The sequence below is a fragment of the Pseudomonas sp. TWR1-1-4 genome (assembly GCF_049897165.1).
Lineage (GTDB): Bacteria > Pseudomonadota > Gammaproteobacteria > Pseudomonadales > Pseudomonadaceae > Aquipseudomonas > Aquipseudomonas canadensis.
Window position 1 is genome coordinate 283,461 of record NZ_JAFCVS010000005.1, and the last position, 55,887, is coordinate 339,347.

The window sequence follows — 55,887 nt, forward strand, 5'->3', positions numbered from 1 at the left end:
AAACTCACGGCGCACAGCGGGTCCTGCGCAAACGCCTGAGCCTCCTCGGCACTCATCACCCCACCCTGATACGCCAAGGTGCGGCGGCTGGCTTCGCTCAGGCACGCGTAATAGTCCGGCTGGCTGAAGGTCAGGTAGCGCTTGGCCTGCACGTGATACTCCACCAACGTGGCCATGCGCTCGCTGAACCCTGCGCGACGCAGATAGTCGGCCCCCAGCCGTTCATGGCTGACCACGCCATAACCCCCCATGTTTTCCTCGCCCTGGCCGCAGAGATGCCCGATGTCGTGGAAAAACGCCGCCAGCACCACTTCATCATCAAAGCCTTCGGCCATGGCGAGTTGCGCGGCCTGGGACATGTGCTCGATCTGCGACACCGGCTCGCCGATGTAATCCGCCGTGCCGTGCTGCTCATACAAGCCGAAGACCTCGGCGATGGTCTGTTCCGGGTTCATCACGCAGCTCCCCACAGGGTACTGATATTGTGCTCGGCCATCGCCGGCCCCACGCTCATGCCCACGCCCGTGTGCATCAACGCGGCGCTCACTCCCGGCGCCACGCGCAGGAATGAAAACGGCCCCGGCCCCCGCGAGCCGTACACACCCTGCCAACGCTCCACCACCTGGATTTTGCAGCCCAAGGTCTGCTCAGCCAGTTCGATCATCCAGTCATCCACCTGCTCGGCGTTGAAGGGCGACGCGTCGCTGCCGTAGTCATGGGAATCACCGATGATCAATTCGCCATGGGGCGTCGGGCTGATCAGAAGGTGAATGCCGTGTTCGTGCAGGTACGGAGCATCGCGCAGGATTTGCGCCTGCACCGGCGCCGCTTCCGGCAGGTCGGCGAAAGCGCCGTAGTGCACGCAGCTCAAGCCGGTGAGCAACGCGTGTTGCAGGTTCAGGTTGACGGCGGGCCGGGCACGTAACATTTGCAGACGGCAGATACTCGGATTGAGTTCGGCCATCGCTTCGGCCAGCAAGGTCTGGTAGTCGTGGCCGGAGCACACAATGATCTGTTCGCCGCGAAAGCTGCCTGCCGTGCTGTGCAACTGGCCCGGTTCGAGATCACGCACCAACGTGGAGAAATAAAACTCCACGTTCAGCTCTTGCGCCAGGTAGTTGATCAGCGCTGGGATCGCTTCACGGGAATACAGTTGCTGATCGTCCTTGCCGTGCAGCGCAGCGCGGTGATGACGAAACTGGCCGCCATACAGGTCCTTCATCGCCGCGCCTTGCAGCAGTTCGACGTTGTAGCCGTGCTCGTGTGCACGCCCCTCACAGAAGGCTTCCAGCAAGTGCTCTTCCGCTTCGGTGCGGGCAAACAGGTACGCGCCGTTGCGCTTGAGTTGCAGCCCGGCGACTTGCGCCCAATGGCCCCAAATGTCACGGCTTTGCCGTGCCAGGTCAAGCATCGGCCCCGGCGGTTGCCCGGTGACCAGGGCCTGGCCGAAGTTGCGCACCGAGGCGCCCAGTGGCGTGGCGCTGCGTTCGAACACCTTGACCTTGAGCCCGCGTTTGGCGGCGGCAAAGGCGTGGGACAGGCCGAGGATGCCGGCGCCGATAATCAGTAGATCACTGTGCTTCGTCATGGATTTCGCAGCCCTCTGTAGCAGCGAGCTTGCTCGCGAAGAGCGTCAACGATGACGCAGCGCTTCTGGTTGCTCGCGTCGCCTATTCGTTCTTCGCGAGCAAGCTCGCTCCTACAGGTAGAGGTAAAATTATTGTTTTTCCGACTTGCCGTCATAGCGCTTGCGCCACTCGGTCAAAATGCTGTCACGGTTCTTCGAAGCCCACGCGAAGTCGTTCTTGATCAGGCGTTGTTCATAGTCGGCTGGCAATTCGGTCTGCGGCTTGGCAATGCCAGGCTGAGCGAGGACGGCGAAGTTGTCCTTGTACAGGTCCATGGCAGCCGGGCTGGCGGAGAAATCCGCGAGCTTTTTCGCGGCGTCGGCGTTGTGGGTGCCTTTCATGACGGCAGTGGCTTCGATGTCCCAGCCCAGGCCTTCTTTCGGCAAGATGATGTCCAGCGGCGCGCCCTGGCGTTTCAACTGCACGGCCGGGTATTCGAAGGAAATACCGATCGGGAACTCACCCGAAGCCGCGAGCTTGCAAGGCTTGGAGCCGGAGTGAACGTACTGGCCGATGTTCTGGTGCAGGTCGTCCATGTACTGCCAGCCTTGCTTCTCGCCGTAGGTCTGCAACCAGGCGCTGACGTCCAGGAAACCGGTGCCGGACGAGGCAGGGTTGGGCATGACGATCTTGCCCTTGTACTCAGGCTTGGTCAGGTCCTGCCAGCTCACCGGCTTGGTCAGGCCCTGCTTTTCGGCTTCGACGGTGTTGAAGCAAATCGTTGCGGCCCACACATCCATGCCGACCCAGGCCGGCGGGTTGGCGGCGTCGCGGTAGTTCTTGCCGATCTTGTCCAGGTCCTTCGGCGCGTAGTTGTCCAGCATGCCCTGCTGATCGAGGATCACCAGGCTGGAAGCGGCCAGGCCCCAGACTGCGTCGGCTTGCGGGCGGTCTTTCTCGGCCAGCAGCTTGGCGGTGATGATGCCGGTAGAGTCGCGCACCCATTTGATTTCGATATCAGGGTTGGCCTGTTCGAAGGCCTTTTTGTAGGTCTTCAACTGCTCGGCTTCGAGGGCCGTGTACACGGTCAACTCGGTCTTGGCGAAGGCATTCAGGCTGAATGCAGTCAGTACGGCAGCGACCAGCGCCAGGGGCTTGAACATGGAGCACCTCCTTCAGGGATATTTATTGGCCGGGTGCGCTCTGGCGCCAGGCTTGGGAGCGGCGCAACGCGCCACGTGAGGCCCACGCCAGCAACAGCGAGACGCCGGCTGAGGTGAACAGGATCAGGGTCGACATGGCCGCCGCGCCGCCCACGTTGCCGGCGTCGTCCATGTTCAACACGGCGACGGCGGCGAGGATGGTGTCGGGGCTGTAGAGAAAAATCGCGGCTGACACCGTGGTCATTGCCGACACAAACAGGTAGCGCACGATGTCCAGCAACGCCGGCAGGCAGATCGGCACCGTCACTTTCAGGTAATGCCGGTACAGCGGTGCCTTGAGGGACAAGGCGGCGGCTTCGAACTCGGCGTCCAGTTGGCGCAGCGCCGTGGTGGCGGTCATCTGCGCGGTGGTCAGATAGTGAGCAATGGTGCACACCACTAGCAGGGTCATGGTGCCGTAGAACACGTGTAGCGGGTTGCCGTTGAGGTTGAAAAAGAACACGTAGCCCAGGCCCAGCACCAAGCCCGGTACGGCCATCGGCACAAAGCTGAGCATGCGCAGGGCGAGGTTGAGGCCTTTCTGGCCCTTGGTCTTTTCCATCAGGTACGCGCCGGTGAAGATCAACACGCTGCCGATCAATGCGGTGCACAGCGCCATGGTCAGGCTGTTGCGATAGGCCAGCCAGCCGCCGCCAGCCGTGTCTTCGAACTGGTAGTGGTTGAGCGACAGCGACAGGTTGTACGGCCAGAACTTCACCAGCGACGAATACACCGCCATGCCGAACACCAGCAGTAACACGGCGCAGATCAGCAGCACGATGGCCAGGTAGCAGCCGTCCCTCATGCGCGATGGCGCCGGTTGGAACACTTGGGCACGGCCGCTCATGGAATCGCCATGACGGCGGCGCAGCCAGGCATCCACAGCAAAGCTGAACAGCGCCGGTAGCAGCAACACCATGCCGATCAGCGCGCCGCGACCGAACTGTTGCTGGCCGACCACCGCCTTGTAGGCTTCCAGCGCCAACACCTGATAATCGCCGCCAACCACCACGGGCACGCCGAAGTCGGTGATGGTCAGGGTGAACACCAGACAGAACGCGGCGAACACGGCCTGGCGCGTGGCCGGCCAGGTAATGCTGCGAAACGCCCGCGCCGGGCTGGCGCCCATGCTGGAGGCTGCATCGAACAGGCGCGCATCCGCCAGGGACAGCGCCGACAACAAAATCATCAAAGCGTGTGGGAAGGTGTAGATCACCTCACCCAGCACAATGCCCCAGAAGCCGTAGATATTGTCCGAGAGCAACCCGCGCAGCATGCCCTGGTTGCCGAACAAGTAGACCAGCGCAATGCCCGGCAACATCGACGGCGCCATCAACGGCAGCAACGACATGCCACGCCAGATCGCCTTGCCGGGGATCAACGTGCGTTGCAGGGCGTAGGCAAACAGGTAGGCCAGCGGTACGACGATAGCCGCCACGCTGAGGGAAACTTTCAGGCTATTGCCCAGCAGCCAGTGGAAGTTGGCGCTGGTGATCAGTTCCTGTGCAGCCACCAGACCACCGCCCTGCCCGGCTTCACTACTGAAACCGCGCCAGAAGATCGCCAGCAGCGGCATCAAGACAGCCAGGCCCAGCAGCAACAGCCACAGCAGTTTGCCGCCGACGATGAAAATTCGGTCACCGGTTTCGGCGCGGGACACCGGTCGTGGCAGCGTCATGACAGCGGCCATCTCAGGCAAACACCTGCAGGCTGCGCGGCGGCAAGGCCACCCAGATGTCCTGGGCGCCCAGGCGCGGCATGGCTTCCGGGGCCAATTCAGCGAGCAGCGGATGACCGGGCAGTTGCTCCAGCTCGAAACTCATGCGGCAACGGTTGCCGAGGAAAGTGATCTCGCGGACCTTGGCCGGAAACAGGTTTTCTTCATGCACCGGCGGGTTGACGCTGATCGCCTCAGGGCGGCAGAACAAGCGGCCGGACTTGGCCACACCGGCATCGTCGGCCAGGCGCATGTTCATCCCACCGACCTGGGCGTGACTGGCACTGTTGCGACTGAACGGCAACCAGTTGCCCTGGCCGACAAACTCCGCCACGAACGGCGTGGCCGGGCGGTCGTAGATCTCCTGGGGCGTGGCGTATTGCTCGACCTTGCCGTTGTTCATCACGGCGATGCGGTCGGCCATCAGCATGGCTTCGTCCTGGTTGTGGGTGACCATCAGCGTGGTGATGCCCAGGCGACGTTGCAGTTGGCGCAACTCGGTGCACAGATGCTCACGGACGCGGGCGTCGAGGGCCGACATTGGCTCGTCCAGCAACAACAGTGAAGGTGCAGGCGCCAGGGCTCGGGCCAGTGCGACGCGTTGTTGCTGTCCGCCGGAGAGTTGGCCGGGGTATTTCTTTTCGCTGCCGACCAGGCCGACCAATTCCAGCATCTGCCCGACACGCTTGCGCACTTCCTCGCGACCGCTGCCAGTGAGGCCGTAGCCGATGTTCGCTTCGACGGTAAGGTTGGGGAAAAGCGCGTAGGACTGGAACAGAATGCCGTAGTCCCGTGCCTGGGGCGGCAGTAGGGAAACATCACGGCAGCCCAGGTACAGTTCGCCGCTGTCCTGGCGCTCCAGGCCAGCGATGCAACGCAGCAAGGTGGTCTTGCCGCAACCGGACGGGCCCAGCAGGCACACCAGCTCGCCGGCGGCGACGTCCAGGGAGACGTTGTCCAGCGCGGTGAAGGCGCCGAAGCGTTTCTGGATACCGCGCACTTTCATCGGCGCGCCGGGTTGGGTCAGGGCTGTGTTCATGCAAGGCACCTCATCGAACTGATGAAGCCCATGCTAGGCAGGCAATGCGTCCCTCATGTGGCAGAAAGGCAAAACCCGGCGATAGTGGTATTGGTGGATTTGGGTAGGACGCGAACACCATTGTGGTGAGCGGGCTTGCCCCGCGCTGGGCAAGCTCGCTCACCACAGAGATCTTACTCGACCGTTAGAGTGGAGACATTTCCTGCGCCAACCCCAGGAACGCCGCCGGCAATCGTGCGCCTTTGCGCTCCTTGAGGCAGTACAGGTACTCCGGAATCTGCGGCGCATTCTCGATAGTCAGCACGCGCAGTTGCGGGTCGTGTGGCACTTCCTGCCGCGCAATGATGCTGATGCCTATGTTGCGCAACACCGCCTCACGGATCGACTCGCGGCTGCCAATCTCCAGCAACGGGCCATAGCTCACGTTGGCGCTTTGCAAGAGTTCCTCAGTCAGGCTCCGCGTGGTTGAGCCCGCCTCGCGCATCAACAATGTGTGCCCGGCCAACGCCGAGAGCGGCACATGATCCAACTTGGCCAGCGGATGGTTGCGATGCACTGCCAGCACCAGCGGGTCGGTGCCCAGCACACGGCGGATCAGGCGCGGGTCCTCCAGCAGTTGCGAGGAGGCGGCGACGTCGACGCGGTAGTCGTCCAAGGCTTCAAGCACTTGTTGGGAGTTGCCGATTTCCACCGACACTTCCACTTGCGGCAGACGCTCGCGGAAGGCTTTGACCAGGTCGAGGATGTAGTAAGGCGCCGTGGCGGCAATCCTCAATGCGCCCTGGACCTGGCCACTGTTGCGCAGGAAAAACTCGATGTCCGCTTCTTGCTGCAACAGCGCCTTGACCATCGGCAGCAAGCGCGCACCCTCGTCGCTGACGGTGAGGCGGCGGCCGCCGCGGTAGAACAGCTCGACGCCGTACTGGCTTTCCAGGTTACGGATCTGGGTGGTGACCGTAGGTTGGCTCAGGCCGAGCTTTTTCGCCGCCTGGGTGATGCTACCCAGGCGGGCGACCATGAAAAAAGCCTTTAACTCGGCACTCAGCACACCACCCTCTCATCTCTATTTGCGCAACAGGCGCAGACCATTGAACACCACCAGCAGGGCCACGCCCATGTCGGCGAACACCGCCATCCACATGGTGGCCAAGCCCAGGAAGGTGACCACCAGGAAGATCGCCTTGATTACCAACGCCAGGGCGATGTTCTGCTTGAGAATACTCGACGTTTGCCGCGACAGACGAATGAATGCCGGAATCTTGCGTAAATCATCGTCCATCAAGGCCACGTCGGCGGTTTCAATGGCGGTATCGGTGCCCGCTGCGGCCATGGCAAAACCGATCTCGGCACGGGCCAACGCCGGGGCGTCGTTGATGCCGTCACCGACCATACCCACGCGGTGGCCTTGGCCGTAGAGCGATTCGATGGCTTGCAGCTTGTCCGTCGGCAACAGGTCACCCTGAGCCTGGTCGATGCCCACCTGGGCGGCAATCGCCTGGGCGGTGTGAGTGTTGTCGCCGGTGAGCATCAGGGTCTTGATGCCCAGCTCGTGCAGTTGTTGGATAGCTTCGCGGCTGCTGTCCTTGACCGTGTCGGCCACAGCGAACAGTGCCAATGGGCCGGACTTATCGAGTAACAGCACCACCGATTTGCCCTGTTTTTCCAGGGCGAAGAGTTTTTCTTCCAGTTCCGGCGAGCACAGGCCCAGGTCTTCCACCAGGCGGTGGTTGCCCAGGTGGTAGGTTTCGCCGTTGATGTCACCACGCACGCCCCGACCGGCCAGGGCCTCGAAGTTATCCACAACATGGGTGGGCAGGTTTTTATCCACAGCCGCGTTGGCAATCGCCAGCGACACCGGGTGATCGGAACGCCCGGCCAGACTGGCGGCCAAAGCCGGCGCGCTGTCTGCGACATTGGGGAACAGCGCCAGGTAATCGGTTTGCACCGGCTTGCCGTGCGTGATGGTGCCGGTCTTGTCGAGGGCCACATAGTCGAGCTTGTAACCACCCTCCAAGTACACGCCGCCCTTGATCAAGATGCCTTTACGCGCCGCCGCCGCCAGGCCGCTGACGATGGTCAACGGGGTGGAAATCACCAGCGCACACGGGCACGCCACCACCAGCAGCACCAGGGCGCGGTAGATCCAGTCGAACCAGGCGCCGGCCATGAACAGCGGCGGAATAATGGCCACGCCGAGGGCGAACAGAAACACCGCCGGGGTGTAGATTTTCGAGAAGCTGTCGACAAAGCGCTGGGTCGGCGCGCGCGCGCCTTGGGCCTGTTCCACCGCGTGAATGATGCGCGCCAAGGTGGAGTTGTTGGCCGCTGCAGTGACTCTGTATTCCAGGGAACCGGCCTGGTTGATGGTGCCGGCGAAGACCTTATCGCCCACGGTCTTTTCGATCGGCAGGCTTTCACCGGTGATCGGCGCTTGGTCGATGGTGGATTGGCCGGCGGTGACTTCCCCGTCCAAGCCGATACGCTCGCCAGGTTTTACCCGCACGATTGCGCCCAACTCAATGCTTTTGACTTCTTTTTCAACCCAGGAACCATCAGCCTGCCGCACCGTGGCTTGCTCCGGCGTCATCTGCATCAAGCCGCTGATGGCATTACGCGCACGGTCCAGGGACTTGGCTTCGATCAACTCGGCCACGGTGAACAGGAACATCACCATGGCGGCTTCCGGCCATTGGCCGATCAGGATCGCACCGGTGACGGCGATGCTCATCAGGGCATTGATGTTCAGGTTGAGGTTTTTCAGGGCAATCCAGCCCTTTTTGTACGTGGTGAGGCCGCCGCTGAGGATCGACACCAACGCTACCAATGCGATCACCCAGGTGGGCGCGACGCCACTGAAGTGCAGCACTTCGGCACCCAACGCACCCACGCCGGACAACGCCAGGGGCCACCAATGTTTCTTGGCCGGTGGCTCTGCGGCCGGGGTGCCCTCTTCGATCGGATCAGCCTGCATCCCCAGGGATTTGATCGCTTCGATGATCGGTGCAGTACTCGGCAAGTCGTGAGTGACGCCGAGGATGCGGTTGATCAGATTGAACTCCAGCTGCTGCACGCCGGCCAGCTTGCCCAGTTTGTTCTGGATCAGCGTCTGCTCGGTGGGGCAGTCCATGGCTTCGATGCGGAAAGTGCTCAGCCGCGAGCCGGCGGTGGGCGCCTCGCTCAGTTGCACCAGCGCCGGAGTTGGAGTGCCGGAACAGCAGGAGCCGCCGTGGCCGTGGTCATGTACAGGCGTGAGTTTTTTCGGGGCATGATCGTGGTCGTGATCATGCTCGTGTTTATGCGGGGTGTGGATGGAATCGCTCATTCTGTCGCGTCCGTAAAGGTGCCTGTTGCCAAGTAAAGACCCTGTAGCCACTATAGGGTCAAGCACCCATTTGGAGATTGCTGCGATGAAGATCGGCGAACTGGCCAAACTGACCGACTGCCCGGTGGAAACCATCCGTTACTACGAGAAGGAAGGCCTGCTGCCACCCCCGGCGCGCACCGACGCCAATTACCGCGTTTACACCCAAGCGCACACCGAGCGACTGGTGTTTATCCGTAATTGCCGCAGCCTGGACATGACCTTGGAAGAAATCCGCAGCCTATTGGGCTTGCGCGACAGCCCCCAGGACCAGTGCGAAAACGTGAATGCGTTGATTGACGAGCACATCCACCATGTGAAGGCGCGGATCGATGGGCTGTTGGCGTTGCAAGAGCAATTGCTGGACTTGCGCCAACGCTGTGGCGGCGGGCCCGAGTGCGGGATTCTGCAGCGGCTGGAAGTCAGCGGGAGTGTGGCAGCCAGCGAGGCTGAGCCCTCGCATGTAGGCAGAAGCCACGGCCACTAAATCAAGTGAACACCGGCTAAATGTGGGAGCGGGCAAGTCGAATCGTCGCACCGCCGCTCCCACATTGATCAGATGGCGACGTCGGCCTTGATGCTTGGGTCGGCGTCGTAACCGACGATTTCGAAGTCTTCAAACTTGTAGTCGTAGATCGACGCAGGCTTGCGCTTGATTACCAGCTCCGGCAGCTTCTTCGGCGTGCGCGCCAGCTGGGTCTGGATCTGCTCCATGTGGTTGCTGTAGGCATGGGTGTCGCCGGTGGTGACGATGATCTCGTGAGGGATCAGGTCGCACTGCTGGGCCAGCATATGGGTGAGCAAGGCCAGCGCGGCGGTGTTGTACGGCAGGCCGAGGAACACGTCGGAGCTGCGAATGTACAACTGCATCGACAGGTGACCGTCGTGCACAAACGCCTGGTACAGCAGGTGGCACGGCGGCAGGGCTTGCTTGCCGTTGCGCGCGTTTTCCTGCGGGCTCTGGGTCTCGTCGGGCAGGTACTCGACGTTCCAGCCGTGGAACAGGATGCGGCGGCTGTTGGGGTTGGTCTTCAGCGTGTGGACCATGTAATCGATCTGGTTGATCGTGCCACCGTCCTTGGTCGGCCAGGCGGTCCACTGTTCGCCGTACACCGGGCCTAGGTCACCGTCTTCGGTGGCCCATTCGTCCCAGATCTTTACGCCGTTTTCGTTGAGCCATTTGATATTGGTGTTGCCGCTCAACATCCAGATCAGTTCGTTGGCGATGCTTTTGAAGTGAAGCTTCTTGGTGGTCAGCAGCGGGAAGCCGTCGGCCAAGTTATGCCGATACTGACGGGCAAACACGGCCTTGGTGCCGGTGCCGGTGCGATCGCCCTTGGTCAATCCATTGGTCACGACGTCGTTCAGCAGTTCGAGATATTGCTTCATTTTTTTACCCGTATCGTTGAAGCCGAGGCAGCGCAACAGCCTCGGCATTCGAATTTAAAGCGCGGTGTTCTTCAAAGGTTGCGGGCGATTGTACGCCCACCACAGCAAGCCCAGGCCGCCGAGGATCATCGGCAAGCTGAGGATCTGGCCCATGGTCACCCAACCGAACGCCAAATAGCCCAACTGTGCATCCGGCACGCGCACGAACTCGACGATGAAGCGGAAGATCCCGTAGAACAACGCGAACATGCCCGACACCGCCATGGTGGGGCGCGGTTTGCGCGAGAAGATGTACAGGATAAGGAACAGCGCCACGCCTTCCAATGCGAACTGATAAAGCTGCGACGGGTGGCGCGGCAGTTGCGCCGGGTCACTGAACGGCGGGAACACCATGGCCCACGGCACGTCGGTCGGCTTGCCCCACAGTTCGGCGTTGATAAAGTTGCCGATACGCCCGGCGCCCAAGCCGATCGGTACCATCGGCGCAACGAAGTCCATCAGTTGGAAGAACGATTTGCCGTTGCGACGGCCGAACCACCAGGCGGCGATCATCACGCCGATAAAGCCGCCGTGGAACGCCATGCCGCCCTTCCACACCTCGAAGATCAGCGTCGGGTTGGCGATGTACGCGGAGAGATCGTAGAACAACACATACCCCAGGCGTCCGCCGACAATCACCCCCATCGACAGCCAGAAAATCAGGTCGGAGAGTTTCTCCTTGGTCCAGGTCGGGTCGAACCGGTTCAGGCGTCGAGAGGCCAGAAACCAGGCACCGCCGATGCCGATCAGGTACATCAACCCGTACCAGTGGATTTTCAGCGGACCGATGGCCAGGGCCACCGGGTCGATCTGCGGGTAAGGCAGCATTGCGACTCCTCGTTAATCATTCGTTATGGCGACCGGGACCATGCCGGGCCGCGATTAAGCCTGCATTATTCAAATTCTTTAAAGCAAAAAGTTCAGACCGACACAGAACAACAGCCCGGCGAACAAGCGCTTGAGCAGACGCGGCGACAATCGATGTGCCAAGCGTGCGCCGAAGCGGGCAAACACCATGCTGGTCAGGGCAATGCCCAGCAGCGCCGGCAAATACACGAACCCTAGACTATGAGCGGGCAACAGCGGGTCATGCCAGCCCAGAATCATGAAACTTAATGCACTGGCCAGCGCAATCGGCAGGCCGCAGGCCGATGAAGTGGCCACCGCCTGCTGCATAGGCACGCTGCGCCAGGTCAAAAACGGCACCGTCAGCGAGCCGCCGCCAATCCCGAAAATCGCCGAGGCCCAGCCGATAAACGTACCGGCGACGGTCAAGCCAAACTTGCCCGGCACCGTCCGGCTGGCCTTGGGCTTCACCTCCAGTGCCAGTTGAACGGCCACCAGCAAGGCAAATACGCCGATGATCTTTTGCAGGTGCGGGCCGGAAATCGCCTCGGCGGTCAATGCGCCAAAACCGGCGCCGATCAGGATGCCCACGGTCATCCACACAAAGATCGGCCAACGCACCGCGCCCCGTCGATGATGCTCGCGCACAGCATTCACCGAGGTAAAAATGATGGTCGCCAGGGAGGTGCCCACGGCCAGGTGGGTCAGCACCTGCGGGTCGAAGCCCTGCAAGGTGAAGCTGAACACCAGTACCGGCACGATGATGATCCCGCCGCCCACGCCGAACAGCCCGGCGAGTACACCCGCACAGGCACCGAGCAGCAAATACAGCAGAAATTCCATGGGAGCCCCCGAACCAAGTCCGGCATGTTAACGGATGGAAGGCATGCGACCCAACTGCATACGATGGAACGCCTCGGCTTGAGTGGGTAGAGTGGCTAAAAACACAAAAGGGATCGCCTGATGTGCCTGATTGTTTTCGCCTGGCGGCCGGGCCACGCCCAGCCACTGATCGTCGCGGCCAACCGCGACGAGTTCTACGCCCGCCCCAGCCTGCCGCTGGCCCAGTGGCTGGATGCGCCCGAGGTCTACGCCGGTCGTGACCAGGAAGCCGGCGGTACTTGGCTGGGGGTCAATGCCGATGGCCGCTTTGGCGCGCTGACCAATATCCGCGACCCGCACCAGCCTCCGGCCCGTAAGTCCCGTGGCGAGTTGGTCGCGCGATTTCTCAGCGGCTCGCTGCCGATTGAAGAGTATTTGGCCGACGTTAACGGCCGCTCGATTGAATATGCCGGGTTTAACCTGCTGATAGGCACGCGCGATGAGCTGTGGCATTACAACGCCAACCATACGGAGCCGACGCGGCTGAAGTCCGGCGTGTATGGATTATCCAACGCAGGGTTGGATACACCGTGGCCCAAATTGCTCAAGGCCAAGGCGGCGTTGAGCGAAATACTCGTGGACCCACAGCCTGACGCGTTATTGGGGATTTTGAGTGATCCGCAGACGGCGCCGTTTGCGGACCTGCCAGATACCGGAGTGGGCTTGGCGACGGAAAGTCTTTTATCCAGCGTGTTTATCGCCAGCCCAAGTTATGGGACGCGGGCGAGTACGGCGCTGATCGTGAATGCCGACGGGACGCGGCGGATGGTGGAGCGCAGTTTTGGGCCGCATGGTGGGCGACTTGGCGAGGTAGAACTCACCCTGTAGAGCGGTTTTGTGGTGAGCGGGCTTGCCCCGCGCTGGGCTGCGGAGCGGCCCCAAAACCTGCCGATGCGTTCCGCCTGAAAAAACGCGGGGTTCTTGATGGGGCCGCTTCGCAGCCCAGCGCGGGGCAAGCCCGCTCACTACAAAAGCCCACCCTCTGAAATCAGAGGGTTTTTGCGGAGGCCGGGTTGATCATCCGTGTCAGCCCCAGATTCTTCAGCGCCAACTGCAGCGAGCTGTGGATAACTTGCGGGTTGTCGATGGTCATCAACTCCGCCAGCAAGTCCTTGGCCATGCTCAACTCAACCTGGCGCAACATCCACTTCACTTTCGGCAAGTTGGTGGCGTTCATCGACAGGCTGTCAAAACCCATCGCCATCAACAGCACTGCCGCCGCCGGGTCGCCGGCCATTTCGCCGCAGATGCTCACCGGCTTGCCTTCGGCATGGGCGTCGCGCACCACATGTTGCAGTGCTTGCAGAACCGCCGGGTGCAGGTAGTCGTAAAGGTCGGCCACCCTTGGGTTGTTACGGTCCACGGCCAGCAGGTATTGGGTCAGGTCGTTGGAACCTACCGAGAGGAAGTCCACCTGGCGCGCCAGCTCCTTGGCCTGGTACACCGCCGCCGGGATTTCGATCATCACGCCAATCGGCGGCATCGGTACGTCGGCGCCTTCGTCGCGCACTTCGCCCCAGGCGCGGTGGATCAAGTGCAGCGCCTCTTCCAGCTCGTGGGTGCCGGAGATCATCGGCAGCAGGATGCGCAGATTGTTCAGGCCTTCGCTGGCCTTGAGCATGGCGCGGGTCTGTACGAGGAAAATTTCAGGGTGGTCGAGGGTTACGCGAATGCCGCGCCAGCCCAGGAAGGGGTTGTCTTCCTTGATCGGGAAATAAGACAGTGACTTGTCGCCGCCGATATCCAGGCTGCGCATGGTCACCGGCAACGGGTGGAAGGCCTGCAGTTGCTCGCGATAAATCGCCAGCTGCTCCTTCTCGCTCGGGAAACGCTGGTTGATCATGAACGGCACTTCGGTGCGGTACAGCCCCACGCCTTCAGCGCCGCGCTGTTGCGCACGAGCCACGTCGGCCAGCAGGCCGGTGTTGACCAGCAGCGGCACGCGATGGCCGTCGGTGGTTACGCACGGCAGTTCGCGCAATGAATCGAGGCCCAGCGCCAGTTGTTTCTCTTCCTCAACCACTTCGGCGTATTGCTTGCGCAACACTTCGCTGGGGTTGGTGAACACTTCACCGCGATGGCCATCGACGATCATGCCGATGCCGTCGACCTTGGCATACGGCAGGTCGACCAGGCCCATCACCGTCGGGATGCCCATGGCACGCGCCAGGATCGCAACGTGGGAGTTGCCCGAACCGAGTACCGAGACCAGGCCCACCAACTTGCCCTCGGGCACTTCGCCGAGCATGGTGGCGGTCAGTTCCTCACTGATAAGGATGGTGTTGTCGGGGTAAACCAGGTTGGTAGTGCGGTCTTCCTGCAGCTTGGCCAGCAGACGGCGACCGAGGTCGCGCACATCCGAGGCCCGCTCACGCAGGTAGTCGTCATCCATCATTTCGAAACGGTTGACGTGATCGGTGACCACCTGGCGCAGTGCGCCCTGGGCCCACTGGCCGGTCTTGATCACCGTCTTGACTTCGTTACCCAACGACGCGTCGTCGAGCATCATCTGGTACACGTCGAACAGCGCACGCTCTTCGGGGCGCAGCTGGGTGGCCAGCTTGTTCGACAGGTTGCGCATGTCAGCGCGCACGCCTTCCAGGGCGGTTTTGAACAGTTTGATTTCAGCGTCGATGTCGTTGACGGTCTTGTCCGGCACCACATCCAGGTCCGCTGGCGGCAACATGACTACCGCCGTACCGACCGCAGCGCCCGGTGAACCCGGCACGCCGACGAACTTGGCTTCCTGGATGCCCTTGCCCTCACGCCCCAGGCCGCGAATCGAGCCGGTGGCTTCGGCGTGGGCGATAACCCCAGCAAGCTGCGCGCTCATGGTCACGAGGAAGGCTTCTTCACCTTCGTCGAACTGGCGGCGTTCTTTTTGCTGGATGACCAACACGCCGACGACGCGGCGGTGGTGAATGATCGGTGCGCCTAGGAACGAGGCGTAACGCTCTTCGCCGGTTTCGGCAAAGTAGCGGTAACGCGGGTGATCGGCCGCGTTTTCAAGGTTCAGGGGTTCTTCACGCGTCCCCACCAGGCCCACCAGACCTTCATTGGGCGCCATGCTGACCTTACCGATCGAGCGCTTGTTCAAGCCCTCGGTGGCCATCAGCACAAAACGGTTGGTCTCGGGGTCCAGCAGGTAAACCGAGCAGACCTGGCTGCCCATGGCTTCCTTGACGCGCAACACAATAATCCCCAACGCCGCCTTGAGATCCTTGGCGGAGTTAACTTCCTGGACGATCTTGCGCAGCGTATTGAGCATGGCTCGGGGTCGAACTCCGTCGTCAGTCGCGCGCTAAAAGGCGCGGGGCAAGCTCTTTGAGAGCGCGACGATAAACTTCGCGCTTGAATGTCACCACCTGGCCCAACGGGTACCAATAGCTGACCCAGCGCCAACCATCGAACTCCGGTTTACCGGTCAAATCCATCCGCACCCGCTGCTCGTTGGAGATCAGGCGCAGGAGAAACCACTTCTGCTTCTGGCCGATGCACAGCGGTTGGCTGTGGGTACGCACCAGGCGTTGCGGCAAACGATAGCGCAACCAGCCACGGGTACACGCCAGAATTTGTACATCTTCGCGCTCAAGGCCGACTTCTTCATTCAACTCACGGTACAAGGCGTCTTCAGGGGTTTCGTCGGGGTTGATTCCACCTTGAGGAAACTGCCAGGCATCTTGGTTGATTCGGCGAGCCCATAGCACCTGTCCGGCATCATTCGTAAGAATAATCCCGACATTAGGACGGAAACCATCGGGGTCGATCACGGCAACAACCTCGCAAACGCATGTCGCCGCATTGTTCCACAAAGGTTGATGAAGCGGCAACGAGGCTTCTTACCTTATGTGCACTCTTGTGAAAAGACCGTATTCTGGACGCCTTTTTACAGACATTTCAGCGAGTAACTGCAATGCGCCTGGCTTTATTCGACTTGGACAACACCCTCCTCGGCGGTGACAGCGATCACGCCTGGGGCGATTACCTCTGTGAACGCGGGATTCTTGACCCGATCGCCTACAAGGCCCGCAACGACGGGTTCTACCAGGACTACCTGGCCGGCAAGCTCGACAACGCCGCCTACCTGAACTTCAGCCTGGAAATCCTCGGCCGCACCGAGATGGCCCAACTGGACGAGTGGCACAACGACTTCATGCGCGACTGCATCGAACCGCTGATGCTGCCCCTGGCCGCAGAATTGCTGGCCAAGCACCGCGCCGCCGGTGACAAGCTGGTGATCATCACCGCCACCAACCGTTTCGTCACCGCGCCGATTGCCGCACGCCTGGGCGTGGACACCCTGATCGCCACCGAATGCGAGATGGAAAACGGCCGCTACACCGGACGCAGCACTGATATTCCGTGCTTTCGCGAGGGCAAGGTGACGCGTTTGAATCGTTGGCTGGAAGAGACCGGGTATAGCCTGGAAGACAGCTACTTCTATAGCGATTCGATGAATGACCTGCCGCTATTGGAGCAGGTGACTCACCCGGTGGCAGTGGATCCGGACCCGAATTTGCGGGCTGAAGCTGAGAGACGTGGCTGGCCGGTGATTACGCTGCGAAGCTGATGGGTTTCACCTGTAGGAGCGAGCTTGCTCGCGAAAATCGTCAATGATGACGCGGGCATTCTGAATGAACGCGGTATCCTCGCGCTTTTCGCGAGCAAGCTCGCTCCTACACGGGCTTGGCACCCATCAATCCGGCAATCGCCACGAACCCCACCAGGCTGACCACCGCCAGCACCAACGTGAAGTTCAGGCTACCGCCCTCGCCCTTGCGCAGGCGATTGAGCCGCGCCACCAGCCAGAACCAGGCCAGCGCCGCCACGGTATAGAGGAGGCTGGAACCCAGGATCCAGGTCTGCCCCAGCGGCCAGCCGACCAGGTGCACCAGCCACCAACCGGTAAACGGCATGCTGACCACACACACGCCCATCAACAACCAGACGAACGCCCACGGGCGCTGCACGGTCACCGCCGGACCCGCGCTGCGTTTGCGCCAGGCCAGTATCGCCAGGCCCAGGCCGCTAAGCAGCAGCAATACCGTGGCCGCGATGTGGATAACTTTCAGGGTGATCAGGGTTTCCATGTCTCGTCTTCCTTAAAGGCCGCCCCCATCAGCGTAGTCGCTCAACCGAGGAACAGTTTGTAGGCCGGGTTATCGCTTTCATCCCAGTACGGGTAGCCGATGGCCTCCAGGGCTGCCGGTACCAGGTGACGCTCGTTCGCCGGCACTTGCAGGCCGGCGACCACACGACCGTCGGCTGCGCCGTGGTTGCGATAGTGGAACATCGAGATGTTCCAGCGCCCGCCCAATTTGTTAAGAAAGTTGAACAAGGCCCCCGGACGCTCCGGGAATTCGAAGCGAAACACCACTTCATTGCTGACGTGAGCCGCATGGCCGCCGACCATATGGCGGATGTGCAACTTGGCCAGTTCGTTCTCGGTCAGGTCCAGCACCGGAAAACCATGGCCTGTCAGGCTGGCGATCAGCGCACTGCGCGGGTCGTTTTCCGGGTGGGTCTGCACGCCGACAAAGATGTGCGCCTCGCTGCCGGAGTGGAAGCGGTAGTTGAATTCGGTGATCTGGCGCTTGCCCACGGCCTCGCAGAACGCCTTGAAGCTGCCGGGTTTCTCGGGGATGGTCACGGCGATGATGGCTTCGCGGCCCTCACCCAACTCAGCGCGCTCGGCTACATGGCGCAGGCGGTCGAAGTTGACGTTGGCGCCGGAATCGATGGCAACCAGGGTCTGCCCGGTGACGCCACGGGTCTCGACGTACTTCTTGATCCCGGCCACACCCAATGCCCCTGCCGGCTCGGTGATGGAACGGGTGTCGTCGTAGATGTCCTTGATCGCCGCACAGATTTCATCAGTGCTCACGGTGATCACTTCGTCTACATAGTCTTTGCAGATATCAAACGTGTGCTGGCCGATCTGCGCTACCGCCACGCCATCGGCGAAGATACCAACGGTTGGCAACACCACGCGCTCGCCCGCGGCCAGGGCGGCTTGCAGGCAATTGGAGTCGTCCGGCTCGACGCCGATGACCTTGATGTCCGGGCGCAGGTATTTCACGTATGCCGCAATTCCGGCAATCAGCCCGCCGCCGCCCACCGGGACGAAAATCGCGTCCAGAGGCCCCGGATGCTGGCGCAGGATCTCCATCGCCACGGTGCCCTGCCCGGCAATGGTGTGCGGATCATCATAAGGATGGATGTAGACGTAGCCTTTTTCGTCGACCAGTTTTAGCGAGTAGGCCAGGGCTTCCGGGAAGGAATCGCCATGCAGCACCACTTTGCCGCCACGCGAGCGCACGCCTTCGACCTTGATTTCCGGGGTGGTCTTGGGCATCACGATAGTAGCTTTCACCCCGAGCACCTTGGCCGCCAGGGCCAGGCCCTGGGCATGGTTGCCGGCCGACGCCGTGACCACGCCGCGTGCGCGTTCCTCAGCCGTCAGTTGGGTCAGCTTGTTGTACGCGCCGCGAATCTTGAACGAGAACACCGGCTGCAAGTCTTCACGCTTGAGCCAGACCTTGTTGCCAAGCCGCTCCGAGAGCTGGCGGGCGGTCTGCAACGGGGTTTCTACGGCAACGTCGTAGACGCGCGAGGTGAGGATCTTTTTGACGTACTGTTCAAGCATCGGCGGGAATCACTGAGCAGGTTGGGCAGGGCCAAGGAGTCTAACCCAGCGTTTGGCCGGGCGACCACACGAATCCAGAGGTTTTGTTGGGTTATACTCGCGCCCCTCGATAACTCCCCGCCCGTTCCGGAGCCCGCATGACCCAGGATCAACTCAAACAGGCAGTGGCCCAGGCCGCCGTCGATTTAATCCTTCCTAAACTCGACGACAAGAGCATCGTCGGTGTCGGCACCGGCTCCACCGCCAACTGCTTCATCGACGCACTGGCCCAACACAAGGGTGCATTCGACGGCGCCGTGGCCAGCTCCGAAGCCACTGCCGCGCGCCTGAAAGGCCATGGTATTCCGGTGTACGAGCTCAACACCGTGAGCGACCTGGAGTTCTACGTCGACGGCGCCGATGAAAGCGACGAGCACCTGAACCTGATCAAAGGCGGCGGCGCAGCCCTGACCCGCGAGAAAATTGTCGCGGCCGTGGCCAAGACCTTTATCTGCATCGCCGACGCCAGCAAGTTGGTGCCCGTACTCGGCGCGTTCCCGCTGCCGGTGGAAGTGATCCCTATGGCCCGCAGTCACGTGGCCCGAGAGCTGGTAAAACTGGGCGGCGACCCGGTGTACCGCGAAGGCGTATTGACCGACAACGGCAACATCATCCTCGACGTGTTCAACATGCAGATCACTAATCCGGTGGAGCTGGAAACTCAGATCAACGCGATCGTCGGCGTGGTCACCAACGGTCTGTTCGCCGCGCGTCCAGCGGATGTGCTGTTGCTGGGCACCTCCGAAGGCGTGAAAACCCTCAAGGTTTGACGCGCTCCCACATTGGTCCTGCGGTACTTCAGGGATGGGTTTTCTTGAACACGTAAAACAGGTTTGGCTCGCTGACGAGGTACAACGCGCCCTCGTCATCCATGGCGATCCCTTCGGCCTGAGGCACCCGCTTTTTCAGGCCATGGCGCCCGTTCAGCAGTGACAGACTGCTCAGCGGGCGACCGTCGATATCCAGTTCCAGCACCAGGAACGACTCATCCGACAGCGCCAGTAAATGGCCGCTGCGCTCGTCGTATTGCAGGCTCGACAGGTCACGCACAAACAATCCGGCATCACGCTTGGGGTTGTTGATCACGTGCACCGAATAGGTTTTTTCCGGCTTGAAGTGGGGAAAACCGTGGACCTCGTAGATGAGCATCGGATCGCGCTCCTTGGCCACGAACAGGCGCTTGCCCAGCGAGTCATAGGCCAGCCCCTCAAACCCCTTGTTGCCGCCAACGTGCAGGCCCAGGGTCATTTGCTCCGCATCGGCGGCGTCGAGGAATTGGGTGTCGTCGTCCACATGCACTTTGATCAGCCGCTGCTGGCGCTCATCGCTGATCACGTAAATGTTGTCGCTGATGAATTCCACCGCCTCGGCATCGCCAAACCCTATCAAGGGAATCCGCCGAAGGATCTTGCCCTCAAGGGACAGCTCGATCAGTTCGGCGTTTTTATTGGTGACGGTAAACAGGCTTTTGCGCACAGGATCGAAGGTCAAGGCCGACACATCGTCGTCCAACCCCTCGATCACTTGGGCTTCCAGGGTCACACGGTAGTCCGCCAGGCCAATGGAGCGTTCATCCGTCGGCTGGCGCCACGCCTGCCAGTTGAACCAGGCGCGCTCGAACAGGCGGAAATGTTGCGCAACGGCCCCGGCGCTGACCAAGGCGATCAGCGCAAGCATGATGAGAAGGGGTTTGGGGCTGGCTAGTCGTCGCATCGGGCGGGCTCAAAATCAAAAGTGGCGAATGAATATCACGCCTGTCTGAATTTAAACTTAAACGCGCCCTGATGTCTGGCGAATGCCGCTCATAGAGACATATCCGACGTAATCGGTGTGCTATTTCTGCTTTTCGAAACGATAGAACAGGTTTGGCTCACTGACAATGTACAGCGTGCCGTTCTCATCCATGGTCACGCCTTCCGCCCGTGGAATGGTGTTTTTGAGACCGTTGAAACCGCCGAGCAGGGTCATGAAGCTGACTTGCTCACCCTTCTCGTCCAACTCCAGCAGCAGGTGAGAGTCGGCCGACAGCACCAGCAGATGCCCGGTGCGCGGGTCGACGGCCAGGGCCGAGAGGTTACGCATGTCCAATTCTTTGCTGGTCAGCTTTTGCTTATCGCCGGACAGGGTCGGGCCGCCGTCGCTTTTCCAGGTGAACAGCGCCGGCGGGCGCTCCTCGCCCAGCACCAGTTGCTGGTTGCGCTTGTCCCAGGTTATGGCTTCAAAGGCTTTGTTCTGGTCTTTGGACGGGCCCAGGTCATAACTCGGGAAGTCGGCCTTGTTCAACGCCGCGGTGGTGGCGTCGACCTTGACGATGGTCAGTGTGTGCTGGCGCTCATCGACCACGGCGATCAGGCCGTTTTCCATCACTGTCACGCCTTCCGGGTTATCCCAGCCGTTGAGCGGCATCTTGCGCAGCACATCGCCTTGCAGGCTCAACTCAGCGAGGAACGGGTTCTTGCCCATCACGGAAAACAGGGTTTTGGTCTGAGGGTTGTAGGAGACGTCGGACGCTTCGTCCTTCTCCATGCCCGGCAAAAGCTTGCCGTCGATCACGACATGGTAGTCCGGCAGCCAGACGCTTTCCTGGCGTTCAGCGGGCGATTCAAAACGCTCCAACACCCACAGGACACCCCGATCATCCCAGTGCATGATCCAGGCAAGGCCGTAGGAAATCACTCCCACCAGCAACAGCCAGGAATACCAGCGCAAGGCAAACCGAGAACGCGGCTTGGGTGTAGCGGAGGGCAAGGACACGGCCATTGAGCGCTTTTTCCGGAAAGTCAGCGTTAGGTGATAGCACAGGAACCACAGGCCCGCGCGCAAGAGGCTGAGGATTATCCGGATGGCGTGTGAAAAAAATGCAAAAAGCGACTGAACTGTAGAAGCCGGCTTGCCGGCGATGGGATCGACGGGGTGTGCCAGTTGCACCGCACTGACCCCATCGCCGGCAAGCCGGCTCCTACAAGAGCGGGTTCAGCGAACGCTGCTTTCGAAGCGGCTCACACCCGACAACTCCAACACCAGCTCATCGCCCACATTCAGCGGGCCCACGCCGGCCGGGGTGCCGGTGAGGATCACATCGCCCGCTTGCAGCGAGAAGCAACCGGCCATGTGCTGGATCATCGGAATGATCGGGTTGAGCATCTGCGCGCTGTTGCCATCCTGGCGCACTTCGCCATTGATGCTCAGGCGGATGCCGATGTCGGTCACGTCCGGGAAGGTGCTGCCCACCACGAACGGCGCGATTACCGCCGCACCATCGAAGGACTTGGCGATTTCCCACGGCAGGCCCTTGGCTTTCAGCTCGGCCTGTTTGTCGCGCAGGGTCAGGTCCAGGGCCGGGGCGAAGCCGGAAATCGCATCCAACACTTCTTCACGGCTGGGCTTGGTCGACAAGGGTTTGCCGATCAATACCGCGATTTCCGCCTCGTAGTGCACCGAGCCGCGTTCGGTCGGGATGCTGAAACCGCCTTCCAGCGGCACCACGCAGCTGCCCGGTTTGATGAACAGCAGCGGCTCGGTGGGCACCGGGTTGTCCAGTTCCTTGGCATGTTCGGCATAGTTACGCCCGATACACACCACTTTGCCGAGCGGAAAGTGGATGTTGGTGCCGTCGACATACTTGTGCTGGTAGCTCATGGAACGACTCCTTCAGGGCGATTAAACAGCGAAGATCTTGCCAGGGTTCATGATCCCGTTCGGGTCGAACACGGCTTTGACGGCCTTCATGTATTCGATTTCAACCGGCGAGCGGCTGTAGGTCAGGTAGTCACGCTTGGTCATGCCCACACCGTGTTCGGCGGAGATCGAACCGTTGTACTTCTCGACGGTTTCAAACACCCACTTGTTCACGGTGGCGCACTTGGCGAAGAACTCGTCCTTGCTCAGGTTTTCTGGCTTGAGGATGTTCAGGTGCAGGTTGCCGTCGCCGATGTGGCCGAACCAGACGATTTCAAAATCTGGGTAGTGTTCGCCGACGATCGCGTCGATTTCCTTCAAGAACGCCGGTACTTTGGAGACAGTTACCGAGATATCGTTCTTGTACGGGGTCCAGTGGGAAATGGTTTCGGAGATGTACTCGCGCAGTTTCCACAGGTTGTGCAGCTGGGTTTCACTCTGGCTCATCACACCGTCCAGCACCCAGCCTTGTTCCACGCAGTGCTCGAAGGTTTCCAGTGCGTGGTTGGCGACTTCTTCGGTGGTGGCTTCGAATTCCAGCAGCGCATAGAACGGGCACTCGGTTTCGAACGGCGCCGGCACGTCGCCACGGCCCATGACCTTGGCCAGGGCCTTGTCGGAGAAGAATTCGAAGGCGGTCAGGTCCAGCTTGCTTTGGAACGCGTGCAATACCGGCATGATCGAATCAAAGTCGGTGGTGCCCAGCACCATCGCGGTGAGGTTTTTCGGCGCACGGTCCAGGCGCATGGTGGCTTCGACCACAAAACCCAAAGTGCCCTCGGCGCCGATGAACAGCTGGCGCATGTCGTAGCCGGTGGCGTTCTTGATCAGGTCGCGGTTCAGCTCAAGTACGTCGCCCTTGCCGGTGACAACCTTCATGCCGGCCACCCAGTTGCGGGTCATGCCGTAGCGAATAACCTTGATCCCGCCGGCATTGGTGCCGATATTGCCGCCAATCTGGCTGGAACCCGACGATGCGAAGTCCACCGGGTAGTACAGGCCCTTTTCTTCAGCGACGTTCTGCAATTGCTTGGTGACCACGCCCGGCTGGCACACGGCGGTGCGGTCGGTGAGGTTCACGTCGAGGATCTGGTTCATATAGTCGAACGACACCACCACTTCGCCATTCGCCGCCACGGCAGCGGCCGACAAGCCAGTACGTCCGCCCGATGGCACCAGCGCCACCTTGTGGGTATTGGCCCAGCGCACAATAGCCTGGACCTGCTCAGTGGTCTTGGGGAAGACGATGGCGGTCGGCGCGGGTGCGAAGTGCTTGGTCCAATCCTTGCCGTAAGCCTCCAGGGAGTCTGCATCGGTCAGCACTTTGCCGGGCTCAACCAGGGTCTTTAGCTCATCAATCAGGGCAGGATGGGTCATCGACAGAACTCTCGAACAATTCATGGTCATCCTGAGAACGCTTCACGTCGCAGGAATAGGTGTTTAGCGGGGCGCGTATGCTAGCATACCGCCCCCGCAGGACAGAGCCCAAGGGCGTTTCTGCGGTGACGGCTTTCCTGCCGTCCGGGTCAGCTTGTGCTGCTCGATTCCCTGCCATTTTTCTCCGGGATACAGGTTTACGCAGATGAGCAAGACTTCTCTCGATAAGAGCAAGATCAAGTTCCTTCTTCTGGAAGGCGTCCACCCATCGGCTGTCGACGTTCTGAAAGCCGCCGGGTACACCAGCATTGAGTACATCACCAGTTCTCTGCCGGAAGCCCAACTCAAGGAAAAGATCGCCGACGCGCACTTCATCGGCATTCGCTCCCGCACTCAGCTGACCGAAGAGATCTTCGATCACGCCAAGAAACTCGTGGCGGTCGGCTGTTTCTGCATCGGCACCAACCAGGTCGACCTCAACGCAGCGCGCGAGCGCGGCATTGCGGTGTTCAACGCACCGTACTCCAACACCCGCTCCGTTGCGGAGCTGGTGCTGGCCGAGGCCATCCTGTTGTTGCGCGGCATTCCTGAGAAGAACGCTTCCTGCCACCGTGGCGGCTGGATCAAGAGCGCAGCCAATTCCTTCGAAATCCGCGGCAAGAAGCTGGGTATCGTCGGTTACGGCTCGATCGGCACTCAGTTGTCGGTCCTGGCTGAAGGCCTCGGCATGCAGGTGTTCTTCTACGACACCCTGACCAAGCTGCCATTGGGCAACGCCACGCAAGTGGCCAGCCTGACCGAGCTGTTGGGCATGTCCGACATCGTGACCCTGCACGTTCCGGAAACCGCTGAGACCCAGTGGATGATCGGCGAGAAGGAAATCCGCGCCATCAAGAAAGGCGGCATCCTGATCAACGCTGCCCGTGGCACCGTGGTCGAGCTGGACGCCCTGGCCGACGCGATCAAGGACAAGCACCTGATCGGCGCCGCCATCGACGTGTTCCCGGTGGAGCCGCGCTCCAACGACGACATCTTCGAAAGCCCGCTGCGTGGCCTGGACAACGTGATCCTGACCCCGCACATCGGCGGTTCCACCGCTGAAGCGCAGGCCAACATTGGCCTGGAAGTGTCGGAGAAGCTGGTCAAGTACAGCGACAACGGTACGTCGGTGTCGTCCGTAAACTTCCCGGAAGTGGCCCTGCCGGCTCACCCTGGCAAGCACCGTCTGCTGCACATCCACCAGAACATCCCTGGCGTGATGATGGAGATCAACAAGGTTTTCGCGGAAAACGGCATCAACATCTCCGGTCAGTTCCTGCAGACCAACGAGAAGGTTGGCTACGTGGTGATCGACGTCGACGCCGAGTACTCGGACCTGGCGCAAGAGAAGCTGCAGCACATCAACGGTACGATTCGTAGCCGCGTGTTGTTCTAAGGTTTCGCCGCAACATGAAAAAGGGAGCCCCTCGGGGCTCCCTTTTTTGCATCTGAACAAATCTTACTTAACGTTAACCGTGATCACTTTCGAGACTACAGTGGGCTCGAACTGACGGTGCACGTTGTCGCCCGCCACCAGTTGCAAGGTGTGCTTGCCTGGTGTGAGGGTCAGCTCGGTATCGGTTTGCGCCTTGCCGAAGTGAATCGACGTGGCAGTGGCTGGAATGGCTTCGTCGGCCTTGAGCGACGTCACGTCCTGGTCGACCAGCAGGTGGTGGTGGCCGGCGCCCGGTACTTGCTTGTCGATTGGTTCCAGGTCCAGGCCCTTGACGCCGAATTTGACGGTGAAGGTTTTGTCGACGGTTGCGCCGTCTTTGGGCGAGACGATAAACACTTCGGCGCCTTTGGGCGCAGGCGTACGAGGCACATCAGCGGCGTTGGCAAACATCGAAGCACCCAGCAGCAGGGAGGCCAGGGTGGCACGGGACAAAAGGGCTTTCATTCGCTTCTCCAGTTTTTCTATGAAATCTGTAGGGTTATGACAACTTCGCGACAAATTGCTGTCCAAGGCACTCAACACCATAGCAAAGCGATGCTGAACGGCGCCTCGCACATTAAAAATCTCTAGGAGTGACCATGCGCTTTTCGCCTGGCCTGTTACTGCTGCTTCCCCTTCTAAGTCCCTTGGCGCATGCCGAACTGCTCGATGATGTATTTGATCGAGGCGAACTGCGCATTGCACTCGTGGCCGACAACCCGCCATACAGTTTCAAGGAAGGAAACAAACTCACCGGTTTGGAAGTGGAACTCGGCGAGCAACTGGCCAAGGAGATGGACGTGCGCGCATCGTTCATTACCACCGATGCGAATGACCTGCTGCCAGGAGTGGAAAGCGGCAAGTACGACGTAGCGATGAACTATATCGCTGTGACTCCCAAATTGCAGGATCGGTTCGATTTCAGTGAGCCTTACGGCGAATCCCGTGGGCGCATGACAGGCCCGTCGACCCTTTATGCGATGCCGTTCCAGAAGGGCAACCCGGCATTCAAGTCAAGCCTGAACAACGCACTGCAACGACTCAAATCCGACGATCGATTCAGGGAGCTGTTGCAGAAGTGGCTTGTAGATTACCCCAACCGTCCAGCGGCCCAGACTCAATAACTGCAGGCCTGCAATGCCTGCGCGGCTTGTGCCAGTTCCAGCTCACTGAACACCAACACCCCATGCTGCTTGAGCAGCGCAGCCGTCACACCTTCGCCACTCACCTTCACGCCACTGAAGGTGCCGTCGTAAGTCAGCAGATTGCCGCACGACGGGCTATTGGCCTTGAGCACGGCGATGCGGATGTTATGGCGCTGCACCAGCGCCAGGGCCTGGCGCGCCCCCTCAAGGAACGCCGCGCTGAAATCTTCGCCCTCGGCGGTGAGTACCTGGGCGCGACCCTCCCAGACATCCACGCCTTGCCCGCCTGGAATTTCGGCAGCGGGGCGAGGCGTCGGCAAACCACCCGACACTTCCGGGCAGATGGCAACCACACGGCCTTCGGCCTGCCACACCGCCAACTGGTCGAACGGCCCGCTGGCCCCACCGTCGTAGCGCACCTTGTGCCCCAGCAGGCAGCGGCTGATCAGAATCTTTTGCATACTTAAAACAGCTCGTTACCCCGCCGACGAAACCAACCAGTGAGGGACAGGCGTTCGCGCGTGGCGGGTAGAACTTCATGGGGCACTTCGCCCGACAGGAACACCACCAGGCAACCGCCGGTGGGCACCACATCGTATTCGACGCCGTCCTTGAGGTACATGCGCAACTGGCCACCATGCTCGGGCAGCCAGGCATCGTTCAAGTAGATCACTGCCGAGACCATGCGCCGGTCATCGTCGCGAAAACGGTCCAGGTGCTTGAGGTAGAACGCCCCCGGCGGGTACATGGCGAAATGGCTCTCGAAATCTTCCAGGCCGAGGAACAGGCCACGGTTCATCGCCAAACGCAGGCTGTCCATCAGCGCCATGTAGGTGTCGCAGATCGCCGCGTCACCGTCCTCCAGCCACTGGATATGGTCACCGCGAATGCCTTCGCGAATCTCCTGGGCCGGGCCACGCCCTACCGCCGCCGGAGCCAGCTCACCCTCGGCCGCACGTTTACGGCACTCAGCCGCCAGTTCCAGGGTCAGAGCCTGGGGCAGGAAGCCGTCCTGCCGGGACCAGCCCTTTTCGGCCAGGTCGTCGACAATACGTTGCAGCAAGGGGTGATCGAGGGGTATTTGCATGGCGCGCATAGTATCCATACGCCTGTGAATCCGACAGAGCCACCGAGCGTCTGACTGCACTTTAGTCAGGTGACTGATAGGACTTCTCGACAAATCCTACGCCCGACACGGACAATAGTGGCCGACTGACAGGAGTCCATATGCGTCGTTTGTTTTTTTCCTTGCTGATGTTCTGCGTTTTGCCCGCCTGGGCAGACGGCCATGACCAGTTGTACAAGGTCGCCGGCTGGGCCGAACAACGTGCGCATTTCAATGACGCCCTCAGCGCCGCCCAGCAGCGCTACCGCAACAGCCTGCCGCCGGCGGTGTACCAGGCGCTGGTGGACAACAGCAATAAACGCTTTGCCGCCAAGGCGGTGGACCAGCGTGCCGAAGCACAGTTGCGCAAAAACCTGGCGGACCCTAAGCCGGCCCTGGCGTTTTTCCAATCGCCCCTGGGCCGCAAGATTGTCGCCGCCGAGTTGCTCGCCACGCGCCGTGATCAATTGGCGAAAAACGCCCAAGGCCTGCCGAAAATCGAAGCCGACGCGACTCGCAGCCTGATCATCGGCCACCTGGCCCAGGCCCTGCCGGCCCGTGAAGCCGGCGCGGAAGTCAGCCTGGCGATTGCTGGTGTGGCGGCCGATAGTCTGAGCCAGATGATTCCCGGCCTGTTGGGCGGCGGGCAGGCCCAAGGCATGTTGAACGGCCAGCGTGAGCGGTTGATGCAGCAGATCGACAAAGATCTGAACAACACGCTGCTGTACGTCTATCGGGATTTGTCCGACCCGGAGCTGGAAGAATTCGCGACGTTTGCCGAGTCGCCGGAGGGCAAGGCGTATTACCAGGCGGCCCTTGCCGCTATTCGTGCCGGGCTGGCTGTCGGCCAAAGCACCTCAAGCCTCGCCCCCTGACCCCTTGTAGGCGCTGGCTTGCCTGCTCCTACAGTGGGGTGAGTCAGGTCAGGTGGTGGGTGAGATAGCTGAAGTATTGCTGGCGAATCTCTGGAATCTCATTGGCCAGGTGATGCCTGCCACGCGGCAGCATCAACACCTCGGGCTGGTCGAACTTGCTCCGTAGCACCTGCAGGTTGTGCTGCCAGTCCACCGTCATATCTTCCTCACCCTGCACAATCACCGGCCGACGTGGGCTACGCGGTGCGGCTTCGATGCGTTTGATCCAGCGCGCCAAGGCGCCGACCCAGGCGGTCGGCAGTTGGCGCGGCTGCAGCGGGTCGGCTTCCAGGAACGGCTTGAACGCCGGATCGTGGGTGTTCTCGCTGAATCGCCGCGCAATGCCTTTGACGAACGGGCGCAGCAGGTAATAGCTGACCTGCGACCACCCCCAGGCACGCGGCCGCACCAGGGGTGACAGTAGGAAAGTCTTGCCCTGGGCCGGGCTGTCGGCGCCATGGTTGAGCAGGTGATCCACCACCACCGCGCCGCCGGTGCTTTGCCCGAACAGGTGCCAGGGTTGCGGCAGTTGCAGCGCTTGCGCCTGGGTGAACAGCGCATTCACCACCTGTTGATACACCGCAAAATCATCGATGCTGGCACGCACGCCACTGGACAGGCCGTGCCCCGGTAAATCGCAGGCGATCACCACGAAACCCTGCTCCAGCGCCCACTTCACCACATGGCGGTACAGCCCCATGTGGTCGTAGAAACCGTGGAACATGAACATCGTCGCCACCGGCGTGGGCGGCCACCACACCTGCGCCACCACCTCAAAACCCTCCACTTCGAAACGCCCCAGACGGCTCACGGCCTGGTCCAGACCGTAAAAACGCTGGTAGACCCGCGCCTCGGCTGAAAGCGGTTGCGCATCCACCAGGGGCCGCAAGCTTTCGCGCAGATGATCAGGGTCAAAGGTAACGGGCATAAAGGCTTCCAGACTTGCGGCAAAGATGAATATCGAGCTGCGATATTCATCTGTCAGGACAAGCATGGCAAGCTACGCGACCTTCGAGGATACAACTGAATGCGACAGCCCTACCGCACCGCCTTGTTCGCCAGCCTGATCCTGGTTATCTGCGCCGGCGTGCTATGGGCAGCGTATGACTGGTTCCAGGGCCGCTACCTGCGCGCCTTCAGCGAGCACACGGCGGTGTTTTCCGGCGACCCGTTGAAGCTACCCGCCGACCTTGCCGGCCCCGGCCCGATTCGCCTGGTGCACTTCTGGGACCCGGCTTGCCCGTGCAACGTCGGCAACCAGCAGCACCTGGGCGAGCTGATCGAGCAGTACGCGCCCCAAGGCGTCGAGTTCTACGCCCTGCAAAAGCCCGGCAGCCACGGCCAACTGCCCGACAACCTGCGCAGCATGAAAACCCTCACCGCCCTGCCCGGCGCCGAGCAGGTGCCGGCCAGCCCGGCCGTGGGTATCTGGGATCGCAGCGGCAAGCTCGCGTACTTCGGGCCCTACAGCGAAGGCCTCACGTGTAATTCCAGCAACAGTTTTATTGAGCCGATCTTGAAGGCCCTTGAAACAGGACGCGAGGTAAATGCCACGCACACCCTGGCGGTGGGCTGCTATTGTTCTTGGCCAAAAGGCTCGTAACTCGCCACCCCACTCTTGGTAAGGAATGTTCATGAAGCGCGTCTTGCGGGTTCTCGCGGTTCTTGTCGTGCTGGTCGCCCTCGGCGCCGGTTGGTACCTGTACAGCAAGCAGCCCACCCGCCAGGGCACGGCAACACTGGCCAACCTGCAAGGCTCGGTCACCGTGCGTTACGACGACCGTGGCGTGCCACACATCCAAGCCGAGAACGAAACCGATCTTTACCGCGCCCTGGGCTACGTGCACGCCCAGGACCGGCTGTTCCAGATGGAGATCATGCGACGCCTGGCCCGTGGCGAGCTGGCCGAGGTACTCGGGCCCAAGGTGCTGGAGACCGACAAGTTGTTCCGCAGCCTGCGCATTCGCGACCGCGCGGCCGCCTATGTCGCGCAACTCGACCACGACTCAGCGCACTGGAAGGCCCTGCAAGCCTATCTGGACGGGATCAACCAGTATCAGGACAACCACGCCAGCCCGATGGAGTTCGACGTGCTGGGCATCCCTAAACGACCGTTTACCGCCGAGGACACCATCAGCGTCGCCGGGTACATGGCCTACAGCTTTGCCGCCGCGTTTCGTACCGAGCCTGTGCTGACGTACATCCGCGACCAACTGGGCAGTGACTACCTGAAAGTCTTCGACCTGGACTGGCAGCCCAAGGGCGCCCTCAACCTCGCCACCAGCGATTGGCAAGCCCTCGGCGCCATCGCCTCCCTGAGCGAACAGGCCCTGGCCGACAACGGCCTGCCGCAGTTCGAAGGCAGCAACGCCTGGGCCATCAGCGGCAACCGCACCAAGAGCGGCAAACCGTTGCTGGCCGGTGACCCGCATATCCGTTTTTCGGTGCCGTCGGTGTGGTACGAGGCGCAGCTGTCTGCGCCGGGGTTCGAGCTATATGGCTACCACAACGCACTGGTGCCGGTGGCGTTCCTGGGGCACAACCTGGACTTCGGCTGGAGCCTGACCATGTTCCAGAACGATGACCTCGATCTCATCGCCGAGAAGGTCAACCCGGACAACCCCAACCAGGTCTGGTACCACGACCAATGGGTCGACATGAGCAGCACCGAGCAGCAAATCGCCGTGAAAGGCCAGGCGCCGGTGACGTTGACCCTGCGTCAATCCCCCCACGGCCCGATCATCAATGACGTGCTGGGCGAAAACGCCGGCAAGACGCCGATTGCCATGTGGTGGGCGTTCCTCGATACCCAGAACCCGATCCTTGAGGGCTTCTACCAGCTCAACCGTGCCGACACGCTGGTGAAGGCCCGTGCGGCGGCGGCCAAGGTGTCGGCGCCGGGGCTGAATATCGTGTGGGCCAACGCCAAGGGCGATATCGGCTGGTGGGCGGCAGCGCAGTTGCCGATCCGCCCGGCCGGGGTCAACGCCGGGTTTATCCTCGACGGCAGCACCTCCCAGGCCGACAAGCTGGGCTTCTACCCCTTCAGCGCCAACCCCCAGGAAGAAAATCCGGCACGCGGTTACGTGGTATCGGCCAATGCCCAGCCGGTCTCACCGACTGGCATGGAGATTCCCGGTTACTACAACCTGGCCGATCGCGGCCAACAGTTGAACGCGCAGCTGAGCGACAAGAGCGTGAAGTGGGATGTGAACAACAGCCAGGCTTTGCAGCTCGGCACCACCACCGCCTTTGGCCCACGCCTGTTGGCGCCGCTGTTGCCGGTGCTGCGTGAGGTGGTCAAGGATCCGGCGCAGTTGAAACTGGTGGAGCAGCTTGCAAGCTGGAAGGGTGACTACCCGCTGGACTCGACCAGCGCCACGCTGTTCAACCAGTTCCTGTTCAACCTGGCTGACGCCGCCTTCCACCCGAAACTGGGTGACGGAATGTTCAAGACCCTGCTCGGCACCCGCGTGATCGACGCTGCCTTGCCACGCCTGGCCGCCGCGCCGGATTCGCCGTGGTGGGACGGCAAGCGCGCCGACACCGTCAAGCTCGCCTGGGACAACAGCCTCACGCACCTCAAGGCCACCTTCGGCGATGACCCGAGCCAATGGCAGTGGGGCAAGGCCCATACCCTGACCCACGGCCATCCGCTGGGCTCGCAGAAACCCTTGGACCTGATCGTCAATGTCGGCCCGTTCCCGGCGCCGGGCACCCACGAAGTGCCAAATAACCAATCGGCCAATATCGGCCCGGCACCGTGGCCCGTCACCTACGGGCCTTCGACTCGCCGCCTGATCGACTTCGCCGACGCGGCCCACGCGTTGACCATCAACCCGGTCGGCCAAAGCGGTGTGCCGTTCGACAAGCACTATGGCGACCAGGCAGAAACCTACATCGAAGGCGGCTATGAGCAGGCGCATTTCAGCGATGAGGAAGTGACGGCGAATACGCGTGGCACACTGAAACTGCTACCCGCCAGATGAGCGCCTGGAACTCGGTCAACTGCTCCCACATTGGATATACGCTACAGCGGCTATCGTGCCCGCACCCGGCCCGGCGCCTCGCCATAGGTCTCCTTGAATTTCTTGCTGAACGCCGCCTGGGACTGGTAACCCACCTGGGCGGCGATATCCAGCAGGCTCAGGTGCGACTGGCGCAACAGGTTGAAGGCTAGTTCCATGCGCAACTGGGTCAGCAGCACCCACGGCGATACGCCCGCCACTTTCACGAACGCACGCATGAAGGTGGCACGTGACATCGTCGCGGCAGCCGCCAGGCTGTCGATGGTCCACTCATGCCCCGGATCGGCCAGCATCGCCTGCCAGGCTTTGCTCAAGCGCTTGTCGGCGAGCAACGCGAAGGTGCCGGCCACGGGCGCCTGGCGGCTCAGCCAGGTGCGCAGGATCAGCGTGAACAGCGCCGACGACAACGCGTCGATAAAGGAGCGCGCGCCCAATTGCTGGCCGTCCGCTTCACTGCGCAATAACGCGATCAACGCCGCCAGTTGGCCGTCGCCCTGCCACTCGCGGCTGGACACCACCAGGTACTCCGGCAACGCGCCGAGCAGCAATGACTGGCGGTTGTAGTGGAAACTGCCACAGAGCATGTCCAGGTCCGGCCGGTCGCCGCCCAGGCGATGCACCGGGAGCAGGCCACCGCTGACCACTTGCGGTTGCATCGGCCGAATCCGCGCACCCTGGCTGCGCAGCAAATGGGTGGCACCGCCGGGCATCAGCAGGATATCGCCCTCCTCCAGCGTCACCTGCTGCCCGCCGGACAACTCGGCACGACAGGTGCCGCTGAGCACGATGTGGTAAGGCGCCACGCCGAGGCTTTCCGGTGAATGACCCAGGGCCCACTCCCCCTGGAATTGGCAACGTAGATCTAGACTGCCGCGCAGGTTGGCCAGCGCGATGAGCGTGTCGATCGAATTCATTTGCGAGCATCGGTCAAAAAGATGAGCGGATTGAACAATAACGCCACCCCCGAACGGAAGAGACTGGCTCCACACCACCCACACCTGTTCAGGAGTTACCGCAATGTTCAATAACTGGTCCGACTTGCTGCCTACCGTAAAGAAAGCCTTTGGCACACTGGGCAAGAGCAACCCGAAGATGGTCAAAGCCTACATGGCGCTGGGCGAGGCCGCTGAAGAAAACAACGTGCTCGACGCCAAGACCCGTGAACTGATCTCCATCGCCGTGGCCATCACCACCCGCTGCGACGGCTGCATCGGCGTGCATGCCGACGCGGCGATCAAGGCCGGCGCCACTCGCGAAGAAGTCGCCGCAACCCTGGCCACAGCGATCTCGCTGAATGCGGGCGCGGCGTACATCTACTCGTTGCGCGCACTGGAAGCCTACGACACCCTCAAACCGGCGCCGCAAAGTTAAGCCGGAACTGTTGCGGCGTCACGCCCAGCCGGCGGTTGAACACACTGCGCATGTGCTGGGCGTCGCGAAAGCCGCATTGGTAGGCAACGGTCTTGAGCGGCGCGGGGCTGCTTTCGAGCATGACCCGTGCCGCGTCTACCCGCGCCCGTTCGACAAATTCCGCTGGTGTGATCCGCGCCTCTCGGGCAAACACCCGGGAGAAATTACGCGCGCTCATATTGGCCGCCTTGGCCAGGTCGGCAATGGTCAAATCCCCTGTCAGGTTCGCCAACACGTACAGCTGCACCAGCGCCACCGCCGAGGTGGTTTCGGCGTGGGGGGTGAGGAACGGACTGAACTGCGACTGCCCGCCCGAGCGCTGGGTGAACACCACTAGGCGCTTGGCCACGCTCAACGCGATTTCCGGGCCGTGATCCTGGGCCAGCAAATACAGCGACAGATCGATGCCCGCCGTGACCCCGGCCGAGGTGTAGAGGTTGCCGTCCTGCACGTAGAGGCGGTCGGCTTCGACCTGGGCTGTGGGGCACAGGCGCGCCAGATCAGCCGCGTCATTCCAATGGGTGGTCACGGTTTTGCCGTCCAACAGCCCGGCGCGTGCCAGCATGAAGGCGCCGTTGCAGATCGAGCCGAAACGTTGCGCACGAGCACTGGCGCCACGCAGCCAGTCATCGAACTCGGCGCCGAAGTCTTCGAAGGGCAACTGCGGGCCGCCGGCGACCAACAGCAGGTCGTAGGCTCGCAGGGCTTCGCTGTAGTGATGGTGGGCCTGCAATGACAGGCCGTTGGAAGCGGCCATGCTGCCGTGGCCGAAGCCGATCACGTCCAATTGGTAATGGTCTTGCGGCGGTAGAAAACGGTTGGCTTCGCAGAACACGTCCATGGGGCCGGTCACGTCCAGTGACTGGACGCCGGGGAAGATCAGGATGGCGACGGTTTTGCCCATGAATGGTTAGCCTTGGTTAACTGAATGAACACAAACCCATGTGGGAGCGGGCTTGCTCGCGAATGCGGTGGATCAGTCGACACATGTATTAACCGACATACCGCATTCGCGAGCAAGCCCGCTCCCACACTTGATCCTCTCAGGCTTCAAGAGATTACTCCGGCTGGCACGATGTGACGGCACATTGGCCGGGATCGCTCCCTCGCCGCCATAGCCCCTTCGCGGGCACGCGACCAGACTGGACTCATCGGCGCCACCCCCGGCGCTTTGTTGAGGAGAACGACCATGAGTACCACCATCGCCGGCATCCAGATCCCGGACAGCGCCCTGGCCAAGGCCACCACCGAATACATCCGCGACGTCGAATCCGACTTGCTCTACCACCACTCCCGCCGGGTATTCCTGTTCGGCGCCTTGAGCGGCGAACGCAAGCAACTCGCTTACAACCCGGAGCTGCTCTACGTCGGCGCGATGTTCCATGACCTGGGCCTGGTGGAAGGCCTTCGCAGTGACAACGAGCGCTTCGAAGTCGACGGTGCCAACGCCGCCGCCGCTTTCCTCAAGCCTTACGGGCTGAGCGATGACGACATCGAACAAGTGTGGCTGTCCATCGTCCTGCACACCACACCGGGCGTACCGCAGCATCTGCGTCCGACCGTGGCGCTGGTGACGGCCGGTGTGGAAATGGACGTGCTGGGCATGGACTACGCCGCGTTTTCCAGCGTGCAGCGCGAAGCCGTGGTGCATGCGCATCCACGCGGTGAAGGGTTCAAGGAGTGCATCATCTGCGCGTTTGCCGACGGCTTGCGCCATCGTCCGCAGACCACGTTTGGCAACGTGAAGACGGATGTGCTGGTGGATCAGGAGCCGGGGTTCAAGCCGATGAATTTTGTAGAGGTGATCCGCAAGTCTCCCTGGACTGCATAGTTGACCTGAAATGCAATCAACTGTGGGAGCTGGCTTGCCTGCGATGAGGCCCTGCCAGTCGACTCATCTGTCGACTGATAGACCGCTATCGCAGGCAAGCCAGCTCCCACTTCTTTACCGCATTCCGTCAGTTAGACCGGTGCAGCCGCCCGACGCTTGTCCGGCTGCTGCCAGCCATCCGCCGCCGCTTCTTCGATGGCTTGCTGGATCGCCTTCTTGCGCATCTCTTCGGCACGACGACTGAAGAACCACACCAGGAAGGTCACCAGGGACACCGCCAACAGGATCAGGCTGGCCACGGCGTTGATCTCGGGTTTAACCCCAAGGCGCACTGCCGAGAACACTTCCATCGGCAAGGTGGTCGAACCCGGCCCCGACACGAAGCTGGCCAATACCAAGTCATCCAGCGACAGTGCGAACGACATCATGCCGCCCGCCGCCAACGACGGCGCGATCATCGGGATAGTGATCAGGAAGAACACCTTCCACGGCCGTGCGCCCAAGTCCATCGCCGCTTCTTCGATCGACAAGTCCAGCTCACGCAGTCGCGCCGACACCACCACCGCCACATACGCCGCACAGAACGTGGTGTGGGCGATCCAGATGGTGACGATGCCACGCTCCTGGGGCCAGCCGATCATTTGCGCCATGGCCACAAACAGCAGCAACAGCGAAAGACCGGTGATCACTTCGGGCATGACCAACGGCGCAGTCACCAGGCCACCGAACAACGTGCGGCCCTTGAACTGGCTGATGCGTGTCAGCACGAAGGCCGCCAACGTACCCAGCGCCACCGCGGCCACCGCCGTGTAGCAGGCGATTTCCAGGGAGCGCGCCACCGAGCCCATCAACTGGGTGTTGTCCAGCAGGCCCACGTACCACTTGATCGACCAACCACCCCACACTGTCACCAGCTTGGATTCGTTGAACGAGTAGATCACCAGGATCAGCATCGGCAGGTAGATGAACAACAACCCCGCCACCAGCATAAAGCTGGAGAATCTGAAGCGCTTCATATCTTGCCCTCCATCTCTTTGGCTTGGCTGCGGTTGAACAGGATGATCGGCACGATCAGGATCGCCAGCATCACCACCGCCAGGGCAGACGCCACCGGCCAGTCACGGTTGTTGAAGAATTCTTGCCACAACACTTTACCGATCATCAGGGTTTCCGGGCCACCCAGCAGTTCCGGGATCACAAACTCACCCACCACCGGAATGAACACCAGCATGCACCCCGCGATGATGCCGTTCTTGGACAGCGGCACAGTGATTTTCCAGAAGCTGTTGAAGGTGCTCGACCCCAGGTCGGATGCGGCTTCCAGCAGGCTCTGGTCGTGTTTCACCAGGTTGGCGTACAACGGCAGGATCATGAACGGCAAGTACGAATAGACCACGCCGATATACACCGCAATGTTGGTGTTGAGGATCTGCAGCGGCTCGTTGATCAGCCCGATGGACATCAGGAAGCCATTGAGCAAGCCGTTATTGCTGAGGATGCCCATCCACGCATAAACGCGGATCAGAATCGCGGTCCAGGTCGGCATCATGATCAGCAGCACCAGCACGGTCTGCATCTCTTTGCGCGCACTGGCAATGGCGTAGGCCATCGGGTAGCCGATCAGCAGGCACAGCAGCGTGCTGAAGAACGCCATTTTCAGCGAGCCCAGGTACGCGGCGATGTACAACTCGTCGTCGCCGAGCATCGCGTAGTTGCCCAGGTTGAGCACCAACTGCAGTTTCTGCTCAACGAAGGTGTAGATCTCGGTGTACGGCGGGATCGCAACGTCGGCTTCGGCAAAACTGATCTTCAGGACGATGAAGAACGGCAGCATGAAGAACAGGAACAGCCACAGGAAGGGAATGCCAATGACCGCATGACGGCCACTGGGCGTTATTCGTTGCAGGCGGCGCTTGAGCTTCTTCATGTTCATGAGCGAAGTACCACGCCGCTGTCGTCTTCCCACCACACGTAGACCTGGTCACCCCAGGTTGGCCGCTGGCCACGGCGCTCGGCGTTGGCTACGAAGGACTGCACCAGCTTGCCGCTCGGCAGCTCCACGTAGAACACCGAGTGACCGCCCAGGTAGGCGATGTCGTGCACCTTGCCGCTGGACCAGTTGTGCTCGCAGGTCGGCATTTCGGTGGTGACCAGCAGTTTTTCCGGGCGAATCGCGTAGGTCACCGACTTGTCTTCCACCGACGTGGCGATGCCGTAACCCACGTAGATGTCGCGGTCCAGGTCCGGGCACTTGAGCACCGCATGGCCTTCGGCGTCATCGACCACTTGGGTGTCGAAGATGTTGACGTTGCCGATGAACTCGCACACCAGACGGCTGGTAGGCGTTTCGTAGATGTCGATCGGGCTGCCGATCTGGGCGATCCAGCCCAGGTGCATGATCGCGATGCGCTCGGCCATGGTCATGGCCTCTTCCTGGTCGTGGGTCACCATCACGCAGGTCACGCCGACGCGCTCGATGATTTCCACCAGTTCCAGCTGCATCTGCGAACGCAGTTTCTTGTCGAGGGCGCCCATGGGCTCATCGAGCAGCAGCAGTTTCGGGCGCTTGGCCAGGGAACGGGCCAGGGCCACACGCTGACGCTGGCCACCGGACAACTGGTGCGGCTTGCGCTTGGCGTACTGGCTCATCTGCACCAGCTTGAGCATCTCGGCCACGCGGGCGTCGATCTCGGCCTTGGGGATCTTGTCCTGTTGCAGGCCGAACGCGATGTTCTGCGCCACGGTCATGTGCGGGAACAAGGCGTAGGACTGGAACATCATGTTGATCGGCCGCTCATAGGGCGGCATGTCAGTGATGTCCACACCGTCGAGGTAGATGCGGCCCTCGGTCGGGCGCTCGAAACCTGCGAGCATGCGCAGCAAGGTGGACTTGCCCGAACCCGAACCGCCGAGCAGGGCGAAGATCTCGCCTTTCTTGATTTCCAGGGACACATCGTCCACGGCAATCGTCTCGTCGAACTTCTTCGTGACCCGGTCGATTTTGACCAGCACCTTCTTCGGTGTCTGGTCCCCTTCGAGGGCTTTCTTATAGGCGCCGGAGGCAACTGCCATTTACGAAACTCCCAACAAAATTGCTGTTCGCCCGATGCAGGCGAACCCAGGATAGTTTGAGCTTTAAAGCTTTATTTGCCCGTCTTGACCTTGGTCCAGCTACGGGTCATCAAACGTTGCACTTTCGGGGGTAGCTCGAAGTTGACAAAGGTCCTGTCGAGTACCGCCTGCGGTGGGTAAACCGCTTCGTCCGTGCGTATCGATTGCTCCATCAGTTTGTCCGCCCCAGGGTTAGGGTTGGCATAACCGACGTAATCACTGACCTGGGCGATCACCTCAGGTTGCAGCAAATAGTTGATGAAGGCGTGGGCTTCTTTGACGTTGGTGGCATCCTTGGGGATGGCCAGCACGTCGAACCACAGGTTGCCGCCTTCTTTCGGAATCGCGTAGGCGATGTTCACGCCCTTGCCCGCCTCGGCCGCACGGGCCTTGGCCTGAAACACATCGCCGGAGAAACCAGCCGCCACACAGATGTTGCCGTTGGCCAGGTCCGAGATGTATTTGGAAGAATGGAAGTAGGTCACGTACGGCCGCACTTTCAGCAGCTTCTCTTCGGCCTTCTTGTAGTCATCCGGGTTCGTACTGTTGGGGTTCAGGCCCATGTAGTTGAGCACCGCCGGCAGCATTTCATCCGCCGAGTCCATGAACGACACGCCGCACGTCGCCAGCTTCTTCATGTTCTCAGGCTCGAACAGCACCGCCCAGGAGTCGATATGGTCGACGCCCAGCACTTCCTTCACTTTATCGACGTTGTAACCAATGCCATTGGTGCCCCACAGGTACGGCACGGCGTACTGGTTGCCCGGGTCATTCTTTTCCAGGCGCTTGAGCAGCGCCGGGTCAAGGTTGGCGTAATTCGTCAGCAATGACTTGTCGAGCTTCTGGAACGCCCCGGCTTTGATCTGCTTGCCCAGGAAGTGGTTGGACGGCACCACCACGTCGTAACCGGTACGCCCGGCCAGCAGCTTGCCTTCCAGGGTTTCGTTGGAGTCAAACACGTCATACACGGGCTTGATGCCGCTGGCCTTTTCGAAGTTGGCCAGGGTGTCGGTGCCGATGTAATCCGACCAGTTATAAATATGCACCGTCGGTGCGGCCTGCACGCTCAACGTCAGCGTGATACCTGCACCCACCAGCATGGCTTTGCGAAATAAAGAAATTGGCAAGTGGAGGTCCTCTTAAATAGTTGGGCCCAAAGTTGTTGCCCGGCAACAAAACCGGCGCGCAACTTACCCTCGATAAACCGATCCGGCAAAACTTTCTGTCATTTAATTTATGGGAGGGAGCGTGCTGTGGTGAGGGGGCTTGTCCCCCGCCGGGTTCACCGCAGATTGATTGGGCTGCTTCGCAGCCCAGCGCGGGGCAAGCCCGCTCACCACATTTCCCCCTCCCACAGCTTTTAAGGCTTATTTACCGGACTTGATCTTGGTCCAGCTGCGTGTCATTTCACGCTGGGTTGCAGCCGGCAGGTCAGCAATGGCGTAGAGCTTGGCCTGCACGTCCGCTGGCGGGTAGATGCCCGGGTCGCTGGTGATTTCTTTGTCGACCAGTGCGGTAGCCTTCTCGTTACCGTTCGGGAAGTGCACGCTGTTGGTGATTTCAGCCATGACTTCCGGTTTGAGCAGGTAGTTCATGAACTTGTAGGCGGCGTCGACGTTCTCGGCATCTTTAGGGATGGCGACCATGTCGAAGAAGCTGCCAGCGCCTTCTTTCGGAATATCGTAGGCCACCTTGACCTTGCCACCGGCTTCAGCCGCGCGGGACTTGGCCTGTTCGATGTCACCCGAGTAACCCACGGCCACGCAGATGTTGCCGTTGGCCAGGTCGGAGATGTATTTGGACGAGTGGAAGTAGCCGATCGAAGGACGGATTTTCAGGAACAGGTCTTCAGCCTGCTTCAGGTCGGCCTTCTTCTGGGTGTCGGTCGGCAGGCCCAGATAATGCAGCGCCACCGGCAGCATTTCGGTTGGCGAATCGAGGAAGCTCACGCCGCAGCTTTTCAGCTTGGCGATGTTCTCTGGCTTGAGCAGCACGTCCCACGAATCGATCTTGTCCACGCCCAGCGCGGCCTTGACCTTCTCCGGGTTGTAGCCGATGCCGATGGAGCCCCACATGTACGGGAAGGCGTGCTTGTTGTCCGGGTCGCTGACCGACACGGCTTTAAGCAGGGATTTGTTCAGGTTGTCGTAGTTGGATAGCTTGGACTTGTCCAGCTCCTGGTAGACACCGGCCTTGATCTGCTTGGCGAGGAAGTTGTTCGACGGTACGACGATGTCGTAACCGGACTTGCCTGCCAGCAACTTGGCTTCCAGGGTCTCGTTACTATCGAAAACGTCGTACACCACCTTGATGCCGGACTCTTTTTCAAAGTTGGCGATGGTGTCCGGTGCAATGTAGTCGGACCAGTTGTAGACGTGCAGCACTTTATCGTCGGCCTGGGCCGCGCCCGCCATTGCGCCCATCAGGGACAAGGCGAGGAGGGTCTTGCCAGCGTTCTTCAAACCTAATGCCTTCATTTGGTGATGCTCCAATTTTTTCTTTTTTGGGCCACAAGCTTCATATGTTTCGAGGCCCAGCCAAAGGGCAACAAAACAGGGCGACAGTCTGGCAAGTTCGAGGGCCGGCTTTCAACCAATGCCCCCATTTTTATAACCACTCAGACGCAGCGCCCGAAAGCCGCTGCGTTCTGAGCCTAGCACTTAGCCCTGCAATGCCGCCAAAGTCAGGTCCAGGCACTGGCGAGCTTTAGTGACCAGCTCGTCGATCTCTGCCTTGCTGATCACCAGCGGTGGCGAAATGATCATGGTGTCGCCGACGGCGCGCATGATCAGGCCATTTTCGAAGCAGAACGTGCGGCAGATCATGCCGACGCCCTTGCCTTCGTAACGCTTGCGGGTGGCTTTGTCCTGCACCAGTTCGATGGCACCGAGCATACCCACACCGCGCACTTCGCCCACCAGCGGATGATCCGCCAATTCCCTCAGACGTTTCTGCAAATACGGTGCCGTTTCGTCGTGGACCCGGTTAACGATTTTTTCATCGCGCATGATGCGGATGTTTTCCAGCGCCACTGCCGCCGCCACCGGGTGACCGGAGTAGGTGAAGCCGTGGTTGAAATCACCGCCTTCGTTGAGGACGTCCACCACTTCATCGCGCACGATCAGGCCGCCCATGGGGATGTAGCCCGAGGTCAGGCCCTTGGCGATGGTCATCATGTGGGGCTTGAGGTCGTAGAAATCGCTACCGAACCACTCACCGGTGCGACCGAAACCGCAGATCACTTCGTCGGCAATGAACAGGATGTCGTACTTGGCGAGGATTTCCTTGATGCGCGGCCAGTAGGTGGCGGGTGGCACGATCACGCCACCGGCACCCTGGATCGGCTCGGCAATAAAGGCGCCGACGTTGTCCACGCCCAGCTCCAGAATCTTTTCTTCCAACTGGTTGGCAGCCCACACGCCGAATTCTTCGGGGCTCATGTCGCCGCCTTCGCCAAACCAGTAAGGCTGGGCGATGTGGGTGATGCCAGGGATCGGCAAGTCGCCCTGCTCATGCATATACGTCATGCCGCCCAGGCTGGCGCCGGCCACGGTGGAGCCGTGGTAGCCATTCTTGCGGCTGATGATGGTTTTCTTGTTTGGCCGGCCCTTGATCGCCCAGTAGTGGCGAACCATGCGCAACATGGTGTCGTTGCCTTCGGAGCCGGAACCGGTGAAGAACACGTGGTTCATGCCGGCAGGCGCGATGTCGGAAATGGCCTTGGCCAGTTCCAGCACCGGCGGGTGAGCGGTCTGGAAGAACAGGTTGTAGTACGGCAGTTGTTTCATCTGCTTGGCGGCGGCGTCAGCCAGTTCATCGCGACCGTAACCGATCGCCACGCACCACAGGCCGGCCATGCCGTCGAGGATCTTGTTGCCTTCGCTGTCCCACAGGTAAACGCCGTGGGCTTTGGTAATGATGCGCGGGCCTTTCTCTTTCAATTGCTTGAAGTCGCTGAACGGCGCCAGGTGGTGATCACTGCTCAAGGCTTGCCATTCACGGGTTTGCGGGTTGTTGCTGGACATACCAATCTCCTAGACTTTTCAGTGAAGGGCGCGCCGTTTAAAGGGCGCGCCCGGCGCATCAGACGGCGAAGAGCAGGAATTCCCGCTCCCACGAACTGATCACGCGCTTGAAGTTTTCATGCTCGGCCCGCTTGACCGCGACGTAGCCTGTGATGAATTTTTGACCCAGGTATTTTTCGATGGTCTTGCTGTTTTCCATGCGTTCCAGGGCGTCTTCGATGGTCAACGGCAGGCGCAGGTTGCGTCGCTCGTAACCACGACCCACCACTGGCGCGCTCGGGTTATGGCCTTCGACCATGCCGATGTAGCCGCACAACAAGCTGGCGGCAATCGCCAGGTACGGGTTGGCATCGGCGCCCGGCAGACGGTTTTCCACACGACGGTTCTGCGGGCCGGCATCCGGTACGCGCAAGCCGACGGTGCGGTTTTCTTCGCCCCACTCCACGTTCACCGGCGCCGAGGTGTCGGGCAGGAAGCGGCGGAACGAGTTCACGTTGGGGGCAAACAGCGGCAGCAATTCAGGGATGAATTTCTGCAGGCCGCCAATGTGGTTGAGGAACAGCTGGCTCATGGTCCCGTCTTCATTGGAGAAGACGTTCTTGCCGGTGGCGATGTCGATAATGCTCTGGTGCAGGTGCATCGCGCTGCCGGGCTCACCGGTCATGGGCTTGGCCATGAAGGTGGCGGCCACGTTGTGCTTGAGCGCGGCTTCACGCATGGTGCGCTTGAACACCAGGATCTGGTCGGCCAGGGACAGCGCATCGCCGTGACGGAAGTTGATTTCCATCTGCGCGGTGCCGTCTTCGTGGATCAGGGTGTCAAGGTCCAGCTCCTGCAATTCGCACCAGTCGTAGACGTCTTCGAACAACGGGTCGAATTCGTTGGCCGCTTCTATAGAGAAAGACTGGCGACCGGTCTCCGGGCGACCGGAACGACCAATCGGCGGTTGCAGCGGGAAGTCCGGGTCTTCGCAGCGCTTGGTCAGGTAGAACTCCATCTCCGGCGCCACGATGGGCTGCCAGCCCCTGTCGGCGTAGAGCTTGAGGACTTTCTTGAGTACGTTGCGCGGCGACAGCTCGATCGGGTTGCCTTGCTTGTCGTAGGTGTCGTGGATCACCTGGGCGGTGGGCTCGATGGCCCAGGGCACCAGGTACACAGCGTTCTGGTCAGGGCGGCAGATCATGTCGATGTCGGCCGGGTCGAGCAATTCGTAATAGATGTCGTCTTCGACATAGTCGCCGGTCACGGTCTGCAACAGCACGCTCTCGGGCAGGCGCATGCCTTTTTCGGCGATGAACTTGTTGGTCGGCGAGATCTTGCCCCGGGTGATACCGGTGAGGTCGCCAATCATGCATTCGACTTCTGTGATCTTGTGGTCTTTCAACCAATCGGTGAGCTGGTCGAGGTTGTTACTCATAAATGCCTCTGGGCTGGGTTTCCTGGCATCCATTAAAGGCCAGGCGTTGGTTGACGCAGCATCCGCGTCGTTTTTTCATTCAGGGTAGGAGCTTACCTGCCATTTGCTGCTGCGTTGCATTCCTCACGCCAAAGTTGTGCGTAATCTTGAGCAGCATGCGGGGCGCATGCCGTTCGGTGGCAAATGAGGAGGCAAAAAAGAGGCTGGCCCGGGCGTCAAGAATATTGGCCGGTGCGCGGGCATTCACGCGGGAGGAATGGACGGATGACACAGCCTGGCTGAAGCAGGCCAAGACGCCGTTGGGCGGCAGGTGAAACATGAAGCACCCCGGTATTATTGCTGTTATGGGTTTGAATCGAGCTTAGCCTTGTTCATTTTTTTACACAACACCCCCGTAAAAAATACAACACGGGGCGCTCAAGCCTGCTAGTCCCAAGACCTTCAAACCCAAAAAACCGCCCCAAAAAGCCCCAAAAAAGCCATCGCAGCGCTTTTTTAGGGCAAAAAAGGCCTCGCTTGACTTCGGCATGCCGTTCGGGTTGACTGAAACCAGAAAAGATCAATGATTGATATTTTTAACAACAAAGGTGTTGCATCATGTCGGTACCCCCGCGTGCCGTTCAGCTTAACGAAGCGAACGCGTTCCTTAAGGATCATCCTGAGGTTCTGTACGTAGACCTTCTAATTGCGGATATGAATGGTGTGGTGCGCGGCAAGCGCATCGAACGCACCAGCCTCCACAAGGTTTACGAGAAGGGCATTAACCTGCCTGCCTCTTTATTTGCCCTGGATATCAACGGCTCTACGGTGGAAAGCACCGGTCTGGGCCTGGACATCGGTGATGCTGACCGAATCTGTTATCCAATCCCCGATACCCTGTGCAATGAACCTTGGCAAAAGCGCCCTACCGCGCAATTGCTGATGACCATGCACGAACTTGAAGGTGAACCTTTCTTCGCCGATCCGCGCGAAGTGCTCCGCCAAGTTGTAAGCAAATTTGACGACCTCGGTCTGACCATCTGCGCCGCCTTCGAGCTTGAGTTCTACCTGATCGACCAGGAGAACGTGAACGGCCGCCCACAACCGCCCCGCTCGCCGATCTCCGGCAAACGCCCGCACTCGACACAGGTCTACCTGATCGACGACCTCGACGAATACGTCGACTGCCTCCAGGACATTCTGGAAGGTGCCAAAGAGCAAGGCATCCCGGCCGACGCCATCGTCAAGGAAAGTGCTCCGGCGCAGTTCGAAGTGAACCTGCACCACGTGGCCGACCCGATCAAGGCCTGCGACTACGCGGTACTGCTCAAGCGCCTGATCAAGAACATCGCCTACGACCATGAAATGGACACCACCTTCATGGCCAAGCCTTACCCAGGCCAGGCAGGCAACGGTTTGCACGTACACATCTCCATTCTGGACAAGGACGGCAAGAACATCTTTGCCAGCGAGGATCCCGAGCAGAACGCCGCATTGCGTCACGCGATCGGCGGTGTGCTCGAGACCCTGCCCGCCCAAATGGCGTTCCTGTGCCCCAACGTCAACTCCTACCGTCGTTTCGGCGCACAGTTCTACGTGCCGAACTCGCCGTGCTGGGGCCTGGATAACCGCACCGTGGCGATCCGCGTACCGACTGGCTCGTCCGATGCCGTACGTATCGAACACCGTGTTGCCGGTGCCGACGCCAACCCTTACCTGCTGATGGCTTCGGTCCTGGCAGGCGTGCACCACGGCCTGACCAACAAGATCGAGCCTAATGCACCGGTGGAAGGCAACAGCTACGAGCAAAACGAGCAAAGCCTGCCGAACAACCTGCGCGATGCATTGCGCGAGTTGGACGACAGCGAGGTGATGGCCAAGTACATCGATCCTAAATACATCGATATCTTCGTCGCCTGTAAGGAAAGTGAGCTGGAAGAGTTCGAACACTCCATCTCCGACCTTGAGTACAACTGGTACTTGCATACCGTGTAAGCGGTTGCTGCCGTAACTGCGGTGAGTAGGCTTGCTGTGGTGAGCGGGCTTGCTCCGCGCTGGGTGGCGAAGCCGCCCTAAAACCAGACGCCGCATTCTGCCTGACAGAATGCGGCGTTTTTATTGGGGCCGCTTCGCAGCCCAGCGCGGGGCAAGCTCGCTCACCACAAAAGCCTCCGCGCTAGGTATGGATCATCCTCAGGCTCTGCGTACAATGCCCCCTGCCTTGTAGGAGACCTCCATGACCACCCGCCCCGCCGCCCCTCGCAAACCCCGCGCCCGCAGCCAGGCCCGGATCGACGCGATCCTCGACGCCGCCCGCACCTTGCTGGCGGCCGAAGGCGTGGCGGGTTTGTCGATCTACAGCGTGGCCGAGCGTGCGCAGATTCCACCGTCGTCGGTGTATCACTTCTTCGCCAGCGTACCGGCCTTGCTGGAGGCACTCACGGCAGACGTCCACGCGGCCTTCCGGGCTGCGATCCAGGCGCCCATCGAGCACGATTCACTCAAGCACTGGCGCGACCTGTCCTGCATCGTCGAGCAACGCATGCTCGCCATCTACGACCAGGATGCCGCCGCACGCCAGTTGATCCTGGCCCAACATGGGCTTACTGAAGTGACCCAGGCGGATCGCCAGCATGATCTGGAGTTGGGAAACCTGATGCTGGAAGTGTTCAATCGCCACTTTGAAGTGCCGACACTGCCCAGCGATGTAGACGTGTTTGCCTTGGCGTTGGAACTGAGCGACCGCGTGTATGCGCGCTCGGTGCATCAGCATGGGCTGATCACGCCGCGCATGGCGGATGAAGGGATGCGGGTGTTTGATGCGTATGTGGGGCTTTACCTGCCGCCGTATCTGCCCAAGCGCAAAAACCTGTAGGAGCCGGCTTGCCGGCGATAGCGCTCCCGACATCACCGCAAGGCGTGAGGGCCTATCGCCGGCAAGCCAGCTCCTACAGTGGCTTGTGCAATCACAACTTGGCGATCGACACCTCGGTGGATTTAACGAAGGCAATCACTTCACTGCCAATCACCAGTTCCAGCTCTTTGACCGAGCGGGTGGTGATCACGGACGTCACGATGCCGGACGCGGTCTGCACGTCGATTTCCGACAGCACGTCGCCTTCGACGATTTCCTTGATGGTGCCTTTGAACTGGTTACGCACGTTGATCGCTTTAATAGTCATGTCGTTCTCTCTTCGTAGGACAAGTGAGTTATTGAGCCCAGCGCAATTGCGTAGGCAGCGGTGAAACAGGTTCGGGTTCCGGCGGCGACCCCGGCAGGGACAACACACGGTTGAGCACTTCAGCTTCCAGTGCGGCCAGGCGATGTGAGCCGCGGGCCCGTGGGCGTGGCAGGTCGACGATCAGGTCCAAGCCGATTTCACCGTCCTCGATCAGGATCACCCGGTCGGCAATCGCCACGGCTTCGCTGACGTCGTGGGTCACCAGCAACACGGTGAACCCGTGCTTCTGCCACAGGTTTTCGATCAGTTGCTGCATCTCGATACGGGTCAAGGCATCCAGCGCACCCAACGGCTCATCCAGCAGCAACAAGCGCGGTTGGTGGATCAGCGCACGGGCCAGGGCCACGCGTTGCTTCTGCCCGCCGGACAGCGCCGCCGGCCATTCATTGGCGCGCTCAGCCAGGCCGACCGCTTCCAGGGCTTCCAACGCTTTGGGGCGCCAGTTGCCTTTAAGGCCCAGGCCGACGTTGTCGATGATCTTTTTCCACGGCAACAGGCGCGCTTCCTGGAACATCAACCGCGTGTCTTCAATGGCTTCGCTCAGCGGTGCGGAACCGGCCAGCAGCTCGCCGCCGCTGGCCTTGTCCAGGCCGGCCAGCAGGCGCAGCAAAGTACTTTTGCCGCAACCGCTGCGCCCGACCACCGCAACGAATTGACCGGCGGGGATGTGCAGGTCGATGTCCTTGAGCACTTCGCGCGCGCCAAAGGCCTTGCGCAACTTGCGTACCGCCAGGGGAATGCCCTTGAGCAGGCGCGGGGGTTGTTGAGCTGTCATGCCGCACCTCCTTTATTCACTTGATACGCCGGGTGCCAGCGCAGCCACACACGTTCCAGGCCGCGAGCCGCCAGGTCCGCGAGCTTGCCGAGGATCGCGTACATGACGATGGCCAGTACCACCACATCGGTTTGCAGGAATTCGCGGGCGTTCATCGCCAGGTAGCCAATACCGGAGCTGGCGGAGATGGTTTCTGCCACGATCAGCGTCAGCCACATGAAACCCAGGGCAAAGCGCACGCCCACCAAAATCGATGGCAGTGCGCCCGGCAGGATCACCTGCCGGAACAGGCTGAACCCGGACAAGCCGTAGCTGCGCGACATTTCCACCAGCGCCGGGTCGACGTTGCGAATGCCGTGGTAGGTGTTGAGGTAAATCGGAAACAGCGTGCCGAGGGCGACCAGGAAAATCTTCGCGGTCTCATCAATGCCGAACCACAGGATCACCAGCGGAATCAGCGCCAAATGCGGCACGTTGCGGATCATCTGCACCGAGCTGTCCAGCAGGCGTTCGCCCCACTTCGACAGGCCGGTGATAAAGCCCAGGGCCAGGCCGATGCTGCCACCAATCACGAAGCCCAAACCCGCACGCCAGCCGCTGATGGCTAGGTGAGTCCAGATTTCGCCACTGGCGACCAAGTGCACACCGGCTGCGATTACGGCACTCGGCGCTGGCAGAATGCGCGTCGACAACCAACCCGCCGAGACCGACAACTGCCACACCGCGAGTAACAAAATCGGGAGTACCCAGGGCGCTATCCGATGGCTCAATTTTTCATAGTTCATGGGCTGCCTCAGCTCGCCGACGCAGCTTTGGGAAGGATGTCGTTGGCGACCATTTCGCCGAACGGGCTGACGTAGCCGGCACTTTTCGGCAACTCGGGACGTTCGATATCCAGGTGGGGGAACAGCAGTTCCGCGACGCGATATGACTCTTCGAGGTGTGGATAACCGGAGAAGATAAAAGTGTCGATGCCCAGCGCGGCGTATTCCTTCACGCGTTCCGCCACGGTGGGGCCATCGCCCACCAGCGCGGTGCCTGCGCCGCCACGCACCAGGCCGACGCCGGCCCACAGATTAGGGCTGACTTCGAGGTTGTCGCGGTTGCCACCATGCAGCGCCGCCATACGTTGCTGGCCGACGGAATCGAACCGCGCCAGGGAAGCCTGGGCACGGGCGATGGTGTCATCGTCCAGGTGGGAGATCAGTTTGTCGGCGGCTTTCCACGCTTCGTCGTTGGTTTCACGCACGATCACATGCAAACGAATGCCGAAACGCACGGTGCGCCCAAGCTTCGCGGCCTTGGCGCGAACCTGTTCGATTTTTTCCGCAACCGCTGCCGGTGGCTCACCCCACGTCAGCACCATCTCCACCTGCTCGGCCGCCAGGTCCTGGGCCGCCTCGGAGGAACCGCCGAAGTACAGGGGCGGACGCGGTTGCTGGATCGGCGGATACAGCAGCTTGGCGCCTTTGACGCTGATGTGTTCGCCGTCGTAGTCCACGGTTTCGCCTTCCAGCACACGGCGCCAGATGCGGGTAAATTCCACCGAGGCTTGGTAACGCTCTTCATGACTGAGGAACAAGCCGTCACCGGCCAATTCTTCCGGGTCACCGCCAGTGACCAGGTTGAACAAGGCACGCCCGCCGGACAGACGATCCAGGGTCGCAGCCTGACGCGCCGCCACCGTCGGCGAAATGATCCCGGGGCGCAGGGCGACCAGGAATTTCAGACGCTGGGTCACCGGGATCAGCGAGGCGGCCACCAGCCACGAGTCTTCGCAGGAGCGACCGGTAGGGATCAGCACCCCGCCGAAACCCAGACGGTCAGCGGCCTGGGCCACTTGCTGCAGGTATCCGTGGTCAACGGCGCGAGCGCCTTCGGCGGTGCCAAGGTAATGGCCGTCGCCGTGGGTAGGCAGGAACCAGAAAATATTGAGGCTCATGGAGTTGTCTCCTGAAGAAGTCGGATTACGGCGCTTTGGCAACGGCGGCGGGGGGTGTCCAGATCACGTCCTTGATGTTCAAGGGCTTGGGGATCAATTTGAGCTGGTAGAAGCTGTCGGCGATTTTCTGCTGGGCGGCGACCACTTCCGGGGTCAGGAACAGCGCGCCGTAGCCTTGGCGTTTCACCGAGGTCAGGGTGATGTCAGCCGGCAGGCCGAGCAGCGGGGCAACTTGCTCAGTCACTTCCTGCGGGTTGGCCTTGGACCACTCGCCCACGGCGCGCACTTCTTCGATCAGCGCCTTGACCACTTCAGGGTGTTTTTCAGCGTAAGGCTTGGTCGCGAGATAAAACTGGTGGTTGTCGGCAATGCCAGTACCGTCACGCAGGGTGCGGGCTTGCAGTTGTTTCTCGGCGGCGGCCTGGTACGGGTCCCAGATGACCCAGGCGTCCACGCTGCCACGCTCGAAGGCGGCACGCGCATCGGCGGGCGGCAGGAACACAGTCTGCACGTCGGTGTATTTCAGGCCGGCGTCTTCCAGGGCACGCACCAGCAGGTAATGCACGTTGGAGCCTTTGTTCAGGACGATTTTCTTGCCCTTGAGCTCGGACACGGATTTGATCGGCGAATCTTTCGGCACCAGGATCGCTTCGCTGGTCGGCGCGGGTGGCTCGTAGGCCACGTAGAGCAAATCGGCGCCAGCGGCCTGAGCGAAGACCGGTGGGGTTTCGCCAGTCACGCCGAAGTCGATGGAGCCGACGTTCAGGCCTTCCAGCAATTGCGGGCCGCCAGGAAACTCGGTCCACTGCACGTTCACGCCTTGGGCAGCCAGGCGTTTCTCCAAGGTGCCCTTGGCTTTGAGCAGCACCAGCGTGCCGTACTTCTGATAACCGATCCGCAGGGTCTCGGCGGCTTGAGCTTGAACAATGACGCCGAAGGACACAGCCGCAGCAAACAGTGCGACCAGACCACGACGCAAGATGACAGTGCGCATGGCGCTCTCTCCAAATAGTGCGTTCAGGGGGTTGGCTGCACCTGCTTGGCCGTTGGCGGCTGAGTAAGGTGAGTTTTTTTACATTTCGGTGTGGCTTAAATGCTCCAGCGAGCACTCAACAAACGTTCATTCAACACATGAGGGTCCAGCGGTTTCGGGCGACGGGCCATGGCGCCATACAGCGTTTCCAGGGCCTCGTGCAAACGGTGTTCAAGTACCGGCACCAGTTGCGCCTGGGCGCTGCCTTCGCCGTACGCGATCTGGCTGTCTTCGGCGAAGATGCCGTGGAGCAACTCCTGGGCCTTCAGCGCCGACAGCACCGGCTTCAGGGCGTAGTCCACCGCCAGCATGTGGGCGATGCTGCCACCGGTCGCCATCGGCAATACGATCTTGTGGGCCAGTGCGCGTTCGGGCAGCAGGTCCAGCACGGTTTTCAGCGCTCCGGAAAACGAAGCCTTGTAGACCGGCGTAGCGATCACCAGGCCATCAGCGTTAGCCACTTGTTGCAGCAGGTCGATGACCTTGGGGCTGTCGAAGCGCGCATGCAGCAAGTCTTCAGCCGGGAAGTCCCGTATCTGGTAACTCACCACTTCTACGCCTTTGTCTTGCAACCACTGACGGGTTTTATCCAGCAACACCCCGGAGCGGGAACGCTGGCTGGGACTGCCTCCAAGTGTTACGACCAACATGCAGGAATTCCTTGAGCAGGTGTCGGCGGTTCGCTGTGTGGCGATGGCGCCAAGATGGAACAGACATTATCAGCAGATTCATATATCTTTAAATCTTATTTTTTCATGTGTTTATTCCTTAAATGCATATAAAAATTATCAAATCCCAGGCGAAAAAAAAGGCCGTTAAAACGGCCTGAAAACCCCTGCTATGTGATTCTTCAGAACGATCGCCATCGCCGGCAAGCCGGCTCCTACAACTGGAATGTGATCACCTGTAGGAGCCGACTTGCCGGCGGTAGCGACATCAGCATCAACGGTTGGGCTGAGGGGTGAGCCGCAGGTAAGGCTTCACCGCCCGGTAACCCTTCGGAAAGCGTTTCTTGATTTCCTCCTCGTCCTTGAGCGACGGCACGATCACCACTTCATCACCGTCCTGCCAGTTGGCGGGCGTGGCGACCTTGTGGTTGTCGGTAAGCTGCAACGAGTCGATGACCCGCAGGATTTCGTGGAAATTGCGCCCGGTGCTGGCCGGGTAGGTGATGGTCAGGCGGATCTTCTTGTTCGGGTCGATCACGAACAAGGAGCGCACGGTGAGCGTGTCACTGGCGTTGGGGTGAATCAGGTCGTAGAGGTCGGACACCTTGCGATCGGCGTCGGCCAGGATCGGGAAGTTGACGATAGTGTTCTGGGTTTCGTTGATGTCTTCGATCCACTTGTGGTGCGAGTCCACCGGGTCGACCGACAGGGCGATGGCCTTGACGCCGCGCTGGGCGAATTCGTCCTTGAGCTTGGCAGTGAAGCCCAGCTCAGTGGTGCACACCGGGGTGAAGTCCGCCGGGTGGGAAAACAGCACACCCCAGCTATCGCCCAGCCATTCGTGGAAACGAATTTTGCCGGCGCTGGAATCCTGTTCGAAGTCGGGGGCGATATCGCCCAGTCTTAGGCTCATGGTGTGGCTCCTGGTGAGTGCTTATGGAGCCCACTGTGCATGGATTGTGGATTATTTAAAAAGAATAAATATCGATTTATCTAGACGATAAAGGAATATTAAAAATCTGTTCATTGGACGTATTCGAAGGCGAGGAGCACCATCGTTTCCAAGGTTCGAGAAGGCCTTGAGACGCTGTACACAGAGGGGTTCAGGAAGGGCTTGCGGGGGTTTAGCCCGACTTGAAAGCAAGACACCTTGCCCGGTGTTGCACCGGGCAAGGTTTTACGCAGTTACTTGAATGCGTAGGTGTAGCTTACGATGACGCGGTTTTCGTCTTGATCGCGCGCGGCAGCAACATCGTTGCGCCACATAGCGTTTTTCCAGGCAACACCGACGTTTTTGAACAGACCTTCTGGCACAACGTAGGCAACAGTGATGTCACGCTCCCACTCGGACTGGCCGGTGAACTCAGCGCGGCTACCGTTGACGGTGTCGATGTCAGTGCCTTTGAGGTACACAACACCAGCGGTCAGGCCAGGAACGCCAACCTTGGCGAAGTCGTAGGAGTAGCGAGCTTGCCAGGTACGTTCGCCAGCACGGGCGAACTTGGCAATCTGCATGTCAGTGGTCAGGTAAGCGGACGAACCGTCGCCTTGGTTCAACCAAGGGAAGTCACTGCTACCGTTGCTGACTTGATAACCACCACCGAAAGTGTGACCGGCAACGGTATACAGGAACAGACCGCTGTACAGGTTGTTATCAACCTTGCCGCGACCTGAGTTGACACCGCTGTAGTTGCCCGACGAGAAGTAGGCGGATTCGTGACCGTTCTTACCGTCGTCGGAGCTGTTGAAGTAACGCAGGTCAGACTTCAGCACGCCCGGGCCGATTGCCCAGTTGTGAGTCAGGCCGAGGAAGTGTTGCTTGTAGAAATCTTCCAGGTTGCCGTAGTAGTACTGTGCGGTCAGATCCTTGGTGATCTTGTAGTCACCACCGGCATAGTAGAACTTGTTGCTGTCACGCCAGGCGGCGCCACGGGAGTTGGCACCCGAGATCGACAGATTGTCGACGTTGCTGGAGTTACGACCTTTGGCTTTTTCGATCTGACCCGCAACCAGCGTCAGGTCTTTGTTGAGATCGTTGGTAGTGATCTGGCCACCTTGGAAGGTCTGCGGCAGCAGACGACCATCGTTGGTCACGATAACCGGCAGTTTAGGCTGCAGAGTACCCAGCTTCAGTTCGGTCTGGGAGATCTTGGCTTTGGCAGTCAGGCCCAGGCTCGAGTAGTTATCAACGGCTTCGCCATTGGACTTGCTCGGGAACACAGTGCCGCCGTACGAGGAAGCAGTGGCGCCGTTGGTGCCGCCGCCGGAATCCAGGCGAACACCCAGCAGGCCGATTGCGTCAAGGCCGAAACCTACGGTGCCTTGGGTGTAACCGGAGATGAAGCGCAGGTCGAAGCCTTGGCCCCACTCTTCCTGCTTGCTCTGAACACCGGCGCGCTTGTTGGCAGCAGTGCCAGCAGCGGAGTCACGGTTGTCAGTGTTGATGTAAAAGTTACGCAGACCCAGTGTTACTTTGCTGTCTTCGATGAAACCGGCAGCGCCTGCTTGCTGAGCGATTGCGCCCAGGGCTACAGCCAGTGCCAAGGTGGACTTCTTCATGTACCGCTCCTCTCATTTCTAATTTTTGTATTTCTTTGGTCTCGGGTCTGACGCCCTCGATCCACAGATGCGCGATTAGCGCCAGATAGTGACTACCAAGTCAATCGTAACCTTGTGTGTCTACTACCTTCGTCTAATCGCAGTTGATTTGGTCCCTGCAGGGTAATGAGTTTTTCATACACCCAAAAAGAATTGTTTCATTCTTTTTCATACGATTCGGGAATAAGCCTTTCCATGATGCGGACAAGTCAGGTAGACAAACCGCTCCATAAGCTAATTCCTAAAGGGTATTTGTTAGCGCTTTTTTAGATCGATTAGTGTGGCCGTACTGTTGCATACGTCACCCACGATCAAAAAGGCGACGCCATCATGGCCAAACGCACATCCTCCCGTCAATTTGTTACAGTTTTTGTGTCACTAATACTTTCTTTTGGTGTCAAAGCCGCCGATTTAACCATCGGCTACCAAACCGGCATTGACCCCAGCAAAGTCCCACAGGCCGACGGCCTCTATGAGAAGGCCATCGGTGAAAAAATCGCCTGGCGCCGTTTCAACAGTGGGCCGGAAGTCGTAACCGCTATTGCCTCAGGCGATGTGCAGATTGGCAATCTCGGTTCCAGCCCCCTCGCGGCAGCGGCTTCTCGCAATCTACCCATCGTCGCGTTCATCGTATCGGCCCAGATCAATACTTCTGAAGCATTGGTGGTGCGTAACGGCAGCCACATTGACGCACCCAAGGATCTGATCGGCAAAACCATCGCCACGCCATTTGTCTCAACCTCGCATTACAGCCTGCTCGGCGCGCTGAAGCACTGGGGTCTGGACACCAGGCAAGTCAAGGTGGTGAACCTGCAACCGGCAGAAATTGCCGCCGCGTGGAAACGCGGCGATATCGACGGCGCATTCGTGTGGTCGCCGGCCCTTGGCGAAATCCGCAAGACCGGCAAGACCCTGACAGACGCGGCCCAGGTGGGTCAGTGGGGCGCACCGACCTTTGAAGTATGGGTGGCGCGTAAGGATTTCGCGGAAAAACATCCTGACGTAGTGGCCAAGTTTGCCAAGGTCACCCTGGATTCGTTTGCCGAGTATGCGACCCATAAGGACGGTTGGACGGTGAACTCCGAGCCGGTGCAGAAAATCGCGAAACTGACAGGTTCAAATGCTGCCGACATTCCGGAGCTGTTAGCCGGTACCACGTTCCCGGATGCGCAGGCACAGCAAACTGACGCGCTGCTTAAAGGCGGCACGGCGAAGGCGATTGGGGAGACGGCGAAGTTCTTGAAGGAACAAGGAAAGGTTGAGGCAGTGTTGCCAGACTATTCAGCGTACGTGACCGACAAATTCGTCAAGCCCTGACCCTGTAGGAGCCGGCTTGCCGGCGATGGCGGCCCAGAAAAACCCAACCCCCGCAAACCCACAACAACAAAAATGGGGATAAAATGGCCT

The 55,887-nt window shown here is 60.5% G+C and carries 54 protein-coding genes (1 of these 54 cut by a window edge); 14 read left to right on the forward strand and 40 right to left on the reverse strand.

Annotated features, from left to right (window positions below):
- From ACP7C6_RS17070 to ACP7C6_RS17100, 7 genes are all read right to left on the reverse strand, one after another.
- A protein-coding gene (locus tag ACP7C6_RS17070) for a phosphonate degradation HD-domain oxygenase (RefSeq protein ID WP_426109022.1) crosses the window boundary here: on the reverse strand, window positions 1-455 show its 5' portion. Its footprint begins 100 nt before the window's first position; the window shows 455 of its 555 coding nt (coding positions 1-455); it begins with the start codon at window positions 453-455; its stop codon lies beyond the left edge, outside the window.
- Window positions 455-1,588, reverse strand: a complete 1,134-nt coding sequence (locus tag ACP7C6_RS17075; RefSeq protein ID WP_426109023.1) for a TIGR03364 family FAD-dependent oxidoreductase — start codon at window positions 1,586-1,588, stop codon at window positions 455-457. The genes ACP7C6_RS17070 and ACP7C6_RS17075 overlap by 1 nt, the downstream gene beginning before the upstream one ends.
- A gap of 129 nt (window positions 1,589-1,717) precedes the next feature.
- A complete protein-coding gene (locus tag ACP7C6_RS17080) occupies window positions 1,718-2,731 on the reverse strand; it encodes a putative 2-aminoethylphosphonate ABC transporter substrate-binding protein (RefSeq protein ID WP_426109024.1) in 1,014 nt (337 codons plus the stop codon).
- Window positions 2,732-2,753: 22 nt separating this feature from the next.
- The gene (locus tag ACP7C6_RS17085; RefSeq protein WP_068936370.1) at window positions 2,754-4,460 is read right to left on the reverse strand and encodes a putative 2-aminoethylphosphonate ABC transporter permease subunit; all 1,707 of its coding nucleotides are present in this window, start codon (window positions 4,458-4,460) and stop codon (window positions 2,754-2,756) included.
- Window position 4,461: 1 nt separating this feature from the next.
- Window positions 4,462-5,526 carry a putative 2-aminoethylphosphonate ABC transporter ATP-binding protein gene (locus ACP7C6_RS17090; protein WP_426109025.1) on the reverse strand — a complete coding sequence of 355 codons (1,065 nt, stop codon included), beginning with the start codon at window positions 5,524-5,526 and terminating at the stop codon, window positions 4,462-4,464.
- 184 nt (window positions 5,527-5,710) lie between these two features.
- On the reverse strand, window positions 5,711-6,574 hold the full coding sequence (locus ACP7C6_RS17095; protein ID WP_028618342.1) for a LysR family transcriptional regulator: 864 nt from the start codon (window positions 6,572-6,574) through the stop codon (window positions 5,711-5,713).
- A 15-nt stretch (window positions 6,575-6,589) separates the two neighbouring features.
- A complete protein-coding gene (locus ACP7C6_RS17100) occupies window positions 6,590-8,848 on the reverse strand; it encodes a heavy metal translocating P-type ATPase (protein ID WP_426109026.1) in 2,259 nt (752 codons plus the stop codon).
- Between the two features lie 85 nt (window positions 8,849-8,933).
- Here ACP7C6_RS17100 and cadR point away from each other — a divergent pair, with 85 nt between their 5' ends.
- The gene (gene cadR / locus ACP7C6_RS17105; RefSeq protein WP_016979028.1) at window positions 8,934-9,374 is read left to right on the forward strand and encodes a Cd(II)/Pb(II)-responsive transcriptional regulator; all 441 of its coding nucleotides are present in this window, start codon (window positions 8,934-8,936) and stop codon (window positions 9,372-9,374) included.
- Window positions 9,375-9,442: 68 nt separating this feature from the next.
- Here the strand turns inward: cadR and ACP7C6_RS17110 are convergent, their stop codons facing one another.
- The 3 genes from ACP7C6_RS17110 to ACP7C6_RS17120 all read right to left on the reverse strand — a co-directional run bounded on the left by ACP7C6_RS17110 (window position 9,443) and on the right by ACP7C6_RS17120 (window position 12,004).
- A complete protein-coding gene (locus tag ACP7C6_RS17110; protein ID WP_028618344.1) occupies window positions 9,443-10,276 on the reverse strand; it encodes a thymidylate synthase in 834 nt (277 codons plus the stop codon).
- 54 nt (window positions 10,277-10,330) lie between these two features.
- On the reverse strand, window positions 10,331-11,143 hold the full coding sequence (gene lgt, locus ACP7C6_RS17115; protein WP_010207296.1) for a prolipoprotein diacylglyceryl transferase: 813 nt from the start codon (window positions 11,141-11,143) through the stop codon (window positions 10,331-10,333).
- A gap of 78 nt (window positions 11,144-11,221) precedes the next feature.
- Complete coding sequence (locus tag ACP7C6_RS17120; protein ID WP_028618345.1) at window positions 11,222-12,004, reverse strand: sulfite exporter TauE/SafE family protein; 783 nt, start codon at window positions 12,002-12,004, stop codon at window positions 11,222-11,224.
- 120 nt (window positions 12,005-12,124) lie between these two features.
- Here ACP7C6_RS17120 and ACP7C6_RS17125 point away from each other — a divergent pair, with 120 nt between their 5' ends.
- On the forward strand, window positions 12,125-12,871 hold the full coding sequence (locus ACP7C6_RS17125) for an NRDE family protein (RefSeq protein ID WP_426109027.1): 747 nt from the start codon (window positions 12,125-12,127) through the stop codon (window positions 12,869-12,871).
- A gap of 160 nt (window positions 12,872-13,031) precedes the next feature.
- On the opposite strand, the gene ptsP is transcribed toward ACP7C6_RS17125, so the two are convergent.
- Together ptsP and ACP7C6_RS17135 are read right to left on the reverse strand one after the other, a co-directional pair.
- Window positions 13,032-15,311 carry a phosphoenolpyruvate--protein phosphotransferase gene (gene ptsP, locus ACP7C6_RS17130; RefSeq protein WP_028618347.1) on the reverse strand — a complete coding sequence of 760 codons (2,280 nt, stop codon included), beginning with the start codon at window positions 15,309-15,311 and terminating at the stop codon, window positions 13,032-13,034.
- Window positions 15,312-15,333: 22 nt separating this feature from the next.
- Window positions 15,334-15,813, reverse strand: coding sequence for an RNA pyrophosphohydrolase (locus ACP7C6_RS17135; RefSeq protein WP_003176750.1), 480 nt, complete (start codon window positions 15,811-15,813; stop codon window positions 15,334-15,336).
- Between the two features lie 143 nt (window positions 15,814-15,956).
- Between ACP7C6_RS17135 and ACP7C6_RS17140 the strand changes: the two genes are divergently transcribed.
- The gene (locus ACP7C6_RS17140; RefSeq protein ID WP_028618348.1) at window positions 15,957-16,613 is read left to right on the forward strand and encodes an HAD family hydrolase; all 657 of its coding nucleotides are present in this window, start codon (window positions 15,957-15,959) and stop codon (window positions 16,611-16,613) included.
- Between the two features lie 106 nt (window positions 16,614-16,719).
- Here the strand turns inward: ACP7C6_RS17140 and ACP7C6_RS17145 are convergent, their stop codons facing one another.
- Both ACP7C6_RS17145 and ilvA read right to left on the reverse strand, forming a co-directional pair.
- Window positions 16,720-17,133: a DUF2269 family protein gene (locus tag ACP7C6_RS17145; protein ID WP_028618349.1), complete on the reverse strand. Its 414-nt coding sequence runs from the start codon at window positions 17,131-17,133 to the stop codon at window positions 16,720-16,722.
- A 41-nt stretch (window positions 17,134-17,174) separates the two neighbouring features.
- Entirely contained in the window at window positions 17,175-18,689 is a 1,515-nt protein-coding gene (ilvA, locus tag ACP7C6_RS17150) for a threonine ammonia-lyase, biosynthetic (protein WP_028618350.1), read from the reverse strand.
- A 137-nt stretch (window positions 18,690-18,826) separates the two neighbouring features.
- Here ilvA and rpiA point away from each other — a divergent pair, with 137 nt between their 5' ends.
- Complete coding sequence (gene rpiA / locus ACP7C6_RS17155; RefSeq protein ID WP_068936376.1) at window positions 18,827-19,498, forward strand: ribose-5-phosphate isomerase RpiA; 672 nt, start codon at window positions 18,827-18,829, stop codon at window positions 19,496-19,498.
- Between the two features lie 28 nt (window positions 19,499-19,526).
- Here rpiA and ACP7C6_RS17160 read toward each other — a convergent pair whose 3' ends face one another.
- From ACP7C6_RS17160 to ACP7C6_RS17175, 4 genes are all read right to left on the reverse strand, one after another.
- Window positions 19,527-20,441 (reverse strand): SdiA-regulated domain-containing protein, encoded by a 915-nt coding sequence (locus ACP7C6_RS17160; protein ID WP_308908113.1) that lies wholly within the window; start codon window positions 20,439-20,441, stop codon window positions 19,527-19,529.
- A gap of 120 nt (window positions 20,442-20,561) precedes the next feature.
- A complete protein-coding gene (locus tag ACP7C6_RS17165) occupies window positions 20,562-21,488 on the reverse strand; it encodes an SdiA-regulated domain-containing protein (protein WP_028618353.1) in 927 nt (308 codons plus the stop codon).
- 213 nt (window positions 21,489-21,701) lie between these two features.
- On the reverse strand, window positions 21,702-22,367 hold the full coding sequence (locus ACP7C6_RS17170) for a fumarylacetoacetate hydrolase family protein (RefSeq protein WP_028618354.1): 666 nt from the start codon (window positions 22,365-22,367) through the stop codon (window positions 21,702-21,704).
- A gap of 21 nt (window positions 22,368-22,388) precedes the next feature.
- Window positions 22,389-23,783, reverse strand: coding sequence for an FAD-binding oxidoreductase (locus ACP7C6_RS17175; protein WP_016979015.1), 1,395 nt, complete (start codon window positions 23,781-23,783; stop codon window positions 22,389-22,391).
- Between the two features lie 205 nt (window positions 23,784-23,988).
- On the opposite strand from ACP7C6_RS17175, the gene serA reads away from it, so the two are divergent.
- A complete protein-coding gene (serA, locus tag ACP7C6_RS17180; RefSeq protein WP_003195214.1) occupies window positions 23,989-25,218 on the forward strand; it encodes a phosphoglycerate dehydrogenase in 1,230 nt (409 codons plus the stop codon).
- Between the two features lie 63 nt (window positions 25,219-25,281).
- On the opposite strand, the gene ACP7C6_RS17185 is transcribed toward serA, so the two are convergent.
- Entirely contained in the window at window positions 25,282-25,722 is a 441-nt protein-coding gene (locus ACP7C6_RS17185) for a DUF4399 domain-containing protein (protein ID WP_426109030.1), read from the reverse strand.
- Between the two features lie 134 nt (window positions 25,723-25,856).
- Here ACP7C6_RS17185 and ACP7C6_RS17190 point away from each other — a divergent pair, with 134 nt between their 5' ends.
- Window positions 25,857-26,381 carry a transporter substrate-binding domain-containing protein gene (locus ACP7C6_RS17190; protein WP_426109031.1) on the forward strand — a complete coding sequence of 175 codons (525 nt, stop codon included), beginning with the start codon at window positions 25,857-25,859 and terminating at the stop codon, window positions 26,379-26,381.
- Here ACP7C6_RS17190 and ACP7C6_RS17195 read toward each other — a convergent pair.
- Both ACP7C6_RS17195 and ACP7C6_RS17200 read right to left on the reverse strand, forming a co-directional pair.
- Entirely contained in the window at window positions 26,375-26,863 is a 489-nt protein-coding gene (locus ACP7C6_RS17195) for a DUF523 domain-containing protein (RefSeq protein ID WP_426109032.1), read from the reverse strand. The genes ACP7C6_RS17190 and ACP7C6_RS17195 overlap by 7 nt on opposite strands.
- A 2-nt stretch (window positions 26,864-26,865) precedes the next feature.
- A complete protein-coding gene (locus ACP7C6_RS17200) occupies window positions 26,866-27,498 on the reverse strand; it encodes a 2OG-Fe(II) oxygenase (RefSeq protein ID WP_426109119.1) in 633 nt (210 codons plus the stop codon).
- A 131-nt stretch (window positions 27,499-27,629) separates the two neighbouring features.
- Between ACP7C6_RS17200 and ACP7C6_RS17205 the strand changes: the two genes are divergently transcribed.
- Complete coding sequence (locus ACP7C6_RS17205) at window positions 27,630-28,382, forward strand: DUF2059 domain-containing protein (RefSeq protein WP_028618359.1); 753 nt, start codon at window positions 27,630-27,632, stop codon at window positions 28,380-28,382.
- 43 nt (window positions 28,383-28,425) lie between these two features.
- Here the strand turns inward: ACP7C6_RS17205 and ACP7C6_RS17210 are convergent, their stop codons facing one another.
- Entirely contained in the window at window positions 28,426-29,349 is a 924-nt protein-coding gene (locus tag ACP7C6_RS17210) for an alpha/beta hydrolase (protein WP_028618360.1), read from the reverse strand.
- A 99-nt stretch (window positions 29,350-29,448) separates the two neighbouring features.
- Here ACP7C6_RS17210 and ACP7C6_RS17215 point away from each other — a divergent pair, with 99 nt between their 5' ends.
- On the forward strand, window positions 29,449-30,024 hold the full coding sequence (locus ACP7C6_RS17215) for a DUF6436 domain-containing protein (RefSeq protein WP_028618361.1): 576 nt from the start codon (window positions 29,449-29,451) through the stop codon (window positions 30,022-30,024).
- Window positions 30,025-30,055: 31 nt separating this feature from the next.
- Window positions 30,056-32,410, forward strand: coding sequence for a penicillin acylase family protein (locus ACP7C6_RS17220; protein ID WP_426109033.1), 2,355 nt, complete (start codon window positions 30,056-30,058; stop codon window positions 32,408-32,410).
- Window positions 32,411-32,460: 50 nt separating this feature from the next.
- Here the strand turns inward: ACP7C6_RS17220 and ACP7C6_RS17225 are convergent, their stop codons facing one another.
- Window positions 32,461-33,363, reverse strand: coding sequence for an AraC family transcriptional regulator (locus ACP7C6_RS17225; protein ID WP_028618363.1), 903 nt, complete (start codon window positions 33,361-33,363; stop codon window positions 32,461-32,463).
- Between the two features lie 103 nt (window positions 33,364-33,466).
- Between ACP7C6_RS17225 and ACP7C6_RS17230 the strand changes: the two genes are divergently transcribed.
- A complete protein-coding gene (locus tag ACP7C6_RS17230; protein ID WP_028618364.1) occupies window positions 33,467-33,820 on the forward strand; it encodes a carboxymuconolactone decarboxylase family protein in 354 nt (117 codons plus the stop codon).
- Here ACP7C6_RS17230 and ACP7C6_RS17235 read toward each other — a convergent pair.
- Window positions 33,798-34,763, reverse strand: coding sequence for a GlxA family transcriptional regulator (locus ACP7C6_RS17235; RefSeq protein WP_028618365.1), 966 nt, complete (start codon window positions 34,761-34,763; stop codon window positions 33,798-33,800). The two genes, ACP7C6_RS17230 and ACP7C6_RS17235, sit on opposite strands and share 23 nt — an antisense overlap.
- 285 nt (window positions 34,764-35,048) lie before the next feature.
- Here ACP7C6_RS17235 and ACP7C6_RS17240 point away from each other — a divergent pair, with 285 nt between their 5' ends.
- Window positions 35,049-35,690, forward strand: coding sequence for an HD domain-containing protein (locus ACP7C6_RS17240; protein WP_426109034.1), 642 nt, complete (start codon window positions 35,049-35,051; stop codon window positions 35,688-35,690).
- Between the two features lie 131 nt (window positions 35,691-35,821).
- On the opposite strand, the gene ACP7C6_RS17245 is transcribed toward ACP7C6_RS17240, so the two are convergent.
- The 8 genes from ACP7C6_RS17245 to ACP7C6_RS17280 form a co-directional block, all read right to left on the reverse strand.
- Window positions 35,822-36,706, reverse strand: coding sequence for an ABC transporter permease subunit (locus tag ACP7C6_RS17245; protein WP_033897565.1), 885 nt, complete (start codon window positions 36,704-36,706; stop codon window positions 35,822-35,824).
- Window positions 36,703-37,623 carry an ABC transporter permease subunit gene (locus ACP7C6_RS17250; protein WP_016979002.1) on the reverse strand — a complete coding sequence of 307 codons (921 nt, stop codon included), beginning with the start codon at window positions 37,621-37,623 and terminating at the stop codon, window positions 36,703-36,705. Before ACP7C6_RS17250 ends, ACP7C6_RS17245 begins: the two co-directional genes overlap by 4 nt.
- A complete protein-coding gene (locus ACP7C6_RS17255) occupies window positions 37,620-38,762 on the reverse strand; it encodes an ABC transporter ATP-binding protein (protein WP_028618367.1) in 1,143 nt (380 codons plus the stop codon). The genes ACP7C6_RS17250 and ACP7C6_RS17255 overlap by 4 nt, the downstream gene beginning before the upstream one ends.
- Before the next feature lie 71 nt (window positions 38,763-38,833).
- Window positions 38,834-39,928, reverse strand: coding sequence for a polyamine ABC transporter substrate-binding protein (locus tag ACP7C6_RS17260; RefSeq protein ID WP_016979000.1), 1,095 nt, complete (start codon window positions 39,926-39,928; stop codon window positions 38,834-38,836).
- A gap of 240 nt (window positions 39,929-40,168) precedes the next feature.
- Complete coding sequence (locus ACP7C6_RS17265; RefSeq protein ID WP_028618369.1) at window positions 40,169-41,263, reverse strand: polyamine ABC transporter substrate-binding protein; 1,095 nt, start codon at window positions 41,261-41,263, stop codon at window positions 40,169-40,171.
- Window positions 41,264-41,461: 198 nt separating this feature from the next.
- Window positions 41,462-42,826 carry an aspartate aminotransferase family protein gene (locus ACP7C6_RS17270; protein ID WP_426109035.1) on the reverse strand — a complete coding sequence of 455 codons (1,365 nt, stop codon included), beginning with the start codon at window positions 42,824-42,826 and terminating at the stop codon, window positions 41,462-41,464.
- Window positions 42,827-42,884: 58 nt separating this feature from the next.
- Window positions 42,885-44,243 carry a glutamine synthetase family protein gene (locus tag ACP7C6_RS17275; protein WP_028618371.1) on the reverse strand — a complete coding sequence of 453 codons (1,359 nt, stop codon included), beginning with the start codon at window positions 44,241-44,243 and terminating at the stop codon, window positions 42,885-42,887.
- Window positions 44,244-44,322: 79 nt separating this feature from the next.
- Window positions 44,323-44,562 carry a hypothetical protein gene (locus tag ACP7C6_RS17280; RefSeq protein WP_028618372.1) on the reverse strand — a complete coding sequence of 80 codons (240 nt, stop codon included), beginning with the start codon at window positions 44,560-44,562 and terminating at the stop codon, window positions 44,323-44,325.
- Window positions 44,563-44,840: 278 nt separating this feature from the next.
- On the opposite strand from ACP7C6_RS17280, the gene ACP7C6_RS17285 reads away from it, so the two are divergent.
- Together ACP7C6_RS17285 and ACP7C6_RS17290 are read left to right on the forward strand one after the other, a co-directional pair.
- Window positions 44,841-46,217, forward strand: coding sequence for a glutamine synthetase family protein (locus ACP7C6_RS17285; RefSeq protein WP_010207341.1), 1,377 nt, complete (start codon window positions 44,841-44,843; stop codon window positions 46,215-46,217).
- A 241-nt stretch (window positions 46,218-46,458) separates the two neighbouring features.
- Complete coding sequence (locus ACP7C6_RS17290) at window positions 46,459-47,097, forward strand: TetR/AcrR family transcriptional regulator (RefSeq protein WP_028618373.1); 639 nt, start codon at window positions 46,459-46,461, stop codon at window positions 47,095-47,097.
- 91 nt (window positions 47,098-47,188) lie between these two features.
- Here the strand turns inward: ACP7C6_RS17290 and ACP7C6_RS17295 are convergent, their stop codons facing one another.
- From ACP7C6_RS17295 to ACP7C6_RS17330, 8 genes are all read right to left on the reverse strand, one after another.
- Window positions 47,189-47,404, reverse strand: a complete 216-nt coding sequence (locus ACP7C6_RS17295; RefSeq protein WP_003213899.1) for a TOBE domain-containing protein — start codon at window positions 47,402-47,404, stop codon at window positions 47,189-47,191.
- A 28-nt stretch (window positions 47,405-47,432) separates the two neighbouring features.
- On the reverse strand, window positions 47,433-48,239 hold the full coding sequence (gene ssuB / locus ACP7C6_RS17300; protein ID WP_016978995.1) for an aliphatic sulfonates ABC transporter ATP-binding protein: 807 nt from the start codon (window positions 48,237-48,239) through the stop codon (window positions 47,433-47,435).
- Window positions 48,236-49,024, reverse strand: coding sequence for an aliphatic sulfonate ABC transporter permease SsuC (gene ssuC, locus ACP7C6_RS17305; RefSeq protein WP_028618374.1), 789 nt, complete (start codon window positions 49,022-49,024; stop codon window positions 48,236-48,238). Before ssuC ends, ssuB begins: the two co-directional genes overlap by 4 nt.
- An 8-nt stretch (window positions 49,025-49,032) precedes the next feature.
- Window positions 49,033-50,181, reverse strand: a complete 1,149-nt coding sequence (gene ssuD, locus ACP7C6_RS17310; protein WP_028618375.1) for an FMNH2-dependent alkanesulfonate monooxygenase — start codon at window positions 50,179-50,181, stop codon at window positions 49,033-49,035.
- 25 nt (window positions 50,182-50,206) lie between these two features.
- Window positions 50,207-51,175 carry a sulfonate ABC transporter substrate-binding protein gene (locus ACP7C6_RS17315; RefSeq protein WP_028618376.1) on the reverse strand — a complete coding sequence of 323 codons (969 nt, stop codon included), beginning with the start codon at window positions 51,173-51,175 and terminating at the stop codon, window positions 50,207-50,209.
- 95 nt (window positions 51,176-51,270) lie between these two features.
- Window positions 51,271-51,864, reverse strand: coding sequence for an NADPH-dependent FMN reductase (gene ssuE / locus ACP7C6_RS17320; protein ID WP_015886424.1), 594 nt, complete (start codon window positions 51,862-51,864; stop codon window positions 51,271-51,273).
- A 292-nt stretch (window positions 51,865-52,156) separates the two neighbouring features.
- Window positions 52,157-52,795 (reverse strand): peroxiredoxin, encoded by a 639-nt coding sequence (locus ACP7C6_RS17325; protein ID WP_016978988.1) that lies wholly within the window; start codon window positions 52,793-52,795, stop codon window positions 52,157-52,159.
- A gap of 272 nt (window positions 52,796-53,067) precedes the next feature.
- Complete coding sequence (locus ACP7C6_RS17330) at window positions 53,068-54,441, reverse strand: OprD family porin (protein WP_028618377.1); 1,374 nt, start codon at window positions 54,439-54,441, stop codon at window positions 53,068-53,070.
- A 369-nt stretch (window positions 54,442-54,810) separates the two neighbouring features.
- On the opposite strand from ACP7C6_RS17330, the gene tauA reads away from it, so the two are divergent.
- On the forward strand, window positions 54,811-55,797 hold the full coding sequence (gene tauA / locus ACP7C6_RS17335; RefSeq protein ID WP_028618378.1) for a taurine ABC transporter substrate-binding protein: 987 nt from the start codon (window positions 54,811-54,813) through the stop codon (window positions 55,795-55,797).
- Window positions 55,798-55,887 lie beyond the last annotated feature (90 nt).

Bases quoted from the DNA above. Each gene is read 5' to 3' on its own strand.
- ACP7C6_RS17075 (WP_426109023.1), bottom strand. From the start codon at position 1,588: ATGACGAAGCACAGTGATCTACTGATTATCGGCGCCGGCATCCTCGGC.
- ACP7C6_RS17080 (WP_426109024.1), bottom strand. From the start codon at position 2,731: ATGTTCAAGCCCCTGGCGCTGGTCGCTGCCGTACTGACTGCATTCAGC.
- ACP7C6_RS17085 (WP_068936370.1), bottom strand. From the start codon at position 4,460: ATGGCCGCTGTCATGACGCTGCCACGACCGGTGTCCCGCGCCGAAACC.
- ACP7C6_RS17090 (WP_426109025.1), bottom strand. From the start codon at position 5,526: ATGAACACAGCCCTGACCCAACCCGGCGCGCCGATGAAAGTGCGCGGT.
- ACP7C6_RS17100 (WP_426109026.1), bottom strand. From the start codon at position 8,848: ATGAGCGATTCCATCCACACCCCGCATAAACACGAGCATGATCACGAC.
- cadR (WP_016979028.1), top strand. From the start codon at position 8,934: ATGAAGATCGGCGAACTGGCCAAACTGACCGACTGCCCGGTGGAAACC.
- ACP7C6_RS17110 (WP_028618344.1), bottom strand. From the start codon at position 10,276: ATGAAGCAATATCTCGAACTGCTGAACGACGTCGTGACCAATGGATTG.
- lgt (WP_010207296.1), bottom strand. From the start codon at position 11,143: ATGCTGCCTTACCCGCAGATCGACCCGGTGGCCCTGGCCATCGGTCCG.
- ACP7C6_RS17120 (WP_028618345.1), bottom strand. From the start codon at position 12,004: ATGGAATTTCTGCTGTATTTGCTGCTCGGTGCCTGTGCGGGTGTACTC.
- ACP7C6_RS17125 (WP_426109027.1), top strand. From the start codon at position 12,125: ATGTGCCTGATTGTTTTCGCCTGGCGGCCGGGCCACGCCCAGCCACTG.
- ptsP (WP_028618347.1), bottom strand. From the start codon at position 15,311: ATGCTCAATACGCTGCGCAAGATCGTCCAGGAAGTTAACTCCGCCAAG.
- ACP7C6_RS17140 (WP_028618348.1), top strand. From the start codon at position 15,957: ATGCGCCTGGCTTTATTCGACTTGGACAACACCCTCCTCGGCGGTGAC.
- ACP7C6_RS17145 (WP_028618349.1), bottom strand. From the start codon at position 17,133: ATGGAAACCCTGATCACCCTGAAAGTTATCCACATCGCGGCCACGGTA.
- ilvA (WP_028618350.1), bottom strand. From the start codon at position 18,689: ATGCTTGAACAGTACGTCAAAAAGATCCTCACCTCGCGCGTCTACGAC.
- rpiA (WP_068936376.1), top strand. From the start codon at position 18,827: ATGACCCAGGATCAACTCAAACAGGCAGTGGCCCAGGCCGCCGTCGAT.
- ACP7C6_RS17160 (WP_308908113.1), bottom strand. From the start codon at position 20,441: ATGCGACGACTAGCCAGCCCCAAACCCCTTCTCATCATGCTTGCGCTG.
- ACP7C6_RS17165 (WP_028618353.1), bottom strand. From the start codon at position 21,488: ATGGCCGTGTCCTTGCCCTCCGCTACACCCAAGCCGCGTTCTCGGTTT.
- ACP7C6_RS17170 (WP_028618354.1), bottom strand. From the start codon at position 22,367: ATGAGCTACCAGCACAAGTATGTCGACGGCACCAACATCCACTTTCCG.
- ACP7C6_RS17175 (WP_016979015.1), bottom strand. From the start codon at position 23,783: ATGACCCATCCTGCCCTGATTGATGAGCTAAAGACCCTGGTTGAGCCC.
- serA (WP_003195214.1), top strand. From the start codon at position 23,989: ATGAGCAAGACTTCTCTCGATAAGAGCAAGATCAAGTTCCTTCTTCTG.
- ACP7C6_RS17185 (WP_426109030.1), bottom strand. From the start codon at position 25,722: ATGAAAGCCCTTTTGTCCCGTGCCACCCTGGCCTCCCTGCTGCTGGGT.
- ACP7C6_RS17190 (WP_426109031.1), top strand. From the start codon at position 25,857: ATGCGCTTTTCGCCTGGCCTGTTACTGCTGCTTCCCCTTCTAAGTCCC.
- ACP7C6_RS17195 (WP_426109032.1), bottom strand. From the start codon at position 26,863: ATGCAAAAGATTCTGATCAGCCGCTGCCTGCTGGGGCACAAGGTGCGC.
- ACP7C6_RS17200 (WP_426109119.1), bottom strand. From the start codon at position 27,498: ATGCGCGCCATGCAAATACCCCTCGATCACCCCTTGCTGCAACGTATT.
- ACP7C6_RS17205 (WP_028618359.1), top strand. From the start codon at position 27,630: ATGCGTCGTTTGTTTTTTTCCTTGCTGATGTTCTGCGTTTTGCCCGCC.
- ACP7C6_RS17210 (WP_028618360.1), bottom strand. From the start codon at position 29,349: ATGCCCGTTACCTTTGACCCTGATCATCTGCGCGAAAGCTTGCGGCCC.
- ACP7C6_RS17215 (WP_028618361.1), top strand. From the start codon at position 29,449: ATGCGACAGCCCTACCGCACCGCCTTGTTCGCCAGCCTGATCCTGGTT.
- ACP7C6_RS17220 (WP_426109033.1), top strand. From the start codon at position 30,056: ATGAAGCGCGTCTTGCGGGTTCTCGCGGTTCTTGTCGTGCTGGTCGCC.
- ACP7C6_RS17225 (WP_028618363.1), bottom strand. From the start codon at position 33,363: ATGAATTCGATCGACACGCTCATCGCGCTGGCCAACCTGCGCGGCAGT.
- ACP7C6_RS17230 (WP_028618364.1), top strand. From the start codon at position 33,467: ATGTTCAATAACTGGTCCGACTTGCTGCCTACCGTAAAGAAAGCCTTT.
- ACP7C6_RS17235 (WP_028618365.1), bottom strand. From the start codon at position 34,763: ATGGGCAAAACCGTCGCCATCCTGATCTTCCCCGGCGTCCAGTCACTG.
- ACP7C6_RS17240 (WP_426109034.1), top strand. From the start codon at position 35,049: ATGAGTACCACCATCGCCGGCATCCAGATCCCGGACAGCGCCCTGGCC.
- ACP7C6_RS17245 (WP_033897565.1), bottom strand. From the start codon at position 36,706: ATGAAGCGCTTCAGATTCTCCAGCTTTATGCTGGTGGCGGGGTTGTTG.
- ACP7C6_RS17250 (WP_016979002.1), bottom strand. From the start codon at position 37,623: ATGAACATGAAGAAGCTCAAGCGCCGCCTGCAACGAATAACGCCCAGT.
- ACP7C6_RS17255 (WP_028618367.1), bottom strand. From the start codon at position 38,762: ATGGCAGTTGCCTCCGGCGCCTATAAGAAAGCCCTCGAAGGGGACCAG.
- ACP7C6_RS17270 (WP_426109035.1), bottom strand. From the start codon at position 42,826: ATGTCCAGCAACAACCCGCAAACCCGTGAATGGCAAGCCTTGAGCAGT.
- ACP7C6_RS17275 (WP_028618371.1), bottom strand. From the start codon at position 44,243: ATGAGTAACAACCTCGACCAGCTCACCGATTGGTTGAAAGACCACAAG.
- ACP7C6_RS17280 (WP_028618372.1), bottom strand. From the start codon at position 44,562: ATGTTTCACCTGCCGCCCAACGGCGTCTTGGCCTGCTTCAGCCAGGCT.
- ACP7C6_RS17285 (WP_010207341.1), top strand. From the start codon at position 44,841: ATGTCGGTACCCCCGCGTGCCGTTCAGCTTAACGAAGCGAACGCGTTC.
- ACP7C6_RS17290 (WP_028618373.1), top strand. From the start codon at position 46,459: ATGACCACCCGCCCCGCCGCCCCTCGCAAACCCCGCGCCCGCAGCCAG.
- ACP7C6_RS17295 (WP_003213899.1), bottom strand. From the start codon at position 47,404: ATGACTATTAAAGCGATCAACGTGCGTAACCAGTTCAAAGGCACCATC.
- ssuB (WP_016978995.1), bottom strand. From the start codon at position 48,239: ATGACAGCTCAACAACCCCCGCGCCTGCTCAAGGGCATTCCCCTGGCG.
- ssuC (WP_028618374.1), bottom strand. From the start codon at position 49,024: ATGAACTATGAAAAATTGAGCCATCGGATAGCGCCCTGGGTACTCCCG.
- ssuD (WP_028618375.1), bottom strand. From the start codon at position 50,181: ATGAGCCTCAATATTTTCTGGTTCCTGCCTACCCACGGCGACGGCCAT.
- ACP7C6_RS17315 (WP_028618376.1), bottom strand. From the start codon at position 51,175: ATGCGCACTGTCATCTTGCGTCGTGGTCTGGTCGCACTGTTTGCTGCG.
- ssuE (WP_015886424.1), bottom strand. From the start codon at position 51,864: ATGTTGGTCGTAACACTTGGAGGCAGTCCCAGCCAGCGTTCCCGCTCC.
- ACP7C6_RS17325 (WP_016978988.1), bottom strand. From the start codon at position 52,795: ATGAGCCTAAGACTGGGCGATATCGCCCCCGACTTCGAACAGGATTCC.
- ACP7C6_RS17330 (WP_028618377.1), bottom strand. From the start codon at position 54,441: ATGAAGAAGTCCACCTTGGCACTGGCTGTAGCCCTGGGCGCAATCGCT.
- tauA (WP_028618378.1), top strand. From the start codon at position 54,811: ATGGCCAAACGCACATCCTCCCGTCAATTTGTTACAGTTTTTGTGTCA.